Source organism: Streptomyces sp. NPDC051180, assembly GCF_040689545.1.
Lineage (GTDB): Bacteria > Actinomycetota > Actinomycetes > Streptomycetales > Streptomycetaceae > Streptomyces.
The window spans coordinates 260,879-317,965 of record NZ_JBFBBC010000006.1 but is presented as its reverse complement, the minus strand read 5'-3'; the positions used below and the strand labels follow the sequence as shown (position 1 = coordinate 317,965).

Annotated in this window: 46 protein-coding genes (1 of these 46 running past the window's edge); 18 read left to right on the top strand and 28 right to left on the bottom strand. The window is 73.3% G+C overall.

The features are described from left to right. On the top strand, nt 1-1,420 hold the 3' portion of the coding sequence (locus AB0424_RS14680; protein ID WP_366305251.1) for an FAD-dependent monooxygenase. The gene continues 50 nt to the left of window position 1, outside the view; 1,420 of the gene's 1,470 nt are visible here — the last part of the coding sequence; the start codon falls outside the window, past its left edge; it ends in the stop codon at nt 1,418-1,420. A gap of 135 nt (nt 1,421-1,555) precedes the next feature. Further along, complete coding sequence (hemG, locus tag AB0424_RS14675; protein WP_366305249.1) at nt 1,556-3,037, top strand: protoporphyrinogen oxidase; 1,482 nt, start codon at nt 1,556-1,558, stop codon at nt 3,035-3,037. A 100-nt stretch (nt 3,038-3,137) separates the two neighbouring features. Here hemG and AB0424_RS14670 read toward each other — a convergent pair whose 3' ends face one another. The 9 genes from AB0424_RS14670 to AB0424_RS14630 form a co-directional block, all read right to left on the bottom strand. Next, entirely contained in the window at nt 3,138-4,889 is a 1,752-nt protein-coding gene (locus tag AB0424_RS14670; protein WP_366305248.1) for an FAD-dependent monooxygenase, read from the bottom strand. Between the two features lie 165 nt (nt 4,890-5,054). Then, complete coding sequence (locus tag AB0424_RS14665) at nt 5,055-5,510, bottom strand: pyridoxamine 5'-phosphate oxidase family protein (protein WP_366305246.1); 456 nt, start codon at nt 5,508-5,510, stop codon at nt 5,055-5,057. After that, the gene (locus AB0424_RS14660) at nt 5,507-6,634 is read right to left on the bottom strand and encodes a GntG family PLP-dependent aldolase (RefSeq protein ID WP_366305244.1); all 1,128 of its coding nucleotides are present in this window, start codon (nt 6,632-6,634) and stop codon (nt 5,507-5,509) included. The genes AB0424_RS14665 and AB0424_RS14660 overlap by 4 nt, the downstream gene beginning before the upstream one ends. Before the next feature lie 6 nt (nt 6,635-6,640). Next, a complete protein-coding gene (locus AB0424_RS14655) occupies nt 6,641-8,044 on the bottom strand; it encodes an aldehyde dehydrogenase family protein (RefSeq protein WP_366305242.1) in 1,404 nt (467 codons plus the stop codon). Then, the gene (locus AB0424_RS14650; RefSeq protein ID WP_366305240.1) at nt 8,041-9,141 is read right to left on the bottom strand and encodes a hypothetical protein; all 1,101 of its coding nucleotides are present in this window, start codon (nt 9,139-9,141) and stop codon (nt 8,041-8,043) included. The genes AB0424_RS14655 and AB0424_RS14650 overlap by 4 nt, the downstream gene beginning before the upstream one ends. Next, entirely contained in the window at nt 9,080-10,927 is a 1,848-nt protein-coding gene (locus AB0424_RS14645) for an asparagine synthetase B (protein WP_366305238.1), read from the bottom strand. Before AB0424_RS14645 ends, AB0424_RS14650 begins: the two co-directional genes overlap by 62 nt. After that, entirely contained in the window at nt 10,915-12,015 is a 1,101-nt protein-coding gene (locus AB0424_RS14640) for an alpha/beta hydrolase-fold protein (RefSeq protein WP_366305236.1), read from the bottom strand. The genes AB0424_RS14645 and AB0424_RS14640 overlap by 13 nt, the downstream gene beginning before the upstream one ends. After that, on the bottom strand, nt 12,012-13,433 hold the full coding sequence (locus tag AB0424_RS14635; protein ID WP_366305234.1) for an MBL fold metallo-hydrolase: 1,422 nt from the start codon (nt 13,431-13,433) through the stop codon (nt 12,012-12,014). Before AB0424_RS14635 ends, AB0424_RS14640 begins: the two co-directional genes overlap by 4 nt. Further along, complete coding sequence (locus AB0424_RS14630; RefSeq protein WP_366305326.1) at nt 13,433-14,749, bottom strand: formylglycine-generating enzyme family protein; 1,317 nt, start codon at nt 14,747-14,749, stop codon at nt 13,433-13,435. Before AB0424_RS14630 ends, AB0424_RS14635 begins: the two co-directional genes overlap by 1 nt. A gap of 374 nt (nt 14,750-15,123) precedes the next feature. Here AB0424_RS14630 and AB0424_RS14625 point away from each other — a divergent pair, with 374 nt between their 5' ends. Further along, complete coding sequence (locus AB0424_RS14625; protein WP_366305232.1) at nt 15,124-15,921, top strand: phytanoyl-CoA dioxygenase family protein; 798 nt, start codon at nt 15,124-15,126, stop codon at nt 15,919-15,921. Nucleotides 15,922-15,994: 73 nt separating this feature from the next. On the opposite strand, the gene AB0424_RS14620 is transcribed toward AB0424_RS14625, so the two are convergent. Beyond that, the gene (locus AB0424_RS14620; protein ID WP_366305230.1) at nt 15,995-17,263 is read right to left on the bottom strand and encodes an ATP-grasp domain-containing protein; all 1,269 of its coding nucleotides are present in this window, start codon (nt 17,261-17,263) and stop codon (nt 15,995-15,997) included. Between the two features lie 77 nt (nt 17,264-17,340). On the opposite strand from AB0424_RS14620, the gene AB0424_RS14615 reads away from it, so the two are divergent. Together AB0424_RS14615 and AB0424_RS14610 are read left to right on the top strand one after the other, a co-directional pair. Next, nucleotides 17,341-18,540, top strand: coding sequence for an MFS transporter (locus AB0424_RS14615; RefSeq protein WP_366305228.1), 1,200 nt, complete (start codon nt 17,341-17,343; stop codon nt 18,538-18,540). Nucleotides 18,541-18,614: 74 nt separating this feature from the next. Beyond that, nucleotides 18,615-19,955: a nucleotide disphospho-sugar-binding domain-containing protein gene (locus AB0424_RS14610; RefSeq protein ID WP_366305227.1), complete on the top strand. Its 1,341-nt coding sequence runs from the start codon at nt 18,615-18,617 to the stop codon at nt 19,953-19,955. Nucleotides 19,956-20,051: 96 nt separating this feature from the next. On the opposite strand, the gene AB0424_RS14605 is transcribed toward AB0424_RS14610, so the two are convergent. Beyond that, the gene (locus AB0424_RS14605) at nt 20,052-21,446 is read right to left on the bottom strand and encodes an alpha/beta fold hydrolase (RefSeq protein WP_366305225.1); all 1,395 of its coding nucleotides are present in this window, start codon (nt 21,444-21,446) and stop codon (nt 20,052-20,054) included. 309 nt (nt 21,447-21,755) lie between these two features. On the opposite strand from AB0424_RS14605, the gene AB0424_RS14600 reads away from it, so the two are divergent. From AB0424_RS14600 to AB0424_RS14585, 4 genes are all read left to right on the top strand, one after another. Next, entirely contained in the window at nt 21,756-22,112 is a 357-nt protein-coding gene (locus tag AB0424_RS14600; RefSeq protein WP_366305223.1) for a VOC family protein, read from the top strand. Between the two features lie 216 nt (nt 22,113-22,328). Then, the gene (locus tag AB0424_RS14595; RefSeq protein WP_366305221.1) at nt 22,329-24,722 is read left to right on the top strand and encodes an excinuclease ABC subunit UvrA; all 2,394 of its coding nucleotides are present in this window, start codon (nt 22,329-22,331) and stop codon (nt 24,720-24,722) included. Nucleotides 24,723-24,925: 203 nt separating this feature from the next. Further along, nucleotides 24,926-25,906 carry a dTDP-glucose 4,6-dehydratase gene (gene rfbB, locus AB0424_RS14590; RefSeq protein WP_366305219.1) on the top strand — a complete coding sequence of 327 codons (981 nt, stop codon included), beginning with the start codon at nt 24,926-24,928 and terminating at the stop codon, nt 25,904-25,906. Beyond that, nucleotides 25,903-27,291, top strand: coding sequence for an NDP-hexose 2,3-dehydratase family protein (locus AB0424_RS14585; RefSeq protein ID WP_366305217.1), 1,389 nt, complete (start codon nt 25,903-25,905; stop codon nt 27,289-27,291). Before rfbB ends, AB0424_RS14585 begins: the two co-directional genes overlap by 4 nt. Before the next feature lie 82 nt (nt 27,292-27,373). On the opposite strand, the gene AB0424_RS14580 is transcribed toward AB0424_RS14585, so the two are convergent. Together AB0424_RS14580 and AB0424_RS14575 are read right to left on the bottom strand one after the other, a co-directional pair. Beyond that, nucleotides 27,374-27,892 (bottom strand): carboxymuconolactone decarboxylase family protein, encoded by a 519-nt coding sequence (locus AB0424_RS14580; protein WP_366305324.1) that lies wholly within the window; start codon nt 27,890-27,892, stop codon nt 27,374-27,376. Nucleotides 27,893-27,986: 94 nt separating this feature from the next. Then, complete coding sequence (locus AB0424_RS14575) at nt 27,987-28,733, bottom strand: gamma-glutamyl-gamma-aminobutyrate hydrolase family protein (protein ID WP_366305215.1); 747 nt, start codon at nt 28,731-28,733, stop codon at nt 27,987-27,989. Between the two features lie 255 nt (nt 28,734-28,988). On the opposite strand from AB0424_RS14575, the gene AB0424_RS14570 reads away from it, so the two are divergent. The 3 genes from AB0424_RS14570 (at nt 28,989) to AB0424_RS14560 (ending at nt 32,123) form a co-directional block, all read left to right on the top strand. Further along, the gene (locus tag AB0424_RS14570; protein ID WP_366305213.1) at nt 28,989-29,915 is read left to right on the top strand and encodes an ATP-binding cassette domain-containing protein; all 927 of its coding nucleotides are present in this window, start codon (nt 28,989-28,991) and stop codon (nt 29,913-29,915) included. Then, a complete protein-coding gene (locus AB0424_RS14565) occupies nt 29,912-30,745 on the top strand; it encodes an ABC transporter permease (protein ID WP_366305211.1) in 834 nt (277 codons plus the stop codon). Before AB0424_RS14570 ends, AB0424_RS14565 begins: the two co-directional genes overlap by 4 nt. A gap of 274 nt (nt 30,746-31,019) precedes the next feature. Next, on the top strand, nt 31,020-32,123 hold the full coding sequence (locus tag AB0424_RS14560; protein ID WP_366305209.1) for a ParB N-terminal domain-containing protein: 1,104 nt from the start codon (nt 31,020-31,022) through the stop codon (nt 32,121-32,123). Between the two features lie 16 nt (nt 32,124-32,139). Here the strand turns inward: AB0424_RS14560 and AB0424_RS14555 are convergent, their stop codons facing one another. The 3 genes from AB0424_RS14555 to AB0424_RS14545 all read right to left on the bottom strand — a co-directional run bounded on the left by AB0424_RS14555 (nt 32,140) and on the right by AB0424_RS14545 (nt 35,564). Next, nucleotides 32,140-33,000: an AraC family transcriptional regulator gene (locus AB0424_RS14555; RefSeq protein WP_366305207.1), complete on the bottom strand. Its 861-nt coding sequence runs from the start codon at nt 32,998-33,000 to the stop codon at nt 32,140-32,142. A gap of 217 nt (nt 33,001-33,217) precedes the next feature. Continuing rightward, on the bottom strand, nt 33,218-34,558 hold the full coding sequence (locus AB0424_RS14550) for an esterase-like activity of phytase family protein (protein ID WP_366305205.1): 1,341 nt from the start codon (nt 34,556-34,558) through the stop codon (nt 33,218-33,220). Between the two features lie 139 nt (nt 34,559-34,697). After that, complete coding sequence (locus AB0424_RS14545; RefSeq protein ID WP_366305203.1) at nt 34,698-35,564, bottom strand: hypothetical protein; 867 nt, start codon at nt 35,562-35,564, stop codon at nt 34,698-34,700. A gap of 164 nt (nt 35,565-35,728) precedes the next feature. Between AB0424_RS14545 and AB0424_RS14540 the strand changes: the two genes are divergently transcribed. After that, nucleotides 35,729-36,877, top strand: a complete 1,149-nt coding sequence (locus AB0424_RS14540) for a winged helix DNA-binding domain-containing protein (RefSeq protein ID WP_366305201.1) — start codon at nt 35,729-35,731, stop codon at nt 36,875-36,877. Nucleotides 36,878-36,921: 44 nt separating this feature from the next. On the opposite strand, the gene crcB (AB0424_RS14535) is transcribed toward AB0424_RS14540, so the two are convergent. Together crcB (AB0424_RS14535) and crcB (AB0424_RS14530) are read right to left on the bottom strand one after the other, a co-directional pair. Continuing rightward, nucleotides 36,922-37,275 (bottom strand): fluoride efflux transporter CrcB, encoded by a 354-nt coding sequence (gene crcB, locus AB0424_RS14535; RefSeq protein WP_366305199.1) that lies wholly within the window; start codon nt 37,273-37,275, stop codon nt 36,922-36,924. 34 nt (nt 37,276-37,309) lie between these two features. Continuing rightward, complete coding sequence (crcB, locus tag AB0424_RS14530; RefSeq protein WP_366305197.1) at nt 37,310-37,732, bottom strand: fluoride efflux transporter CrcB; 423 nt, start codon at nt 37,730-37,732, stop codon at nt 37,310-37,312. 391 nt (nt 37,733-38,123) lie between these two features. Between crcB (AB0424_RS14530) and AB0424_RS14525 the strand changes: the two genes are divergently transcribed. Further along, complete coding sequence (locus AB0424_RS14525) at nt 38,124-39,383, top strand: transposase (protein WP_366305195.1); 1,260 nt, start codon at nt 38,124-38,126, stop codon at nt 39,381-39,383. A 114-nt stretch (nt 39,384-39,497) separates the two neighbouring features. On the opposite strand, the gene AB0424_RS14520 is transcribed toward AB0424_RS14525, so the two are convergent. From AB0424_RS14520 to AB0424_RS14505, 4 genes are all read right to left on the bottom strand, one after another. Beyond that, nucleotides 39,498-41,531 carry a helix-turn-helix domain-containing protein gene (locus tag AB0424_RS14520; RefSeq protein ID WP_366305193.1) on the bottom strand — a complete coding sequence of 678 codons (2,034 nt, stop codon included), beginning with the start codon at nt 41,529-41,531 and terminating at the stop codon, nt 39,498-39,500. Between the two features lie 143 nt (nt 41,532-41,674). Beyond that, nucleotides 41,675-42,580 (bottom strand): AfsR/SARP family transcriptional regulator, encoded by a 906-nt coding sequence (locus tag AB0424_RS14515; RefSeq protein ID WP_366305191.1) that lies wholly within the window; start codon nt 42,578-42,580, stop codon nt 41,675-41,677. Between the two features lie 320 nt (nt 42,581-42,900). Beyond that, on the bottom strand, nt 42,901-43,371 hold the full coding sequence (locus tag AB0424_RS14510) for an anthrone oxygenase family protein (protein WP_366305189.1): 471 nt from the start codon (nt 43,369-43,371) through the stop codon (nt 42,901-42,903). A 106-nt stretch (nt 43,372-43,477) separates the two neighbouring features. Further along, nucleotides 43,478-45,079, bottom strand: a complete 1,602-nt coding sequence (locus AB0424_RS14505) for a von Willebrand factor type A domain-containing protein (RefSeq protein ID WP_366305187.1) — start codon at nt 45,077-45,079, stop codon at nt 43,478-43,480. Between the two features lie 213 nt (nt 45,080-45,292). Here AB0424_RS14505 and AB0424_RS14500 point away from each other — a divergent pair, with 213 nt between their 5' ends. Beyond that, the gene (locus AB0424_RS14500) at nt 45,293-46,012 is read left to right on the top strand and encodes a DNA-binding response regulator (protein WP_366305185.1); all 720 of its coding nucleotides are present in this window, start codon (nt 45,293-45,295) and stop codon (nt 46,010-46,012) included. Between the two features lie 28 nt (nt 46,013-46,040). Here the strand turns inward: AB0424_RS14500 and AB0424_RS14495 are convergent, their stop codons facing one another. Then, nucleotides 46,041-46,916 carry an ABC transporter permease gene (locus AB0424_RS14495; protein WP_366305184.1) on the bottom strand — a complete coding sequence of 292 codons (876 nt, stop codon included), beginning with the start codon at nt 46,914-46,916 and terminating at the stop codon, nt 46,041-46,043. After that, on the bottom strand, nt 46,913-49,549 hold the full coding sequence (locus AB0424_RS14490) for an alpha/beta fold hydrolase (RefSeq protein ID WP_366305182.1): 2,637 nt from the start codon (nt 49,547-49,549) through the stop codon (nt 46,913-46,915). The genes AB0424_RS14495 and AB0424_RS14490 overlap by 4 nt, the downstream gene beginning before the upstream one ends. A 142-nt stretch (nt 49,550-49,691) precedes the next feature. Between AB0424_RS14490 and AB0424_RS14485 the strand changes: the two genes are divergently transcribed. Beyond that, on the top strand, nt 49,692-50,111 hold the full coding sequence (locus AB0424_RS14485; protein ID WP_366305180.1) for a GNAT family N-acetyltransferase: 420 nt from the start codon (nt 49,692-49,694) through the stop codon (nt 50,109-50,111). 74 nt (nt 50,112-50,185) lie between these two features. On the opposite strand, the gene mmsA is transcribed toward AB0424_RS14485, so the two are convergent. The 4 genes from mmsA to iolC are packed head-to-tail and all read right to left on the bottom strand — an operon-like array spanning nt 50,186 to nt 55,353. Continuing rightward, on the bottom strand, nt 50,186-51,688 hold the full coding sequence (gene mmsA, locus AB0424_RS14480; RefSeq protein WP_366305178.1) for a CoA-acylating methylmalonate-semialdehyde dehydrogenase: 1,503 nt from the start codon (nt 51,686-51,688) through the stop codon (nt 50,186-50,188). 14 nt (nt 51,689-51,702) lie between these two features. After that, nucleotides 51,703-53,574 carry a 3D-(3,5/4)-trihydroxycyclohexane-1,2-dione acylhydrolase (decyclizing) gene (iolD, locus tag AB0424_RS14475; protein WP_366305176.1) on the bottom strand — a complete coding sequence of 624 codons (1,872 nt, stop codon included), beginning with the start codon at nt 53,572-53,574 and terminating at the stop codon, nt 51,703-51,705. Then, on the bottom strand, nt 53,571-54,395 hold the full coding sequence (iolB, locus tag AB0424_RS14470) for a 5-deoxy-glucuronate isomerase (RefSeq protein WP_366305175.1): 825 nt from the start codon (nt 54,393-54,395) through the stop codon (nt 53,571-53,573). Before iolB ends, iolD begins: the two co-directional genes overlap by 4 nt. A 10-nt stretch (nt 54,396-54,405) precedes the next feature. Further along, nucleotides 54,406-55,353 carry a 5-dehydro-2-deoxygluconokinase gene (gene iolC / locus AB0424_RS14465; protein WP_366305322.1) on the bottom strand — a complete coding sequence of 316 codons (948 nt, stop codon included), beginning with the start codon at nt 55,351-55,353 and terminating at the stop codon, nt 54,406-54,408. A 170-nt stretch (nt 55,354-55,523) separates the two neighbouring features. Here iolC and AB0424_RS14460 point away from each other — a divergent pair, with 170 nt between their 5' ends. Next, the gene (locus tag AB0424_RS14460; RefSeq protein WP_366305173.1) at nt 55,524-56,468 is read left to right on the top strand and encodes a sugar phosphate isomerase/epimerase; all 945 of its coding nucleotides are present in this window, start codon (nt 55,524-55,526) and stop codon (nt 56,466-56,468) included. A gap of 304 nt (nt 56,469-56,772) precedes the next feature. Beyond that, nucleotides 56,773-56,970: a MerR family transcriptional regulator gene (locus AB0424_RS14455; RefSeq protein ID WP_366305171.1), complete on the top strand. Its 198-nt coding sequence runs from the start codon at nt 56,773-56,775 to the stop codon at nt 56,968-56,970. Nucleotides 56,971-57,087 lie beyond the last annotated feature (117 nt).

Below are 57,087 nucleotides of genomic sequence, written 5' to 3'. Positions count from 1 at the left end.
CGGCCTGATGCTGGCGGGCGAACTCCGCCTCGGCGGCGCCGACGTCGTCGTCTACGAGCGGCTGCTCGCCCCGGCGCGCGAGTCGCGCGGCGCGAGCTTCACCAAGCGCACCGCCGAATGCTTCGACCAGCGGGGCCTGCTGGACCGGCTCGGCGCGACGGAGCCCGCCGACAGCCACTTCGGCGGGGTCCCGATCGACCTCTCCGCGCTGGACGAGGACCACTACGGGCACCGGGGGATATCCCAGTTCCGCACCGAGCGGATGCTGGAGGAGTGGGTGACGGAGCTCGGCGTGCCGATCCTGCGCGGCTACGAGGTCACCGGCTTCGAGGAGACCGCCGACGGCATCGACGTGGCCCTCCTGGGGCCCGAGGGCGCCGCCGCGGCCACCGCCCGCTACCTGGTCGGCTGCGACGGCGGGCGGAGCACCGTCCGCAAGCTGGCCGGCATCGACTTCCCCGGCACCCCCGGCGGGCGCGGCTTCCTCACCGCCGACGTCACCGGCATCGAGACCCGCAAGCGGCGCATCGGCGAGAACCTGCCCGGCGGCAGCATGATCATGGCGATGGACCTGGAGAACGGCGTCACCCGCGTCGTCGTCCACGAGGCCGGCACGGCACCGCGCGACCGCGACTCCCTGACCTTCACCGATCTCGCCGACGCCTGGCAGCGGCTCACCGGCGAGTCCCTGCACCACGGCGAGTGCCGCTGGATCAGCTGCTTCACCGACGCCTCGCGGGCCGCCGCCGAGTACCGCCGCGGCCGGGTGTTCCTGGCGGGCGACTCCGCGCACGTGCAGCCCCCGGCCATGGCCCAGGGCCTCAGCGTGGGCGTGCAGGACGCGGTCAACCTCGGCTGGAAGCTGGCCGCGACGGTCACCGGCCGGGCCCCCGACGGGCTGCTCGACACCTACCACGCCGAGCGCCGGCCCATCGGGGAGCAGTTGGCCCGCAACGCGCGCGCGGCGATCGAACTGCGGCTCACGGGCGAGGACATGGACCCGGTCCGCTCGCTGATGACGGAACTGGTCTCCCACCCGGACGCCGCCGGCCACCTGGCCGGGATGCTGAGCAACCTCGGCGTCCGCTACGACCTGGGCAAGGGCGACCACCCGCTGCTCGGCCTGCGGATGCCGCCGGGCCGGGAGATCGACCTGCCCGACGGGACCCGCACCCGCGTCGCCGACCTCCTGCGCACCGGTCGCGGTCTGCTCGTGACCACGGACGGGACGCCCGTGCCGGCCGCCGAGGGCCTGGCCGGCCGGGTCGACGTCGTCACCGGGACCTGGGCCGTCGCGCCCGAGCCGGCGCTCGACGCGGTCCTGGTCCGCCCCGACGGCCACGTCGCCTGGACCTCCCCCGGGAGCGTCGACGACCTCGCCGCCGCCCTCACCCGCTGGTTCGGGACCGGGGCGGTCTGACCCCCGGTCCAGCCGCACTCGACCGGGGTTCCAAGGCACCCGGTCAGACTGCCGAAGCCCGTTCCGGCGCCGACCCCTCGGCGCCGGGCCGGGCCCTACGACACCGTATGCAGCATTCATCAAGGAGCTGGTGGAATGGCCGGGAGCGAACGGGATCAGGCGAGCGTCAAGCCTCATGTGGTCATCGTCGGAGGTGGTATCGCGGGACTGGCTGCTGCGTTCTATCTGCGCAACGAGCCGGTCCGCGTGACGCTCCTGGAGGGATCGTCACGCATCGGCGGCAAGCTCTCCGTCTCCGAGGTTGCGGGCGTCGCGGTCGACGAGGGCGCCGAGTCGCTCTACGCCAACCGCCGCAAGACCACCGGACTGATCAAGGACGCCGGGCTCGGCGAACGGATCATGTCGGCGGGCGTCACCGCCTCGGCGATCCTCACCAAGGACGGAATACGGCACCAGCCGGACCGTCAGTTCATGGGCGTGCCCTGTGACATGGACGACCTCGCCCGGTCGGGCGTGCTGTCCGCCGCCGGGCTCGACCGGGCGCGCCAGGACCTGGCGCTGCCCTCGTTCGACCGCGAGGGGGACGTCTCCGTCGCGTCGTTCGTCGGCGGGCGCCTCGGCCAGGAGGTCGTGGACCGCCTCGTCGACCCGTTCCTCGCGGGGGTCTTCTCCGGCCGCGCCGAGGACCTGTCGTTCGAGGCGACGCTGAGCCCGCTGGCGATGGCGTCCCGCAACCACGTGTCCCTCGCGGACGCGGCGGGCTCGCTGACGCCGGTGCTCGCGGAGGGCGAGAAGCCGCCGCCGGTGAGCGTCGCCACCCTGGAGGGCGGGTTCGGTTCGCTGCCCCCCACCCTCGTGCGGGAGGTGCTGGCCGCCGCGCCGGACGCCTCGCTGCGGACCGGGGCCTCCGTCCGGGAGCTGACGCGGACCGCCGACGGCTGGCGGCTCGTCGTGGGCTCGGCGGGCGAGGCCGAGTCGATCGACGCGGACGCCGTCGTCGTCGCCGTGCCGGCCGGCCCCGCGGGCCGTCTCCTCGCCGGGGTCCCCGGGGCCTCCGTGGCGGCCTCGGCGCTCTCCGAGGTGCCGTACGCGAGCGTCGCCACGGTGACGTTGGCCTACCCGCGCTCGGCGTTCCCCGGCGGGGGCCTGTCGGGCCGCGGCTACGCCGCCTACCGGGTGCCCGCGGTGGAGGGGAAGCTCGTCAAGGAGGTCACCTTCACCACCGTGAAGTGGCCGCACCTGGCCGGCGAGGTGGAGATCGTCCGCTGCGCCCTCGGGCGGTTCGGCGAGGAGCACATGCTGCGCCGCGACGACGCCGACCTGGTCGCGGTGGCGGCGGCCGAGCTCGCCGAGGCCATCGGCGTGACCGGCGTGCCGGTGGCGAGCCGGGTGGTCCGCTGGGACGACGCCCTGCCGCAGTACACGGTCGGGCACCTGGAGCGGGTGCAGCGCATCCGCGACTCCGTGGCGACCCAGCCCGGTCTCGCGGTCTGCGGTGCCCTGTACGACGGCGTCGGCGTGGGCGTCTGCATGGCCAGCGCCCGCAAGGCCGCCGACCAGGTCCTCTCCTTCCTGAAGAAGGAGGCCGCCGCCCGCTCCGTCGCGGTCGGCGTCTGATCCGCTCCCGCCTCCGGGCGGGAGCAGGACGACGGAAGAAGGGGCCGTGCCCGATCGGGCACGGCCCCTTCTTCCGTGTTCTCGCCGTTCCGGGAGCGGGTCAGCGGTCCAGGAGGGCCGCGAACACCTCGGTGAGGACCTGCTCCGGGTCCTCGACGGCCGCCGTGGCGCGGAAGGCGACGTGCTGGTCCGGGCGGACCACCAGCGCGCCGGCGCCGCCGATGCCGCGGACGGCCTCCCAGCCGCCGTCGACGTCGTCGTAGTCACCGCCCTCGCCGATGCGGGCCGTGACGACCGGGACGGAGTACTTCTCCGCCACCCGCTCGGCGGCCTCGGTCCACGGCGTCCCCTCCGGGCCGGTGATCAGGACGAAGGCGGAGGTGCCCGCGAGGTCGATCGTGGAGGTCAGCTCGCCGTCCCTGCTGATCCAGGCGTGCGGCACCCGGTGGCCGGGGCGGGAGGTCGGCACGTGCACGTTCCGCATCGGGACCCGGGCCGGGCGCTCGGTGCCGTCGGGGACGAGCGCGCCCTCCTCGTATCCGAAGCCCACCTCCATGTCGAGCGACTGGCAGCCGCCCCGGTGGGTGTGGAAGATCTCCAGGGCCCGCGCCCGCACCGTGTCGCCGTTCTCCGACGGGTCGAAGTACGCCTCCAGACGCTGGCGGCGGCGGCCCGCCGGGATGTTGTGGCCGGCGCCGATGGCGTCGATGACCACCTGGTGGTGGCCGGCGGCGGAGACGGCCCAGTCGACGTTCTCCCGGCCCACGGGGCGGCGCTCCGCCTCGTAGGTGTCGACGAGGCTGTCGGGCGACCCCCCGTTGATCACCGCGGCCAGCTTCCACGCCAGGTTGTGCGCGTCCTGGATGCCGGTGTTGAGGCCGAGGCCGACGGCCGGCGGCTGGCGGTGGGCGGCGTCGCCGGCGATCAGCACACGGCCGACGCGGTAGCGGTCGGCGAGGTGGGCGTGCACGATCCAGTCGGTGACCTTGTGGACCTCGATCTCCAGCTCCGGCAGGCGCAGCAGCTCGCGGATGCGCGGCACGACCGTCTCGGCGTCCCAGCGTCCGGGCGGCCCGGGGGCGAAGTGCAGGCCCCACTGCTCGCACGCCTTGCCCCAGCTCGGTCCCATCTCGATCAGGTTGCTGGAGAGGTCGGGGTCCTCCGGGCTGAGGAAGTGGGTGATGAGCGTGCCCTCCTCCCACCACTCGGAGAGGTCGGCGGAGAAGTACGCGGTCGTGGTGTTGACCAGTCCGGGCGGGCCGTCGAGCGTGATGCCGACCTCGGGGCCGACGAAGCGGCCGCCGTCGGCACCTATCAGGTACTGCGCCTTGACGGTGGTCACCTCGCCGGTCTCGACGTTGCGCACCTCGGCGCGGACGTGGTCGCCCTCGTCGGAGAAGGTGGTCAGCTCGTGGTGGAAGAGGACGCGGCCGGGGCTGCGGTTCTCCGCGTGGCGGCGCAGGATCGGCTCCAGCCACATCTGCGGCAGCTTGGCCGGGAGGACGGGCCCGACCTTCTCGTAGCTCTCGGTCAGTTCGCCGCCGCCGAAGGCGTCCATCTCGTGGATCAGGCGCCGGTCCATCGGCTCGTCGCCCGCGAGCGTGGTCATCCAGCGGACCTTGCCGAACTTGTCCAGCGGTGCCGCCTCGGCGAGCACGTCGTCGGCGATGCCGTGCTGCCGGAAGATCTCCATCGTGCGCTGGTTGAGATAGTGCGCCTTCGGAATCCTCGACGTGTCCGGGTGCCGTTCCACCAGCAGATGGTCGACGCCCTGGTCGGCCAGGAAGACGGAGGCGGACAGACCGCATCCGCCACCGCCCACGATCAGGACCGGAACCTCGATTGTCCCCATGTTCGCCCTTCCAGAAATATTGACGGATGCATTGCCGTCGCAGCCTCGCAAAGGGCTCTTCAGGGCCGGTCAAGAACGGCTGGACCCGGCCCGCCCGCACGGCCGCCGGCCGGTCACGGGGGTGTGACCGGCCGGCGGACGGAGGGGGCGGGGTCGGGCGCGGGGTCAGCCGAGCCAGGCCCCGTCGCGCATGAGGCCGCGGCCCGCCAGCTCGTTCGCCTCGCGCCACGCCTGGGTGCGCTGCGGCCGGATGCGGAAGTACTGGTAGGGCTGCTCCAGTTCGCGCGGGTCGAAGCCGGTCTTGGCCGCGAAGGCGTCCCCGGCCTCCTGGCCGAGTTCGGCGGTGTCCACCGGCTCCGCGACGCCGTCGACGATCACCACGTCGCGGGTCGGGCCGAGGCCCAGGCGGACCCGCCCGTCGGCCAGCAGGTTGCGGCCGGTGACCGAGGCGCGCGGCGTCGAGATGAGGAACGCGGTGCCGTCCCACAGGTAGGAGAGGGGGATGAGGTGCACCCCGCCCTCGGCGCCGGACGTCGCGACCCAGAGGTCGATGTCGTTCTCCAGCCTGGCGCGGGTGTCCTTGAGCCGCTCCTCCAGGCCACGCGGTGGCATGTCGGTCATGCTTCCTCCATCGGTGTCACGGAGCCCTCCCCGTCCGGGGACGGCTCGTTCGGGTGCCGGCCGGGCCCCGCGGGCAGGGCGGCCGCCACGGCCGCCAGCGCCTTGACGGCCGCGCGCACACTGATCATGTCGTGTGACCGGTGCGCGACGAAGCGGACATGGCCGTTCGGCAGCGGAAGAACGCGAACTCCGTGTGTCGCGAGGCCCGTTGCGCACTCCTCGGCGGCCAGTCCGGCGAGTCGGGCCATCACCATGTTGGTCGGTCGCGGCGGGCGCATCACCTCGGCGCCGGGCACCGTCGCGAGGCCCGCGGCGAGCACCGCGGCCTTCTCGTGGTCGACGGCCAGCTCGGGGAGCCGGCCCAGCGCCACCAGGGCGGGCGCGGCGACGATCCCGGCCTGGTGCAGGGAGCCGCCGAGCCAGGTCCTCGTCTCCCGGGCGTGCTCGACGTACGCCCGGGTCCCGCAGAGCAGTCCGCCGACCGGCCCGCCGAGCCCCTTGGAGACGGAGAAGGCCACGCTGTCGGCGGGTGCGGCGAGATCGGCGAGCGGGACGCCGAGCGCCACGGCCGCGTTGGCGAGGCGGGCGCCGTCGAGGTGGAAGTGGGCGCCGTACCGGTGGGCCAGCGCGGCCACGGAGCGGGTCGCCGCGGCGTCGAGGGCGTTGCCGGAGCGCATCATGCTGGTGTTCTCCAGGCACACCACCGTCCCGCGGTCCTGCGGGCCCGTGGCGAGCAGCGCGGTGAGCGCGTCGGGGTCGGGCAGGCCGTCGGGGCGCTGTGCCACGGTGAGGAGCTCGACCCCGCCGAAGCGGCGCAGGCCGTCCGCTTCGAGGAACGCCATGTGGGTGTCGGCGCCGGCGATCAGCCGGGGCGGCGGCGAGCCCGGCGGTCCGGCCGCGGCGAGCGGGGCGACCAGGTTCGCCATCGTGCCGGTGGGCATGAGCAACGCCGCTTCCGTGCCGAGCAGTTCGGCGACGGTCTCCTCCAGGAGGGTGACGGTGGGGTCGTCGCCGTAGACGTCGTCGCCGACCTTCGCCCGCGCCATCGCCTCGCGCATGCGGGCGTCCGGGAGGGTGCGGGTGTCGCTGCGGAAGTCGAGCCGGGGGGAGGCGGCGGTCGTCACGGGCGGCTACCGTCCCGTCCGGTGGGCGACCCAGACGGCGCGCGGCCGGGTGTAGCCCTCCACGGCGTGGAGGCCCAGCTCGCGGCCGTACCCGGACGCGCCCATGCCGGAGACGCTGACGGTCTCGTCGGTGTCGCCCCAGGTGTTGACCCAGACCATGCCGGCGCGCAGGTTCCGCCCGAGGTGCTCGACCCGGTCGGCGTCGGAGGTCCAGACGGAGGCCGACAGGCCGTACGCGGTGTCGTGGGCGAGGCGCAGGGCCTCGGCCTCGGTGTCGAAGGCGGCGACGGACAGCACCGGGCCGAAGAGCTCCTCGCGCCAGGCACGGCTGTCGGAGGGGGCCTCGTCCACGACGGCCGGGTGGACGAAGAACCCGCCGTCGAGGTCGAGCCGGACGTCGTCGGCGCCGGGCGGCAGGACGACCCGCGCGCCCTTGGCCGCCGCCTCCCCGACCGCCTCGGCCGTGCGGTCGACGGCGGCCCGGCTGATGAGCGGGCCGAGGTCGGTGGCGGGGTCGCCGGGCCGGCCGACCCGGAGGGCGGCGGCCAGTTCGGCGACCCGGGCGACGAACTCGCCGTGCACGGCCCGGTCGACGACGAGCCGGGTGCCGGCCACGCACATCTGGCCGGTGTTGCCGGTGAAGCCGGTGACGACGGCGCGGGCGGCGGCGTCGAGGTCGGCGTCGCGGAACACCACCACGGGGCTCTTGCCGCCGAGTTCGAGGGAGACGGGCTTGAGGCCGTCGGCGCAGCGGCGGGCGACGTCCCGGCCGGCGGCGGTCGACCCGGTGAAGGACACCATGCCGACGGCCGGCTGCGCGCAGAGCCGCCGGCCGGTGTCGGCGCCGCCGTACACGGCGCCGAGCACGCCCTCGGGGAGCAGCTCTCCGGCGCGTTCGACGAACCGGCGCAGGGACAGCGGTGTCTCGGGCGCGGGTTTGACGACGACGGTGTTGCCGTAGGCGAGCGCGGCGGCGATCTTCCACACCGCGAGGAGCAGCGGGTAGTTGTTCGGCGCGACCGCCGCGCAGACGCCGACCGGCACCCGGTCGGTGTAGGTGCGCATGCCGGGGCCGGCCGGGTGGGTCTCCCCGACGGGTTGGCGGGCCGCCGCCGCGAACCAGTCGGTCACGCGGGCGGCGAAGTCCACCTCGCCGAGGGCGCGGGCGGTGGGCTTCCCGGCGTTGTCGCGCTCCAGGCCGGCGAGGACCTCGCGGTCGTCCCGGAGCAGGTCGCCGAGGGCCCGCAGCAGGTCGCCGCGCCGGCCGGGGGAGGTGTCGCCCCAGCCGCCGCGGAAGGCCGCGTCGGCCCGCGCCACGGCGTCCTCGACCCCGTCGGCCCCGGTGTCCGGGAGCCGGGTGAGCTCGCGGCCGGTGGCGGGGTCGAGGACGGGCCGTTCCGGCGCGGTCATCCCAGCACCTCGGCGTTGCCGGCGAGGCGGAGGCCGGCGTCGAGGGCGGCGACCAGGCCGAGGAAGGTCTCGCGGCCCATGCCGGCGCCGGCGCTGCCGAGCAGCCGGAGGTCGTAGCCGTCCGGGTGCTGCCACCAGGCGTCGCAGGCTCCGTACTCGGCGTCGAGGTAGCCGAGGTGCAGCGGCCGGCCGGCGAGGTCGTGGAGCTCGCCGGCGGCGGGGTGCTTCTCGCGGACGGGCGGGAACTCCATGCGGCCGCCGCCGGTGCGCTGGGCGGTGAGGCGCAGTTCGCCGCCGCCCGGGGAGGCGTAGACGACCTCCAGTTCGCGGACGGCGGCACCGTCCCCGAAGGTGGCGGCGCTCTCGGCGCGGAATCCGCCGGCCGTCGCGGGCACGCCCTGCGCGGCGAGGAAGGCGGGGACGTCGGCCGAGGGGATCCAGTCGCCCTCGTGCTCCTTGCCGTGCCGGTGGAAGGAGAAGACGCCGGTGGGCACGGACACCATGTCGGCGCGGTGCCGCGCCCAGTAGCTCAGCTCGGCGAACGGGGTGGCGAGGACGCGTTCCATGGCCTCGGGGACGGCCGGGCGCAGCGCGGCGAACAGGGCGACGAGCTCGTCGTCCGTGAACTCGCCTTCGAGTACGGACAGTTCCACGGTGGTACGAGCCATCCGGGCGCTGCCGGCGACATGCCCCAGGTAGTCGGTGCCGAGCCAGGCGACCCGGCCCTCGCCGATCTCGTACGGCCGGGTCTCGCCGCCCCACAGGCAGGGGTGGTCGGCGGCGGGGAAGGCCCAGTCGTAGTGGAACTGCTTGAGGCGCAGCCGCCGCCCGCCGCCGGAGATCTCGGTGCGGTACCCGGCCGGGTTGGCGTCGCTCCACGGGGTGCGGCCCTCGGCCTCGACGCGGCCGGGGGGCGCCTCGCGGCGGATGGTCCCGACGCTGGTGTCGCAGCCGGCGGGCAGGGCGGTGGGCCGCCACACCGTGAAGTTGCACCCTTCCTGGGCCTCCGCCTCGGTGAGCACCGGGGGCACCGGGTCAAGGTCGGAGGCGCTCTCCAGGACGTGCCAGCGCCACTGCGGGACGGGAGGGTTCACCATGGCCAAGACTCCTCGGTTCGGTTCTGAACTCCGCGAGGTGGTCGAGCCAGGCGGAGGAGGACGCGAGAAACATCCATTCGCCGACGCCCAGTTCGGTGCGGAGGTCGGCCGGCAGCGGGGGCAGTCCGAACGGGGTGCCGAGTCCGTCGGCGAGTTCGGTCAGCCGCTGGACGTAGCGCGGGTCGGTGGGGGTGGGAAAGCCCTGCTTGCGGCGGTGGCGCACCGACTCGGGCATCAGGTCGGCGAGCGCGGCCTTCAGCAGGCCCTTGTGGCTGCCGGGCTTGTTGCTGTCCTTCAGGTGCTCGGGGCAGCGGAAGGCCAGCTCGGTCAGGGCGACGTCCTGGAAGACGGGCCGGTCCTCCAGCGTGAACGTCGACGAGGTCGCGTCGACCATGTCGTTGACGTAGACGAGGAAGCGCCGCATCAGGTGGTGGCGGCCGCGCTTGAGCGGCGACGCCGTCTTCAGCGCCCGGTACTCGTCCATGGTGCGGGCCCACACCCGGTCGGTGACGACCTCCATGTCGACGTCGAGCTCCCGGGCCATCCACGCGACGAGCCGGGCCCAGACGGGCCGTTCGTCGGCGTGCAGCCGGTGGGTCAGGTAGTGGCGTCCGTGGATGTACGTGGGGGCCAGGGGGTCGACGACGGGGAAGTAGCGGCCGTCCTGGTATCCCCAGAGCTCGTCGGCGCCGTGGCCGGAGTAGACGACCACCTTCCGGTCGCCGGCGATGGTGCCGTACAGGTGGTGCATGGCCAGTTCGGCGCCGTGCAGCAGCGGCCGCATCAGCCGGGTGGGCAGGACGGGCACCAGGTCGGCGGCGGCGTGCCGGTCGAGGTCGCAGACGGTCAGCGGCACGCCGAGGCGTTCGGCGACCTCGGTGGCGTAGGCGACGTCGTCGCCGGAGCCTCCGATGCCGTCCTGGTAGCGGAGCACGTAGCCGTCGAGGGGGACGCCGGCGGCGGTCAGGCCCGCGGCGATCGCCGTGCTGTCGACGCCGCCGCTGAGGACCGCGGCCCGGGGGACGTCGGACACGGCCCGCTGCTCGATCGCCCGGTCGAAGGCGGCCCTGATCTCCTCGGGGCCGACCAGGCCGTCCACCGAGGCGGGCCGCCAGTAGCGCGCGGTGCGGGTCGACCCGCCGTCGGCCACCAGGTACTCGGCCGGCTGGAGGGAGCGGACGCCGCGCAGCCAGGTGTGGTCGTCGGCGGCGTCCATCCGGATCCAGGAGCGCAGCAGGTACTCCTCGGCCTCGACCTCGGGGGTGATCAGACCGGTGCGGAGCAGGACCTGCTGCTCGGAGGCGAACAGCAGCCCGCCGTCGGTGAAGGCGTAGAAGAGCGGCTTCACGCCGAAGTGGTCGCGGGCCAGGACGACCCGGCCGGTCGAGGTGTCGTGCCAGGCGAGCGCGAACATCCCGTCGAGGGGGCGCAGGGCGTCCGCGGGGTCGTCCTCGCGGCAGACCTGCTGGAGGGCGAACTCGGTGTCGCAGCTGGTGCGACGGGGCCACAGCGGCGGCGCGGGCGAACGGGAGCCGTAGACCTCGCCGTTGTGCACGAGCACGACCCGGCCGGTGGGGTCGGCCATCGGCTGGTCGCCCGCGTGACTGCGGTCGCGGACGGCCAGCCGGGTCGCGCAGAGCATGACGGTGCCGCACTCCGAGACGTACGGCGCGCGCGAGCCCTCGCCGCGGTGCGCCATGGCCCGGGTCATCGTCCGGCCCAGTGCGTCCAGCCGGGCGGGGTCCCGGCGTCCGTCGAAGCTGATGAAGCCCGCTATACCGCACATGTGCCACTCACCCAACTCACCGCCGGTGTCTCGCTCTTCGGCGCGGCCGGCGGCTCGGGCGCGGGCTCGCGCCAGACCCGCCAGAGGCCGGCCAGGGCCTCGGTGAAGACGTGCTCGATGCCGTGGTGGCCGCCCTCGTGCTCGCGGTAGACGTGCGGGACGTCGTGCGCGTCGAGCGCGGCGTGCAGGGCGCGGACGCCCCAGTGCATGCCGTACTCGTCGCGCTGCCCGACGTCGAGGTGGAGCAGCCCGAGGCCGGCGAGCCGGCCGGCGTGCGCGGGCAGCATGCGCACCGGGTCGTGGCGGAGCCACCGCTGCCACACGTCGTCGCGGAACAGGCCGGTGGCGGGGTCGCACGGCAGGGCGTCCGACGGGCTCGTCCCGGCTTTCTCGGCGTAGCACATGCCCATGGCGACGATGCTCATGGCGACCATGAAGGGCACGTCGTGCGGGCCGCCGGCGCGGCGGTCGAGCAGCGCGTCGACGCCGCCGGCGGCCCGCACGGTGTCGAGCGTGCCGGGCAGCAGCGGCAGGTAGCAGTGCTCGAACCCGGCGTCGGGCGAGCAGGCGACGACCGCCCCGAACAGGTCGGAGGTCATGCCCGCGACCAGGGCTCCGTAGCCGCCGCTCGACTTGCCGCCGACGGCCCGCCAGGCGGGATCGGGCCGGGTCGCGAACCGGCGGTCGACCTCGGCGACGATCTCGGCGAGGTAGCCGGCGTACTCCCCCGAGGCGGCCGAGTCCAGGTACTGCGAGCCGCCGTAGGCGGTGGTGCAGTCCGGCACGACGAGCAGCGCGGGCGGCACCCGGCCGTCCTCCATCGCCTGCCGGAGGCGGTCGGCGACGGACGCGCCGAAGGCGAGCGCCCGGCCGGTGAGGCCGGGGTGGGCGCCGAATCCGGGGAGCCAGTAGACGACCGGGAAGCGGCGGACGCCGTCGTACCCCGGCGGCAGGTGCACCTCGGTCCGGCGCCGGTGCGGGTCCCCCAGCGGGTTGCCGCGCAGGCGGACGCTGGAGTGCTCGAACACGACGGTGCCGGGCGCGGCGGTCCCGGTGGCGGCGGTCCCGGAGACGGCGGAGTGGTTCATGAGCGGCTCTCCTCCCGCAGTTCCCGGTCCACGTGCCGGGTGTAGAAGGACGGGTGGTGGAAGACCGCGGACAGCAGTACGCCGTCGGAGGCCCACAGGCCGAAGGAGCTGCCGAACAGCAGGTCCGCGCCGAGCATGGCCTCCAGGGTGCTCGCCGCGATCTCGGTCCAGCCCTCCCCGCCGGTGGCGTGGCCGCGGGCCGGGCCCGGGCCGAGCCGGGTGACGCGGCCGGCCACCGGGTCGAGCAGGAAGGCGGTCTCACCGCCCCCGCCGCCCGCGCCGGCGTCCTCGTGCAGCGAGACGACGTGCCGGCCGGCGCCGTCGTCGAGCGCCCGGTACCAGTAGTCGGTCGCCACGAGCCGGTCCAGGACCTCGCGCAGCAGCTCCTCGGCGGGGCGGGTCTGGCTGCCGTACCGGTCGAGCGAGGCGTCGAACGGCGGCACCGGGGTGTCGGGGCGGAGCCGCACCGCGTCGTAGATCTCGTCGAAGTCGTACGCGTCGGGCGCGACGGGCCCGTCGACCGGGACGGCCTTGCCGTCGGCCACCTCGATGACCTGGCCCGGCCCCCACAGCAGCCCGTCGCGGCCGAGCTCGTCCAGGCGCGCGAGGGCCTCGGTCGGGGTGAAGGGGAACATCGTCCGGTTGCACCACGAGTAGTCCCGCTCGCCGTCGCCGCTGACGCGCCAGCCGAACGAGGAGGGCACGGTGACGGTGGCCGGCAGCGTCGTGACGTACCGGTCGAAGGTGGCCACCGCGCGGGCCCGGACCGCGTCCGGGTCCGTCAGCGGCCGCCGCTCGGTGAGCACTCCGGGCGGCGAGACGCTGTGCGCGGGGACGAACACGGCGTCGAGGCGCGGGGCGTCGTCGCGCTGGAAGGCCGCGACGGTCGCCTCGTGCAGCAGGGCGTCCCCGCAGAGCATGACGGCCGCGTCGGGGGTCTCCACGAGCACGCTCATCTCGGGGAACGACACGGCCGAGGGGAAGGTCCGCAGCGTCGCCCCGCCGAGGGTGACGGTGTCGCCCGGCGTCACCGGGTGCAGGCGCTCGAAGCCGAAGCGGCGCAGCGTCCAGGCGATCGCCTGGTGTCCGAGACCCGAGGCGGTGAGCTGCGGCGGCACGGGGCCCGCCGGGTAGACGCAGGTGACGTCGGAGCTCTGGCGCGGGCTGTCGTCGAAGTCCACGTCGGCGCCGTCGACGAGCCGCCGCAGCGAGGGGAAGTGGTGGTGGTCGTAGTGGTGGTGGCTGAGGACCACGTAGTCGACGCCCTCGTCGAGGACCTGGCGGACCAGGTCGTCGGGCAGCGGCGGATGGTGCTCCCAGAAGCGGTCGAGGCGCTGGGTGAGCCACGGGTCGAACAGGATGCGCTCCGTCCCCGTCTCGACGAGGACGGCGGCGTGCCCGAGCGAGGTCAGGCGCATCAGCCGGCCGTCTCGTACACGCAGCGGAAGCCGACCTCCATGTGCCGGTCGGTGATCAGGTCCTTGCCCCGGTAGAAGGTGGTGAGGCAGGCCGGCGGCGACGTCCAGGTGCCGCCGCGCAGGACGTGGAAGGCGTCCTTGCGGTTCATGAAGTCCAGCGGGTGGCGGCCCTTGAAGAAGGGGTCCATGTCCTCGCCGGTGTAGAAGTTGGTCCGGGTCAGCTCCCAGACGTTGCCCGAGGTCTGGAGCACGCCGTACGGGCTCGCGCCCTCCGGGAGGGCGTCCGCGGCCAGCACCGGGCGGGCCGGGTTCTCGCCCTGCTCGACGGTGACGAGCAGCGCCTCCAGGGAGTCGAGGTCGGCGACGTTCTCGCCGAAGGCCCGCTCGACGTAGTTGACCCGGGACGGGTCCCAGTCGTCGCCCCACGGGAAGCGGCGGCCGTCGGTGCCGCGGGCGGCCTTCTCCCACTGGTTCTCGCTGGGCAGCGCGCCGCCGGCCCACTTGGCGAAGGCGTAGCCGTCGTACCAGTCGATGCCGACGACGGGGAACTCCGGCGCGTTGAAGCGCGGGTCGTGCCAGTGGGCGGGGCGGTGCGACCGCTCCTCGGGCTGGTCGGGGTGGTCGAACTCGCCGGAGTCGCCGACCTCTTCGAGGAACTCCCGGTAGCGGGCGTTGGTCACCGTCGTCCGGTCGATGAGGAAGGTGGGGACGTCGACGGCGCTCAGTGTCAGGTCGTCGGTCAGCATGCGGAAGGCGTCGGTCTCCTCGACCGCGCCCATGATCGCGGGGCCGCCGGGGATCAGGGCGACGTCGTCGTTGCGCCGCGGCCGCTTGCGCGCGGCCTCGATCCGGGCCCGCATGTCGGAGAAGTACTCGTCCTCCAGGCGGCGGAGTTCGCCGGAGTCGCGGGTGCCGAAGACGCTGATGAGGGCGCGCTTGGTGAGCGCCGCGCCACAGCCGACGGGCTTGCGCGCCCAGCCCGGCTTGGTGAAGTTGCTGGGCCAGCCCGAGATGCGGATGAGGTCGGGGACGGCGGCCGCGATGCGGTACTCCGTGATGACCTTGAGGGCCGTGAACGCGACCCAGTCGACGGTGTCGTGCGTCGCGGCGGCCACGGCGGAGGCCGCCGCGGGGACGTCCGCGTGGTGCTCGGCGAGCAGCCGCACGGCGCCGGCGCGCACGGGCCACTCCGGGTGCGTGATGGCGATGCTCGCGAGCAGCGGCACGCCGTCGACGGTCCGGCCCTTCTCCCCCGCCAGACCGACGACCCGGTCCACCGACGCCCAGTAGCGGTCGTCGGTGGAGTCGTCGATCACCAACAAGTCGGCGGGAATGTCGATGACCTGGGAAACGCGATTACCTACCATCTCAACCTCTCTCTCGGGACGATGGACGACGAGCCGCCCGTACGGAATGCGAATCCGTACGGGCGGCGCATTTCGCTTGTCAGCGGATTACCACTTGCTGGTCTCCTGCTGCGCGTCACGGGTCTCCATGAAGGTACCGTCGCTCATTGTGAACTCCCTTCGTCATTCTCTTCATGCGGTCGGTCGACCTCATGTCCAAGGAGCTTAGGGAGAGGCGGGGAGGCGCTACAACGGAAAAGGCCGCGAACGCCGAAAGAGAGCATTCTGCGATAGGTCGGGGATACGTTCGCGGCCATCCGACGTGAGGAGAGAGGAACAGCGGAATGACTGACACCGAATCCCGTGACCTGCGGGAGAACGGGTTCACCCGGCTCCCGTCGCTGGTGACCGGCGAGGCGCTCGCCCGGCTCCGCGGCGCCGTCGGCCGGCTGGAGGAGCTCGCCCGCGACCGCACCGTCTCCAGCGGGGACTTCGTCCTGGAGGCGCCCGGCATCGGCGGCTGGGCGGCCTGGCAGCAGGGGGCCGGGGCGATCGCCGGGGTGCTGCGCTCGGCCGACCGCATCCACGAGCACGTCCCCGAGTTCGAGGCGGTGCAGCGCTCGCTCGGGCTGGCCGACGGGCCGGTCGCGCGGGCCGCCGGCGGCCGGCCGGGCACCCTGGTCAACGCCTTCCTGTGGGCCAAGCCGCCCGTGGTGGGCTCGGCGAAGCCCTGGCACCAGGACCTGGCGTTCGCGCCGCCCGGCTTCGGCGCCGACGAGCACGGCATCGTGACGGTCTGGATCGCGCTCGAAGCGGCCACCCCGCGCAACGGCTGCCTGGAGTTCCTGCCGGGCTCGCACCTGCTGGGGCTGCTCCCGCACACCGGGGACCGCGAGCGGCTGCCCGGCGAGGCACCGCTGGCGGCGGCCGTCGAGCCGCACATCGCGGACGCGGACCTGCCGGGGACCGCGCCGGAGGCGGTGCCCCTGCCGCCCGGCTCTGCGGTGATGTTCGACGGCCGGGTGGTGCACCGCTCGGCGCCCAACACGACGGCGTCCGAGCCCCGGACCGCCGTCAGCTTCGTCTACCGGGTGCCGCGTCCGGCGTGGACGCGCAGCACACCGGCCGCCGCCCGCGCCTGATGTTCGACCGCGGATCGGCAGCGGTCGAACGGTGGCGGGGTCGGCGGCCGGTCGGGCCGCGGTCGAACGGCGGTCAGGAGCCGTCGAGGGCGTAGAAGCCGACGCCGTCGAGGTGCCGGATGGTGTTGAGGTCGCGCTGCACGACCTCGTCGAGGTCGTGCAGCAGCGTCACGATGACGGGGTACGTGAGGTCGTCGACCGTCCGGTGGATGTCCTGGCCCGGCTTCACCGGGGTCGCCAGGGCGTGGAACCCCTCCAGCCGCTCGATCTCCTCGATCCCCCGGTACTCCCGGAGCACCCCCTCCACCGGGGAGACCATGCCGGCGATCGCGCAGTACCGCTTCACCTCGTACGGGGTGCCGGCGCGGGCGTGGAACCGCTCGGGCCGCAGATACGCCTCGACGGTCCACTCCAGCTGCGAGGCGCCGATGCCGAGCCCGGCGGCGGCCGGGATGCCGCCGCCCGCGATCCGGGCGCCGACCTCGACCAGGCAGGGCCCGTCCGGGGTCATCCGGATCTCCAGGTGCGCGGGACCGTGCCGGATGCCGAGGGCGTCCAGGACCTGGAAGCCGTACTCCTTCAGCGGCTCCACGACCCGGCTGCCGGAGTCGACGAGGGAGAGCGCGTCGCAGAGGTCGACGACCCCGTTGGCGCTCACCCGGCCGGTCCGCCAGACGTCGCACACGTGGTGACGCCCGTCCCGGCTGACGGTGTTCACCATGTACTCGGTGCCCGCCAGGTACTCCTGGGCGACGGCGCCGCGGTTGGGCTGGGAGAAGACGTCGTCGGCGTCGGCCAGGGACCGGTAGGCGGCGACGGACTCCTCCGGGGTGTCGCAGAAGGAGACGCCCTGGCTGCCGGCGCTGCGCGGCGGCTTCACGACGACCCGGCCGCCGAGCGCGCGGTGCCAGGCGGCGAGTTCGTCGGCGTCGGTGGCCCACAGCTGGCGGGCGGCGCGCAGTCCGGCGGCGCGCAGGGTCTCGATCATGAGGTGCTTGTCGCGGCGCGCGGTGCTGAGGGCGGTGCCGTTGCCGGGGAGGCCGAGCCGCTCCGCGAGCAGGTCCGCGAGCTCGACTCCGATCTCCCCGCCGGAGATCACGGCCAGCGGCGCGAACCCCGCGATCGCGTCGGCCGTGGCGTCGACGTCGCCGTCGTGGACGAGGTCGGCGACGAAGTCGCCGGGAACGTGCGGGGCCGACCGGTACACGTACGGGACGTCGCGCGTGCTCTGGACGCGGACGACGGAGCACCCCTGCTCACGGAATTCCAGAACGAGTGAACGGACGGCGGCGTAGGCATCGACCATCACGATGCACGGGCCGCCCTGTGTGGCTGCTGTCATATGTTCAAGATAGACAGACTTCCCCTTGGCCGAAATCCGTTCAGCTCTGCCATCCTCCAGCCCTGGAGGGATGCTTCATGACGTTATTTCCCGCGGCATTTCGGTCGCCTCATTTCACTCCCGCATTGCTGTTCGTCAACACGTGCGGGAGTTTTCTGCTTCTGGTGAGCCTGTCCACCCACGTGGGGTCGGTCACCGGTTCCGGGCTGCTGGCCGGCGCCGTGCTGAGCGCCCCCTGGCTGCCCGCGCTCCTGCTCGCCGCACCGCTCAACCGGCTGCTCGCGCGGCGCGCCCCGGAGCGGCTGATCCGGCTGGCCGAGCCCGCGAGCCTGCTGCTCACCGCGGCCGCCCTCACCGCGCCGGGACCCGCGCTGCTCGCCGTCGCCACCGGACTCGTCCTGGCCCGCGGCTTCTTCGAGGCGGTCACCCGCTCGGCCACCGCGGTCGTGCTGCGCGGGACCGTTCCGCCCGAGCGGCTCGACCGGGCCAACACGATCGCCGAGATCGGCAAGCTGACCGGTCTGAGCGTCGGGGCGGCGCTGGCGGGACCGGCCGGCTCGGTCCTGTCGCTGCGGGGTCTGATCGCGGTGAACGTGGCGACCCTCGCGCTCTCCGCGGTGCTGGCCTGGGCGCTGCCGGGGTCCGCGGGGCCGGCCGCGGCCGGCGCGAAGGCCGAGGGCGGGGCCCCGGCCGACACCCGGCTGCGGGTCGAGGACCCGGTGGTGCGGCGGCTGTTCGCCCGCTTCCTGCTGGTGGCGTTCTGGCAGGGCTTCCACACGGTGGCCGTCACGGTGATCCCGCTCCACCTCCTGGCCGGCGGGACCCGGCTGGTCGGCGTGTTCGTCGCGATGTCGGCGCTCGCCATCTTCGCCGGGTCGCTCGCCGCGCTGCCCGCGCAGCAGTACCTCGACCGCGTCCCGTCGGCCTTCTGGGCCGTGCTGCCCATGCCGCCGCTCCTCGCCGCGGTCCTGATCGGCCGCACGGCGCCGACGCTCGTCCTGTACGCCCTGTTCCTGGTGCTCTTCGAGGTTGCCTTCGTGCACTTCAACAACCGTCTGCTGGCCGCGGCGTCGGCCGAGGAGCTGTCGTCGGTGGTGACGCTCCGGGCCACTCTGCTGCCCTCGGGCGTGGCGGTGTCGATCCTGGTCATGGGGGCCCTGTGCGACCTGGCGGGCCCGGTTCCGGCGGCGCTCGTGGTCGCCGCGGTCACGTTCCTGGTCACCGCCGCAACCGGTGGCACCCGGCAAATCTGGAGAAGAACCGTGCCGGACGCCTGAGCATGATGATCGGGACCGGCAAGGGCGGAGTACCCCCATGAACTCCCCCGGCCCCGACGCTAAGGCGGTCCGTCATGCGCGTTCTCATTGTGCCGTTTCCGTTTAAGACACACCTTTTCAACCTGATTCCCCTGGCCTGGTCCCTGCAGACCGCCGGTCACGAGGTGCGGGTGGCCGGCTGGCCCGACCTCCTCGACGACGTGACCGGGGCCGGCCTCACCGGCATCAGCGTCGGCCCCGGCGAGACCGCGGAGGTGCGCAGGCAGCGCGACCAGCGGGACCAGCGGAAGAAGGCCGCCGCGCCCGCGGCGGGCGGAGCCGGGCAGGGCCCGCAGCAGGGGGGCGGCCTCGACCCGCTCTTCGACGTCCGGCCGGACCGCGACCGGCTCAGCTGGGAGCAGGCCACCCGGGTCTTCGAGAACCTGGTGCTCCCGCAGGCCCGGCGGTCGAACGACACGATGATGGACGACGTCGTGCGGTTCGCCCTCGAATGGCGCCCCGACCTGGTGCTCTGGGGCGCGAAGGCGTTCGCGGGGGCGGTCGCGGCCGCCGCGGTCGGCGCGGCGCACGCCCGGGTGCTGTACTCGGTGGACGTCTACAGCCGCATGCGGGAGGACTTCCTGCACGCCCAGGAGCGGCAGCCCCCGGAGGACCGCGCGGACGGCCTGCGCGACTGGCTGTCGGGCTGGGCGGGGAAGTACGGCGTCGAGTTCTCCGAGGACCTGGTGAACGGCCAGTTCACGATCGACCCGCTGCCCGGGGCGTTCCGTCCCGACGCCCGGCCGACGACCCTCCCGATGCAGTTCGTGCCGTACAACGGCCCGACGGTGGTGCCGCGTTGGCTGGCCGAGCCGCCCCGCGCGCCACGGGTCCTGATGACCTTCGGCGACGCGGTGAACGACGGGCCGGTGCGGCAGCTGCTGCCCGTCGAGAAGATCCAGGAGATCCTCGACTCGGTCGGGGACCTGGAGATGGAGCTGGTGCTGACGCTGCCCCGGGATTCCCAGGAGCAGCTGCGCCGGGTGCCGGACAACACCCGGCTCGTGGAGTCCGTTCCCCTCGCCGACGTCCTGCCGACCTGCGCGGCCATGGTGCACCACGGGGGAACCTGGTCCTTCGGCTGCGCGCTGCGGTACGGCGTCCCCCAGCTGCTCGTCAGCCGGGCGTTCGACGTGCCGCTCAAGCTCCAGTGCCTCGACCGGACGGGGGCGGGGCTCGCCATGAAGCCGGCCGAGGTGGACGGGCCGGGCGTGCGCGCCGCGATCGTCCGCCTCATCGAGGACGAGACCCTCCGGGCCAACGCCCGGCGGCTCCGTCTGGAGGTGCTCACGATGCCCGCGCCGAACGAACTGGCGCGGACGCTGGAGCAACTGGTCGACGCCCACCGGGCAGACGCGGCCACCACCGCGCGCTGACCCGATGGGCGTCGCTCCGGGAGTGCCGTCCCGGAGCGTGGTCCGGAGGGTGCGGGCCCCGCATGTCTCGCTCATGCGGGGCCCGCGCCTGTCCGGTCAGGCGCCGGCCGGAACCGGGTCGGGTGCCGCCGCGCAGGTGGCGTCGACGCCCCACTTGGAGGCCGGCCGGGTGCCGTCCCTCAGGTAGTCGCTGACGTAGGCGTTGAGGCAGGTGTTGCCGTTGGCCGACAGGGCCGCGCCGACGCTGTGGCCGCCCTTCTCCATGACGAAGCGGGAGTTGGGGAAGCGCAGGTGCGTGTCGTAGGCGCCGAACACGCCGCTCGCGGCGTCGAACTCGGGCTGCACGATGAGGACGTCCACCGAGGAGTTGCCGACCTGCTGCGGCGTCTGGGAGGCGGCCGGCCAGAAGGCGCACGGGGCCATGTACCAGGCGTTGTTCCAGGTGAGCACGGTGGTGCCGAGGGCGTACTGGGCGGAGTAGGCCGCGCTGTACACGTTCCAGTCACGCGGCCAGTAGCCGTCGGTGCAGTTGACCGCGTTGGTCATCGTGTGGCGGTTCTGGTGCGGGAAGCCCGGGTCGGAGAAGTTGGCCTTCAGCGAGGTCGGGTCGTTGTTGACGGCGAAGTCCGAGAGGATCTTCGCGCGGTTCAGCCAGATCCAGTGGCGGTAGACGACCGGCTCGAAGACGTCGGCCCACTCCGCCGGGCCTATCTTGCCGTCGATGGGCGCGTCGCGGAGGCTGTTCTGGGCCGCGTAGTACTTCGCCTCGACCTGGGCGGCGGTCGTGCCCAGGTGGTAGACGGAGTCGTACTTGGCGACCCAGGCGAAGAAGATGCCGGCGTTCTGCTCGGCGGTGAAGTTCTTGCCGAGGTGGTTCAGATAGCCGACGCCGCTCGGGCTCACGACGCTGTCGAGGATCATCCGCTGCACCCGGTTGGGGTACATGGAGGCGTAGACGGAGCCGAGGTAGGTGCCCCAGTGGGTGCCGAAGTAGGTGATCTTCTCCTGGCCGAGCGCGATGCGCATCTGCTCCAGGTCGCGCGCGGAGTCCTTGGTGGTGAGGTGGTTGAGCACGTCACCGTACTGCTGGCCGCAGCTCTGGGCGTACGAGCGGGCCCGGTCCACCAGGGCCTGCTCGGCGGCGGGCGAGGCCGGCACCGGGTCCGGCAGCGCGTGGCCGGGGTTGATGTAGGTCGGGTCGCAGACGATCGCCGGCTCGCTGGCGCCCACACCGCGCGGGTCGAAGCCGATGAAGTCGTAGGCGGCGCCGACGTCCTGCGCGAGGCCGGTGGTGCCCTTGGCGTAACGGGTGGGCAGGTCGCGGGAGATCGGACCGGGCCACTGGCCGCGGTGCAGGATCACGACGCCCTTGTACTGTGCGTCGGCGACGGTGTGCTTGGCCCGGGTCAGTGCCAGACTGATCTTCCGGCCTTCCGGGTTGGCGTAGTCGAGCGGCACCTGGATCGAACCGCACTCGAGGCCCTTGAGCATGGCTCCGAGGGTCGGATCGTTTTCCGGACACGGCGACCAGGCCACGCTTGCGGCCGGAGTGGCCGCCTCCACCGCCGCCACCGGGGTGACGGCCGGACCCACCAGTCCGGTCACGATCACCGTTGTGACCAATGCGAGCTTCTTCACGTGATTCCCCTTCTGGATGCAACGCGCTCGCAGCCTGGCAAGGCCCTCTGTAATTCCGGTCAAAGATGGCTGGATTCCCACTTGAGTGAGCAAGAACGGAGAAGCGTTTCGACAGCGCTTTTCCCTAGCATGCGGTCACACGATCCCGACCTAGGAGTGATCATGTCCCACCCCGCCACCCAGGGAATCAAGACGGTGCTCCACCCCGTCAAGGACCTGGCGACGGCAAAGACGGTGTACACCGCGCTGCTCGGCGTCGAACCGCAGACCGACGAGGACTTCTACGTCGGCTTCGACGTCGCCGGACAGCACATCGGGCTGGTCCCGGGGGCGGGCACGCAGGGCATGGCCTCACCGGTCGCGTACTGGCATGTGCCGGACATCGAGGCGAAGTTGGCGGAGGTGACGGCGGCCGGAGCCGTCGTGCAGAACCCCGCCGCCGAGGTCGGCGGCGGCCGTCTGGTGGCCACCGTCACCGACGTCGACGGCAACGTCCTCGGCCTGCTGCAGGAGCGCTGAGACCGGCCCGCCCCGCCGCGTCCGCCCGGAGCTCACCGCCGCACCCCGGCGCCTCCCCCCGTACCGCCCGAATCCCCCTTGATTCCCGCTCGAATTTCCCTCAAGCCCCCCGCGAGGGCAATTCGAGCGGGATTCGAGGGGGATTCGAGCGTGTCCGCCTAAGCTCGCCGGATGGGGCCGGGCAAGGGCGGTCCCATCCGGAGAGATGGAGAGACCATGAGCAAGGACACCGGGACGGACGCGGACTCCAACGAGCCGCACGTCGCCGACCGTCACGACCTGATCCGCGTGCACGGGGCACGGGTGAACAACCTCAAGGACGTCAGCGTCGAGCTCCCCAAGCGCAGACTGACGGTCTTCACCGGGGTGTCCGGCTCGGGCAAGAGCTCGCTGGTGTTCGGCACCATCGCCGCCGAGTCGCAGCGGATGATCAACGAGACCTACAGCGCCTTCGTCCAGGGCTTCATGCCGACGATCGCGCGCCCCGAGGTCGACGTCCTCGAAGGTCTGACGACCGCGATCGTCGTCGACCAGCAGCGCCTCGGCGCCGACCCCCGCTCCACGGTGGGCACCGCCACCGACACCAACGCGATGCTCCGCATCCTCTTCAGCCGGCTCGGCACCCCGTACATCGGCCCGCCCAGCGCGTTCGCCTTCAACGTCCCCAAGCGGGTCGCCAGCGGCGCCATGAGCGTGGACAAGGGCAAGGGCGAGAAGCTCGTCGTCACCAAGGCCGTCTACCACGGCGGCATGTGCGCGCGCTGCGAGGGCCGCGGCACCGCCTCCGACATCGACCTGACCCAGCTGTACGACGAGACGAAGGCGCTCGGCGACGGCGCGCTCACGATCCCCGGCTGGAAGCAGGACAGCTTCTGGACCACCCGGGTCTACACCGACTCGGGCATCCTCGACCCGAAGAAGCCGATCCGCGACTTCACCGCCGACGAGAGGGAGGAGTTCCTCCACGGCGAGGCGCGCAAGGTCAAGGTCGACGGCGTCAACCTCACCTACGAGGGCCTGATCCCGAAGATCCGGAAGTCCATGCTCTCCAAGGACAAGGACTCCCTCCAGCCGCACGTCCGGGCGTTCGTGGAGCGCGCCGTCACCTTCACCTCGTGTCCCGAGTGCGGCGGTTCGCGGCTCAGCGAGGAGGCCAGGTCCTCGAAGATCGGCGACCTCTCCATCGCCGACGTCTGCGCGATGGAGATCAGGGACCTGGCCGCCTGGGTCCGCGGCCTCGACGAGCCGTCGGTCGCCCCGCTGCTCGCCAAGCTGCTGCACACCCTGGACTCGATCGTGCGGATCGGCCTCGGCTACCTCTCGCTCGACCGCCCCGCCGGCACCCTGTCCGGCGGCGAGGGCCAGCGCATCAAGATGATCCGCCACCTCGGCTCCTCGCTCACCGACACCACCTACGTCTTCGACGAGCCCACCACCGGCCTGCACCCGTACGACATCAGCCGGATGAACGACCTGCTCATCGAACTCCGGGACAAGGGCAACACGGTCCTCGTCGTCGAACACAAGCCGGAGACCATCGCGATCGCCGACCACATCGTCGACATCGGCCCCCGCGCGGGCTCCGGCGGCGGCCAGGTGATGTTCGAGGGCTCCCTCGACGGACTGCGCGCCAGCGGCACGGTCACCGGCCGCCACTTCGACGACCGGGCCGCCGTCAAGGACACGGTCCGCAAGCCGACCGGGCACCTGGAGGTCCGCGGCGCCTCGACGCACAACCTCAAGGACGTCGACGTCGACATCCCGCTCGGCGTGCTGTGCGTGGTCACCGGCGTCGCCGGGTCCGGCAAGAGCTCGCTCGTCCACGGCTCGGTCGCCCGCCGGGAGAACGTCGTCTCCGTCGACCAGACGCCGATCAAGGGCTCGCGCCGCAGCAACCCGGCGACGTACACCGGTCTGCTCGACACGATCCGCAACGCCTTCGCCAAGGCCAACGGCGTGAAGCCCGCGCTGTTCAGCCCCAACTCCGAGGGCGCCTGCCCCACCTGCAACGGCGCCGGCGTGATCTACACCGACCTGGCGATGATGGCGGGCGCCGCCACCACCTGCGAGGACTGTGAGGGCAAGCGGTTCGAGGCGTCCGTGCTCGAATACCGTCTCGGCGGCCGTGACATCAGCGAGGTCCTCGCCATGCCGGTCGACGAGGCCAAGGACTTCTTCGGCGCGGGCGAGACCCGTGTGCCCGCCGCCCTGCGCATCCTGGAGCGCCTCTCCGACGTCGGGCTCGGCTACCTCGACATCGGCAGGCCGCTCACCACCCTGTCGGGCGGCGAGCGCCAGCGGCTCAAGCTGGCCACGCACATGGCGGAGAAGGGCGGCGTCTACGTCCTGGACGAGCCCACCACCGGCCTCCACCTCGCCGACGTGGAGAACCTGCTCGGGCTTCTCGACCGCCTCGTCGACGCGGGCAAGTCGGTCATCGTCATCGAGCACCACCAGGCCGTGATGGCGCACGCCGACTGGATCGTCGACGTCGGCCCCGGCGCCGGCCAGGAGGGCGGCACGATCGTCTTCGAGGGCACGCCGGCGGAGCTCGTCGCGAACCGCTCGACCCGCACGGGCGAGCACCTCGCCGCGTACGTCGGCGCGTAGCCGCACCGGCTGATATCAAGGGGTCGGCCCCGGGATTCCTCCCGGGGCCGGCCCCCTTCGGTTTTTCAGCGGTTGAACCCGCAATCTGAAAGATGCCTCTCATCAGGCATTTCTTTAGCGTGAATTGCATGCCATCCGCCCCCCTCATCGAAAAGGGTTAGACACATGCCTCGACCGTTGAATTCCGAATGCGATGTGATCTCATGAGAATCCTCGTCACCGGCGGAGCCGGATTCATCGGCTCGCATTATGTGCGGACCATGCTCGACGGGGGGTACCCGGGCTACGAGGACGCGCACGTCACCGTGCTCGACCTGCTGACGTACGCGGGCAACCGCGACAACCTCCCCGCCGCCCACCCGCGGCTCACCTTCGTCCAGGGCGACATCCTCGACCGGGAGCTGCTGCGCTCGGTCCTCGAAGGCCACGACGCGGTGGTGCACTTCGCCGCCGAGAGCCACGTGGACCGCTCCATCCAGAGCGGCGCCGCCTTCGTCCGCACCAACGTGGAGGGCACCCAGGCCGTCCTGGAGGCCGCCCTGGCCGTCGGCGTCGAGCGGGTCGTCCACGTCTCCACCGACGAGGTGTACGGCTCCATCGACGAGGGATTCTGGACCGAGGAGTCCCCCCTCCTGCCGAACTCCCCGTACGCCGCCTCCAAGGCCGCGTCCGACCTCGTCGCCCTCGCCTACGTCCGCACGCACCGGCTGAACCTGTCGGTCACCCGCTGCTCCAACAACTACGGGCCGTACCAGCACCCCGAGAAGTTCATCCCGCTCGCCGTCACCAACCTCCTGGAGGGACGGCGCATCCCCGTCTACGGGGACGGACAGCAGATCCGCGAGTGGCTGCACGTGGACGACCACTGCCGCGCCATCCAGCGGGTGCTCACCGCCGGCCGGGCCGGCGAGGCGTACAACATCGGCTCCGGCTCCTCCGTGCCCAACCTGACGCTGGCCCACCGGCTCGTCGAGCTCTGCGGCGTCGGCACGGACATGATCGACCACGTCGCCGACCGCAAGGCGCACGACCGGCGCTACGCCCTCGACCAGACCAAGATCGAGGAGGAGCTCGGCCACCGGCCGCTCACCTCCTTCGACGAGGGACTGGCGGCGACCGTCGCCTGGTACCGCAACAACCCGCAGTGGTGGAAGCCCGTCAAGGAGAGCGGTGGTCGGCCGTGACCGTGCAGACTCGACTGGTCCCCCGTCACCGGGCCGGGATATCCGAGCGCCTCGCGCTCTCCGCGGCGACCGCCGAGGGCGTCCACATCGCGACGGCGGAGGTGCCCGCCTGGCTGGACTTCCACCGGGTGACCTGCGGGACGGCGATCCGCCGCATCCCCTTCGCCGAGCTCGACCACTGGTCCTTCGCACCGGACACCGGCGACCTGCGGCACAGCAGCGGCAAGTTCTTCACCGTCGAGGGCCTGCACGCCGTGCGGCCGGAGGGCGAGTGGCAGCAGCCGATCATCGTCCAGCCGGAGATCGGCATCCTCGGCATCCTGGCCAAGGAGTTCGACGGCGTCCTGCACTTCCTCATGCAGGCGAAGATGGAGCCGGGCAACCCGAACCTAGTGCAGCTCTCCCCCACCGTGCAGGCCACCCGCAGCAACTACACGAAGGCCCACGGCGGGGCGGAGGTGAAGTACCTGGAGCACTTCCTCGACCCGGACCGCGAGACGGTGCTCACCGACGTCCTGCAGTCCGAGCACGGCGCCTGGTTCTACCGGAAGCGCAACCGCAACATGATCGTCGAGGTGACCGGCGACGTCCCCGCCGACGAGGACTTCCGCTGGCTCACGCTCGGCCAGATCGTGGCGATGCTCCGCCTCGACAACGTGGTGAACATGGACGCGCGCACCGTCCTGGCCAGCGCCCCCATGGCCCCGCCCGAGGTGGGGGCGCTCGCCTCCGACGCCGACCTGCTGGCCTGGTTCACGGGCGAGCGGGCCCGCCAGGACATCCACACCCGCCGCATGCCGCTGCGGGAGATCGCCGGCTGGCGGCGCGACGAGCACTCCGTACGCCGCTGGGACGGCCGGTTCTTCCAGGTCGTGGCGGTCTCCGTGGAGGGCGCGGGCCGCGAGGTCGCCGGCTGGACCCAGCCGATCATCGAGCCGGTCGGCCAGGGCATCGTCGCCTTCGCCCGCCGGGTGTTCGACGGCGTCCCGCACGTCCTCGTGCACGCGCGCGTGGAGGGCGGTTTCCTCGACACGGCGGAGCTCGCGCCGACCGTGCAGTACGTCCCCGAGAACTACGACCACCTGCCGGCGGAGCACCGCCCGCCGTTCCTGGACGCCATCCTCGGCGCCGCTCCCGAGCGGGTGCGCTATTCCACGGTCCACTCCGAGGAGGGCGGCCGCTTCCTCAACGCCGAGAGCCGCTACCTGATCGTCGACACCGACGAGGACACCACACCGGCCGTGCCGCCCCCGGGATACCACTGGGTCACCGCGGGACAGCTGAACTGGCTCGCCGGACACAGCCGTTACGTGAACGTCCAGGCGCGTACGCTGCTCGCCGTCCTCACGGTGAACGCGGCCGGCCGCACCCCGCTCTCCCCCTGATCCCGCACAAAGCATCAGGCCCTGTTCGGTGGGACTTCCACCGGACAGGGCCTGATTGCGAATGCCTGGAAAGAAAAGCGAGTCAGGACGAGGAGGTCGAGGTCTGCGCCTGGGCCTGCGCGAGACGGGACGTCATCGGGGTCCACTTCTTGGGGTTGATGCGCCAGTCCACGGGCTCCTGCTTCGTGGCGACGTTGACGCGGTTCCACAGGTTGACCAGACCGATGTGGAGGACGATCGCACCGAGCTCGACCTCGTTCCAGTGCTTGGCGGCCTCCTCCCAGACCTCGTCCGACACGGGCTCGACCCGGTCGTTGATGCGGGTGGCGGCCTCGGCCAGCGCCAGGACGGAACGCTCGGCGTCGGTGAAGCAGTCCTGCTCGCGCCAGGTCTCCACCACCGGCAGACGGTGGTCCTCCTCCCCCGCGGCCTCGAACTCGGCCTGCTTCTTCGGGATCTGGACCGGACGGCCGTTGATCTGGCTCACCCGCAGGTGGATGAGCACGAGCGTCTGCAACGGCACACCGACGCTGTTCACGGCCTTGACCAGTGCGCGCATGGGCGGCAGAACATCGGGAACGACCAGCGACGGGTTAGGCATCCGCGGCGACATCTGTAATTCTCCTTCGGATCGGGATCAGATAACAGCTTGCCCACCGGGCAGCCTTTTCTCAAGTATTCCGAATTTCGACGGATCAGTTGCTTTTCCGGCTTACTGCGGCTTGTACGAGTGCTTCGTGGAGCCGGGTGTCGGGGGTGTGTCCGGACTCCCATTGCACGCCTATCGCGAAAGGGTGGTCCGCGACTTCGACGGCCTCGACGGTGCCGTCGTGGGCCCGGCCGGTGACGGTGAGGCCGGCGCCGAGCCGGTCCACCGCCTGGTGGTGGTGGCAGGCCGTCTCCGGCTCGTCCTCGTCGAGGACGCCGGCGATCCGGCTGCCGGGCGTGAGCTTCAGCGGGTGGCGGCCGAGCGTGAACGTGGGAGTCCGCGGCTGGTGCTCGTCGTGACCCGTGATCTCGGGCAGGTGCTGGTGCAGGCTGCCGCCGTGCAGCACGTTGAGCAGCTGCATCCCGCGGCAGATGGCGAGGACCGGCAGACGGGCCTCCAAAGCGGCCCGGACCAGAGCCAGTTCGGCCCGGTCGGCATCCGGGCTCATGGCCCGGGTCACCGGGTGGGCGGTCTCACCGTACAGCGCCGGATCGAGATCCGGTCCGCCCGGGACGAGGAGGCCGTCGATGCGGTCGACGAGGCCCTCCGAGCCGGGCAGCAGCGGGATCAGGAGGGGCGTGGCGCCCGCCTGCGACAGGTAGGCGACGTGCGCCTGGAGGGCGAGACTGACGAGCATGTCACTGCCCTGGAGCGTGACCGGCGCGGTCCTCGCGCAGATCCCGATGACCGGCCGGCCGGCGGCGGGCACCGGACCGTTCACGTCTGAATTCATGACCACCCTCATGGGTTCCGTGGGTTCCGTTGGTTCCGTCGACTGCCGTTCAACTGAGGAAATCGAGCAGATGGAACAAGCGCCCGGCCCGAACAGCCGGCCCGGACAAAATTGCCACGACGGAGAAACGCAGACCAACGTTCAACAGCGGCCCCGCAGGGGCCTACTGAACACAATTCGATCCTGGTACCAAGGTGTGCGGGGAGTGTGCCACCCCCTGCTCAAGAATCTCTCGCAGACCAAATGAGGTAACCCATGATCGAAGCCAAGAACCTCACCAAACGCTACGGTGACAAGACCGCTGTGAACGGTCTCTCGTTCACGGTCGAGCCCGGACGCGTCACCGGCTTCCTGGGCCCGAACGGCGCGGGGAAGTCCACCACCATGAGACTTCTCCTCGGCCTCGACCGGCCCGACGGGGGCGAGGCGACCGTCGACGGCATGCGGTACAGCGACCTCCCGCAGCCGATGCGGGTGGTCGGCGCGCTGCTGGAGGCGCGGGCCGTCCACACCGGCCGCAGCGCCTACGACCACCTGCTCTGCCTCGCCCAGACCCAGGGCTTCGGCAGGCGCCGGGTCCAGGAGGTCATCGACCAGGTCGGCCTGACGCCGGTGGCCCGCAAGCGGGCCGGCGGCTTCTCGCTCGGCATGGGGCAGCGGCTCGGCATCGCCGCCGCCCTGCTCGGCGACCCCGCCGCGCTGGTTCTGGACGAGCCGGTCAACGGCCTGGACCCGGAGGGCATCCTCTGGATCCGGAACCTGATGAAGTCCCTCGCGGCCGAGGGCCGTGCGGTCTTCGTCTCCAGCCACCTGATGAACGAGATGGCCGTCACGGCCGACCACCTCATCGTCATCGGGCGCGGCCGGCTCGTGGCGGACTGCTCCACCCAGGAGTTCATCGAGCGCAGCACCGAGCAGTCCGTCCTGATCAAGACCCCTGACCGGGAACGGCTCGCCGCGCTCCTGAGGAGCCACGGCGGGACCGTCACCGACACCGAGGAGGGCGACCTGGACGTCGTCGGCATCGAGGCCCCCCGCATCGCCGAACTGGCCGCCGCCGGCGGCCTGGTGCTCCACGAGCTCTCCACCCGCCGTGGTTCGCTGGAGGACGCCTTCATGGAACTGACCAAGGACGCCGTCGAGTACGACGCCGGCCTGCGCACCGCCGGAGGTGTGAAGTGACCACCGCGACCGCACCCGCGACCGTCCCCGTCGCGGGCTCCCACAAGCCGACCTTCGGGCGGCTGATGCTGTCGGAGTGGACGAAGATCCGCTCCGTCCGCTCCACGGTCTGGTCGCTCGCGATCCTGGTCGTGGTCACGTTCATCTTCACGGCGCTCTTCATCCAGATGGGCGTCGCGAACTGGGACAAGACCGATCCGGCGCAGCAGGAGGCCATGCGCCTCGACCCGACCGGCACCATCCTCGGCAGCGGCATCCTGATCGGCCAGCTCGCGGTCTGCGTGCTGGGCGCGATGGTCATCGCCTCCGAGTACTCCACCGGCATGATCCGTGCCAGTCTGCTCGCGGTGCCCAAGCGGACACCGGTGCTGCTGGCCAAGGCCGCCGTCTTCGGGCTCCTCGTGCTCGCCGTGGGCGAGGTGACCGCGTTCGGCTCGTTCCTCATCGGCGCGCCGATGCTCGACGGCAAGGCGCCCGTCTCCCTGGGCGACCCGGGCGTCCTGCGGGCCGTCATCGGCTGCGGGTTCTATCTGTCCCTTCTGGGCCTGTTCGCCCTGGCGGTCGGTGCCGTCATCCGCCACACGGCGGCGAGCATCACCGGCGTCATCGCGTTCGTCCTGGTGCTCGCGCCGATGGCCAGGCTGCTGCCCGGTACCGTCGGTGAGCACGTGCACGCCTACCTCCCCACCGAGGCGGGCTTCCTCGTCACCCAGCAGCACTCCCGAGTGGACGACCTGCTCGGCCCGTGGCAGGGCCTCGGGGTGCTCGCGCTCTGGACCGCCGTCCTGCTCGCCGTCGCCGCCGTGCTGCTGCGCCGCCGGGACGCCTGACCCCTCCCGAACACCGTGGGTGCCCGCCGATCAGGCAGGTACCCGCGGTGTCGTGTTTCCAGGCGGCGTCCACCTTTCCTCGACTGGGCCTGAAGACCCCCCTGCGACGCTCGACGGCAGCGGCAGCAGAAAGGGAGTGAAGGGAATGGCTCAGAGCAGTGGGCAAGCCGTTTTGATCACGAGTGCGTTCAGCCCCGTCAGATCGGAGAGCACCGAAGCAGCGACCCGCAGCGAATTCGATCTCAAGAACTTCGAGAAACTGCCGGCACGCGACGTGCCCGTCAGTGCGCTGTCGCCCGGCGTCTCCCTGCGCCAGAGCGGTACGGACGCCGCTCACATCCAGCTTCTCGTCGACGCGGCGGGATCGGCGGAACTCCCGCCCATTCTGGTCCAGATGGACGGCTACCGCATCATCGACGGTCTGCACCGCCTGGAGGCCGCGAGGCTCCGCGGCGATGTCAGCATCAAGGCGCGTTTCCTCGACTGTTCGAATTCCGAGGCGCTCGTCATCGCCATGAAGGCGAACGGCTCGCACGGACTCCCGCTGTCGAAGGCCGACCGGGTGTCCGGGGCGCAGCGCGTCCTGAGCTCCCACCCCGACTGGTCCGACCGGGCCATCGCCGGCATCACCGGTCTGAGCGCCAAGACGATCGCGTCGCTGCGCGACCGGTCGTCGGACGGGGCGCCGCTGGACGGCAAGCGCATCGGCCGGGACGGCAGGCGGCGTCCGGTCGACGCCGGCGAGGGCCGGCGGCGGGCCGCCGAGTACATCACCGCCCACCCCAACGCCCCGCTGCGTCAGGTGGCCCGGGAGACCGACGTGTCGCTGGGCACGGTCCACGACGTGAGCGCGCGGCTCCGCAGGGGCGACAGCCCCGAGCGGGACGGCCGCCAGACGCCGGCCGCGCGGCCGGAGCCGGTACAGCCCGTGCGGTCGGTGCAGTCCGTACGGCCCGTACAGGTCGTCCCCGCGGTGCAGTCGGTGCCGACCGTGCGGCAGACGGTGCGCCACCCGGGCGAGCCGCTCCGGCCGTCCGGCGCGGCGGCGTGCGGCACGGCCCGCGGGCCGCTGCGGGTGGCCCCGCACCCCGACGCCGTCCCGGCCCCGCGCCGCAACCACACGGAGGCGCCGCCCGCGTGGGCGACGGTGGCGGCCAAGATGGCCACCGACCCCGCCATCCGGTACAACGCGGGCGGCCGTGAGTTCCTCCGGTGGATGCAGCTGCACGCCACCGACCCCGACGAGGACTGGCGTGAGCTCGTCGACGCCGTCCCGCCGCACTGGCTCGGCGTCATCGCGCCGATCGCCGAGCGCATCAGCCGGGAGTGGAGCCTTCTGGCCGAGCAGCTGAAGACCAAGCAGGACATGGTGCCTTGACCCCGCTGCCCCGTGCTCACGAGGCCGTCGGCGCCGGAGCCGCGTTCGCCACCCTGAGGTGGCCCGCGGCCTGGCGCCGCGCGCCCGTCTCCGGGGCCGGGCCGACCGAGGCGCACCCCGGGTGGGGGACGCCGTCGGCCGGCGGTTCGAGCTCGGGCAGCGCCAGCAGGACCGGCGGGTCGGCCGGCCTGGCCGGGCGCAGCCGTACCGCGGCGCTGGTGACGGTGTCGGCGGTGACGGTCACGGTCTTCGGTCCGTGCCCCCCGACGAGCGGGGTCCGCTCCGTGCCGGGTTCGGGTCCGAGGCCGTCGGCGACCGCCACGGCCAGCAGGTACCAGCTGCCCTCGGGGACGTTCTTCAGCGAGTAGCAGGACGGCCGTCCGCTCGGTACGTCGATGACGCCGGAGGCGACCGACGGGTGCTGGACGATCGGCGTGCCGAAGGCCCCGAGGAACACCCGGGCGTTGCCGTGGCCCGCGGGCAGGCTGATGGTGCCCGCGATGGTCCCGTACCCCGTCCACGCCGTCGGCTCCGGGCCCGGCAGGGCCTCGCCCCCGTCCCGTGCGAGCCGGCGGAACCGGCTGGGTGAGACGCCGACGCTGGCCGTGAAGGAATTGGTGAAGGAACCCAGGCTGTTGTAGCCGACCGCATAGGAGATGTCGGTGATGCTCATCGACGTCGTCTCGATGAGCCTCTTCGCCTGGTAGATACGGATCGCGGCCAGGAATCTGCCGGGCGTGAGCCCGGTCTCCTCTTTGAACAGCCGCGTGAAATAGAAACGGCTGAGCAGAGCGCTTTCGGCGATCTCCGTGAGGGTCAGCGGTTCGCCGTACCGCTCCCGGATGCACTCGATCGCCCTTTCTACTGCTGTATCCATATGCACCTCACTACGTATCGACCCACGTAGCAGTGTGGTCCTCGGATATCGCGCTGCGCTCGGGTATCGCTAGGGAACCGGTCGAGTTTTGTTCACCGTATTTGCGCGGAGCCGTCGCTTCCTGTTGGCTGGCGGCGGGACCTCCGTGTTCTCTTCCAAAAGACCCGTGCCCCGGCCGTGGAAGGCCGGGGCACGGGTCTTTCTCCGGTGCGGTGGATCAGCGGACGGGACGGTCCAGTCGCACCCGTACGAGGGTGGTCTCCACGTCGCTGTCGACGAGTCGGCCGGCCGCGTCGAAGGCCGCGGGGCCGTCGCTCATGCCGAAGTCGTTGTCGTTGAGCAGGACCAGCGTGGAGGAGCCTTCGAGGGCGATCCCCTCGATCTTGCCGGGGACGCCGGGGACCTTGTTCAGGTCGACCACCAGGCGCTTGCCGAGGACCGGGACGGCGGCGGCGCCCCGGTCGTCGAGCTGCTCCAGGGTGGGGGTGGCGGCGGTGTCCCAGGAGGTGCCGAGGATGTCGGAGCCGCGGCGCAGCCGCACCTCGTACACGCGGGCGGCCTTGTCGGTGCGCTCCTGGACGAGGAGGCGGTCGCCGCCGAGCGCGACGAGCGCGGAGATCTTCAGCTCGGAGGTCTTGGTCTGGCCGGGCTCGACGTCGCCGACGGCGTCGAAGCGGTAGGCGTACTCGGCGGTGACCCGGTTCTTGCGGGGCGAGAAGCGCAGCAGCCGCGTGGTGCGGGACTCCTCGCCCGCGACCTTGTCGGGGTTGAGCAGCGGGCTCTGCAGGGCCATGACGAGGTCGCCGTCGGGCAGCAGGGCGAGCCCCTCGAAGCCGCGGTTGACCTTGCGCTGCAGGAAGATCGAGGGCAGCGACTCGACGACCGGGTAGCCGGCGCCGGTCAGTCCGAGGCCCCGGGGGACGTGCCGGGCGAGGACCCGGCCCTTCGCGGAGACGTGCACGAGCGAGGGCCCGTACTCGTCCACCAGCCAGAAGCTGCCGTCCCGGTCCCGGACGACGCCCTCGGTGTCCAGGCCGTCGGGGTTGTACCCGAGCGGCGTCGAGGCGTCGTAGGTGTAGGGGGCCTCGTCGCGGCCCGGCTGGTTGGGCAGCCCGGTCACGGGGGCGCCGGAGGCGTTGGTGAGCGGGATCGACGTGAGGACCTGGATCCGGCCGCCGACGGCACGGATCTTCACCAGCGCCGGGTCGAAGCCGGGCACGGGGAAGGTGCGCCGCTTGTCCTTGCCGACGGCTATCTGCCCGTTGGGGCCGCGGTCCGTCACCGTCCAGTACTCCCCGCGCCGTTCGGCCGGGTACAGGTCGCTGCCGATGCCGCCGAGGTCGACGCCCCGGTCGTCCGGGACGCTGCCGGGCACCAGCCGGTTGCTGAAGGCGGCCAGCGGGATGTCGGGCAGGGTCGCGGTGGACACGACCCTCGGCGCGGAGGGGCCGTGGTGCGCCGGCGTCGCGTCGGCCGTCCCCACGATCACCGACAGCGCGAGCGCGGCGGAGAGCGGAAGGACGACGCGGGCGGGCCGGCGCAGGAGGCGCGGATTCATCAGAACTCCCTGGAGTGCATGGAAAGTCGCCGGTGAGGGCGGCCCCATGGTCCAGTCCTGCGCGCAACTCCGGGCAACGCGTTCACGACAGGGGGGCGAGCCCTGGGTGAACGCGCGTGTCCGGAAACCGACACACCCGCTAGTAACGGTCGAGGATGAGCTGCGTCTTCAGGATGTCGCCGTGGTAGAGCCAGCCGTTGGCCTCGGCGACGGCGATGGCGTCCGCGTGGAGGTCGGCGGCGTCGGAGGCGGAGTCGGTCTTGAAGGACAGCTCGACGACGTACTCCGTGCCGGTCCCGCCGGCGCCGACGACCGGGAGCACCTCGATGCTCGCGTCGTCCGAGGCGCCCCAGGCACCGCCGTACACCTTCGCGGTCACCGGGCCGTGGGCGCGGGACGCCTGGAGGGTGGTCGTGCCCCAGTCGGCGCTGCCCCAGTCCTCCAGCTTGCCGGGGATGTCGTTGACGAGCCAGGTGCGGCCGGTGGTGCTCGACGGCATCGCGGTGCCGGAGTACCCGCTCGCGCTGTGGCTCTTCTCGGTGCTGAAGCTGAGGGTCTGCTTGGCGTAGCCCCAGTCGACCTCGGCCTCGTAGTTGGTGTCGGTGCTGTCGAAGCCGGCGGCGTTGGCCGCGGTGAGCGCGGCGTTCACGTCGCCGCCGGTGACCGGGAAGCGCTTCTTGTAGGTCTCCTCGAAGGACGACCCGCTCTTGTGCCGCAGCCGCACGCTCCACCCCTGGGCGTCGAGGGCGAGGCCGTCGGTGTCGTAGTAGCTGTACGAGCGCGCCTTCGCGGAACCGGTGATCCCGAAGGCCGACTTCACCGCCGAGGTCGGCGCGTGGGCCGAGTCGAGGGCCGCCGTCGTGAGGTTGATCTTCACCTCGTAGCCGGGGACGGCGTTGGCGGCGGCGTGCGCCGGCGAGGCGGGGGCGAGGAGCGCGACGGCGGCGGCGAGGGCGACGGCGGACGCGGCGGCGGCCGGGCGGGCGGCCCGGGAGGTGAAGGTCATGCGGCCGATCCTCACGAGCCCGGGTGAGAACCGCGTGTCCCCGGAACGTGCCCCCGGTGAACCGGCGGCGACCAGCGCCCCTCGGCGGCGCCTGCGCCGGCCCGGACCGGGCCCGGTCGGCACCGGCCTTGCCCGGGCGCGCCTCCGTCGGGTGAGAATCGGCCATGACGATCACCGCTCGCGCCCTCAACCGGGCCACCCTCGCACGGCAGTTGCTGCTCGCCCGCGCGCCCCTCGACGTCCGGGACGCGGTACGGCGGGTGGTGGCGCTGCAGGCCCAGCAGCCGGGTTCGCCGTATGTGGCGCTGTGGAACAGGGTGGAGGGGTTCGAGCCGGAGGCGGTCGACGGGGCGGTGGCCGGCTTCGAGCTCGTCCGGTCGACGCTGATGCGGCTCACGCTGCACCTGGTGCACGCCGAGGACTACCGGGTCTTCCGGGAGGCGGTGGAGCCGACGGTCCGCGGCTCACGGCTGCGCGATCCACGGTTCAGGGCGGCGGGTTTCACCGCCGAGGACGCCGACGCGCTGCTCCCCGCTCTCCTGGCCTACGCCGAACGGCCGCGGACGGGGGCGGAGATGAGGTCCCGCCTGGAGGAGGCGCACGGCGGGCCGGTGGAGGCGGTGGTCTGGCGGATGATCCGGCAGTACGCGCCGCTGTGGCACGCGCCCACCGGCCCGCCGTGGTCCTTCGGCGCCGCGCAGTCCTTCGTCGCGGCGGACCGGCGGCCGGCGCTCGCCGACCCCGAGGCGTCGGCGGCGGGCCTGGCGGCCCTGATCCTGCGCTATCTGGAGGGCTTCGGCCCCGCGTCCGTCGCGGACATGGCCCAGTTCACGCTGGCGCCCCGGGGCCTGGTGCGCGCGGCGGTGGCCTCGCTCGACGGCGCGCTCGACCGGCTGGAGGGTCCGGAGGGAGCCGTCCTGTACGACGTGCCCGGCGGCCCGCTGCCCGACGAGGACGTCCCCGCGCCGCCCCGGCTGATGGCGATGTGGGACAGCGTCCTGCTGGCGTACGCGGACCGGGGCCGGATCATCCCGCCCGACTACCGCAGGCACGTCATCCGCGTGAACGGCGACACCCTCCCGACACTCCTCGTGGACGGGTACGTCGCCGGTGTGTGGCGGCCGGTCGACGGCGGGATCGAGACCTCCCCCTTCCATCCGCTCCCGGCCGCCGTCTGGGACGCTCTCGCGGCGGAGGCCGGAGCGCTCGGCCGCCTGCTCGCCGAGCGGGACCCGCACGTCTACCGGCGCTACGACCACTGGTGGGCCAAGGGCCTTCCGACGGTCGAGTCCCGCCTCCTGCCCGCCTCCTGAGGGACCACCGGCCCGCAGGTCCTCGCGGGCCCGAGGCCGCCGGCTCACAGCAGCCCGGCCGCCCGGACTCCCAGCCACACCGCGCCGAGTCCGGCGGCCAGGCTCCCGGCCACGTTCAGCGCCGCGTACCGCCTCGCCCCGCCCTCGTACAGCTTCAGCGTCTCGTAGGAGAAGGTCGAGTACGTCGTCAGCGCCCCGCACAGCCCCGTGCCCAGCAGCAGGGAGATCCGGGCGGACGAGACGCCGGTCAGCAGCCCGAGCACGAACGAGCCGACGACGTTGACGACGAAGGTCCCCCAGGGGAGGACCGAGTCGTGCCGGGCCCTGAGCGCCCGGTCCGTCAGATGGCGCAGGGGCGCGCCGACGGCGGCGCCTGCCACCACGAGCAGCCAGTTCACCCTCGCTCCTCCCGACAGGCCGGTGATGTCGCCGTCATGCCGCGGCCCCCGCCCGGGTCCTGGCCCGCACGGCCCGCGTCGCGGCGACCCCGGCCCAGACCGCGGCGAGCGCGGTGACCGCGGTGCCGGCCAGGTAGAGCAGCCCGCGCGTCGGGTCACCGGCGGCCAGCAGCCGCTGGGTGTCCAGGGTGTACGTCGAGAAGGTGGTGAACCCGCCGCAGAAGCCCGTGCCGAGGAAGGGGCGCACCAGCGGGTGAGGGGCGGTGGCCGCCTCGGCGACGAGGACCATGAGCACGCCGAGCGCGGCGCAGCCGGCCATGTTGACCGTGAAGGTCGTCCAGGGGAAGGCATGGGCCGGGGTGGGCCAGAGCAGGGCCGCTCCGTAGCGGGCGGACGCTCCCAGGGCACCGCCGACGGCGACCGCTCCGACGACGGGCAGCTGACCGCGCGGTTCCATGCCCACAGGTTACGGGGTGGAAAAGGCGAGGCGCACAGGCGCGGATCCCGGCCTGGGGCATTAACCGCGACCCGGCCCGTGCAGCCTCGCTCTGCGATGGTCCGGCCACGCACTGCTACGGGTCAAAGCCGGTCCGGTGAGTCTGTCAGATCCCCCCGGGGGTGTCCCGGGCACACCGCGAGGGCGTCCCCGGACCCGCTTCCACCCCCTCGTCGGGGCCCGCCGGAGGGCCCCGGGGACGGCTCCGACCTGCGGTGACGCCAGGGGAGGTGGTCCGGCCACCATCCGGGGGCCGATTCGGGTGCCGGGTACACCTCGTGCCCGGGGGCGGCCGCGGGCGAGGGTGGTGGAGCAGCGGGAGGGAGCTGCGCAACCTTCGGGCAGGAGTGTCGTGAGTACATCCGTCGCAATCAAGCGCAGGGCCACCGCGGGGGCCGTCACCCCGGCGTCGCCGCTGGGAGTCGTCCGGTCCGTCGGCGCGGCCGGTTCGGACGGCGACGTCCACGCCGAGCTGTGCGGTGCGCTCTTCGCCGGCTTCGCACGCCGCGACCAGCGCCTGAAGGCCGAGCAGTACCTGCACGGCCTGCTCACCGCGCAGGGGCGCAAGTCGATCCGCAACATCGCCGCCCAGATAGGCGGGCCGGCGGCCGAGCAGAGCCTGCACCACTTCGTGTCCAGCTCCACCTGGGACTGGCAGCCCATGCGGGCCGCGCTCGCCCGGTACCTGGAGCGGAACAGCTGCCCGCAGGCGTGGGTGGTGCGGCCCATGCCGATCCCGAAGGCCGGCGAGCACTCGGTGGGCGTGGACCGGCGCTTCGACCCGGAGCGCGGTCAGGTCTTCCACGGCCAGCAGGCGTTCGGCGTGTGGTTCGCCAGCGACGAGCTGAGCGTGCCGGTGAACTGGCGGCTGTTCCTGCCGGACCCCTGGGTCAACGACCGCACGCGGCGCGACCGTGCGGAGGTCCCCCAGGAGGCCGGCGAGGAGACCCTGGAGGAGTGCGCGGTCGCCGCGGCGCTCGACACGGCCCGCTGGACCGACGTCACCCGCAAGCCGGTGCTCCTCGACATCCGGGGCGGCGCGGGGCGGGCGGCCCTGACGCGGCTCGCCGCGGCCGGCGTGCCGGTGGTGGCCCGGATCAACCCCGGTTCGCGGCTCGCGATCGCCGACCGGTCGCTGCCCGGGTTCGGCGCGGGTCCGCTCTCCGCCGTGCAGATCCTGGAGTCGCTCAAGGGGCTGCGCCGGCCGGTGAGCTGGGTGGACACCGTGGCCGGGGCGCGGACCTCGCGGACCTCCCTCGCCACCGCCGTCCGGGTCGCGCTGCCGGCGCCGGGCGGGGAGCGGATGCGGCCGCTGGTGCTGCTCGGCGAGTGGGACGACCCGCGGCGGCCTCCGGCCCGGGTGTGGATCAGCGATCTGACCAACTCGCCGGTCGGCTCGCTGCTGCGGCTGACGAAGCTCGCGCGGCGGGTGGAGCGGGACTTCGTCGAGGTCGGCGAGGGCGCCGGGCTCCGTGACTTCGTGGGCCGCTCGTTCCGCGGCTGGCACCGCCACATCACGCTCGCCTCCGCGGCCCACGCGGCGACCGTCCTGTCCACCGGCTGGCAGGCGGCCTACGACGCGGAGTACGGCTCGGGGCGCACGGCCAGCTGACCGCCCGGACCCGCCGCCCTTCCGGGCGGCCGGCACCGCTCCCCCGGTCCGGCCGCCCGGCGGATGCCCCCGCCGCGCACCGGCGCCCGGCCGCCCCCACGGGCCGGGCGCCGGTCAGGCGGGTCGGTCCTGGGGGGTGTGCGGCCGGGTCGGGTCCGTGGCGGCGCGGCCCTGGGCGAGGACCTCCCGGGTCCGCTGGAGCCGCAGCGCCAGCTGGACTTCGAGGACCTGGCCGGGCTTCTGCCACTCGGGGCCGAGGAGTTCGCCGATCCGCTCCAGTCGGCGCGAGACGGTGTTGGGGTGGACGTGCAGCGCCTCGGCCGCGTTGGTGGGGCTGCCGCCGGAGGCGAAGTACGCCTCCATGGTGCGGGTGAGGTCGGTCAGCCGCTCGGCGTCGTAGTCGAGTACCGGGCCGATCGCGGACTCCACGAAGCCCTCGACGTCGTGGTCGTCGGAGAGCAGCAGCCCCAGGAACCCCAGGTCCTGCACGGAGGCGGCCGAGCCGGTGCCGCCCAGCGCGCTCATGGCGTCCAGGCAGCGTCCGGCCTCCTGGTGCATGCGTCCGACGCCGTCGGGGCTCCACCCGGGTCCGGCGGCGGCGACCGACACGGGGTGGCCGAGCAGCGGGGACAGTTCGGCGGCGACGGCCTTGGCCGCGGCGGAGGCGTCGATGCCCGGGAGCAGCAGCACGATGCAGCCGCCCTGCACGGTCTTGAGCCCGGAGAGGCGGTAGGCGTACGAGGAGGCCCACACCACCGCCCGGCCCTGCTCGCCGCCCTCCGGCCTGGCGACCACGAGGACGTGCGGCTTGCGCAGGTCGACGCCGAGGCGGCGGGCCCGCTGGGCGATCTGCTGCGGCGCGTGCGGCGGGTCGGCGATGAGGTCGTCGAGGAGTTCGTCGCGGACGGGACCCTCGGCGACGGCGGTGGAGCGACGCATGAGGAGGAGGAAGGCGACGGCTTGGGCGGCGAGTTCGAGGAGCCGCTCGTCCTCTCCGGTGAGTCCGCTGGCGGCGCGGACGACCAGGCCGCCGAGGTCCTCGGAGCCGGCGATGACGGGGGCGACCCAGGTGTCGTCGTCGGCGAGGACGGGGCGGCGGCGGGCGTGCGCGTCGAGGGACGCCTTCGCGACGGCCTCCTCGTCGAGGCCGTGGAGGTCGCCGGCGGTGGCGAGGCAGAGGCCGCCCTGGTCGCGGATGGTCACGGTCGCGTCGAGCGCGTCGGCGGCGGCCTTGGCCACGTTGCACAGGTCCCCGCCGGACAGGACGAGGTTCATGATCCGGCCGTGGGTCTCGCTGACGTGCCGCATGCGGGTGAGGCTGGTGCGCACCCGGGAGCTGTCGCGCTCGAGTTCGGAGACCTCGGCCCGGGTCCGGTCGAGGAGTCCGGCCTTGTCGACGGCGAGGGCGGCGAGGTCGGCGAGCGCGGCGAGGAGGCCGATCTCCTCCGAGGTGTGGTCGCGGACCCGGCGGTCCGCGCCGTGCAGGACGCCGATGACGGTGTCGCCGCTGCGCAGCGGAGCGGCGATCATCGCGTGCAGCCCCTCGGCCCGCAGGGCGGCTTCGGCGGCCTCGTCGAAGGCGGGGGCGTGGACGCCGGCGTCGAGCGAGCCGGAGGGGGCGAAGCGTTCGTCGGCGAGGTAGTCCGCGGTCCAGACGGGTTCGCCGTGGAGCTGTACGGCGCCGCCGAGGCCGTATCCCTCGGCGACCTTGAGGCCGGGGACGAGGCGCGGGCCGCCCGTGCGGTCGGTGCCGGCGCGGGAGCCCTCGGTGGTGTGGACGTAGCAGGCGCCGTGCGGGCCGCGCAGGGTCACGTACGCCAGGTCGAGGCCGAGCAGCCGGCGGGCGCGGCGGGTGATGACGCGCAGCAGGCTGTCGAGGTCGTAGGAGAAGGTGAGGTCGCGGGCCGTGTCGGTGAGGGTGGCGAGGCCGGCCTCGCGGCGGGCGTCGCGCTCACGGCCGGTGTGGATCCGGCCGGCCAGTTCGACGGCCCGCTCCAGGCGGGCCAGTCCGTCGCCGTCCAGGCCGGTCCGGCGGGCGCCGTCGAGGAGGGTCTCGAAGCGGGCGGGCGGCGCCTGCCCGGCGACCAGTTCGAGGACCGTGAGCAGCGCGTCGGCACCGGCTGCTCCGTCCGCGCCGTGCTTGGTCATGGCCCCACCCCCGTAGTCGAGCGAAATCGGGCACCTCGGAGGAAACCCGTACTGCTCGCCGAAGTTAATTCGGCTTCGGGAGTCGGTCAACGGTGACTTGTCGCACTTCATTCCCGCGCGGTGCGGCCGGTCCGGCCGCCGTGTCAGCCGACGGAGCCCGCCGGGACGAGACGTGAGCGTACCGGTGAGTACTGGGCGGGGACGCGGGCGCCGTAGGCGGCGGGGGTCCGGAGGGTGTACGCGGGCCGTCCCGCGGTGTGGCGGACGGCGAGGATCGAGCGGTGGAGGCGGCGCAGCCGCGCCGAGGGTTCCCTGCCGCTCTCGCCGGTGAGCGCGCCGCGCAGGCGTTCGTAGACGGCGAGGGCCTCGTCGTGGTGGCCGCAGCGCAGCAGGGCGACCATGAGGTGGGCGTGCAGCGGTTCGTTGGTGCGGTAGCGGGCGACGAGTCCGGTGAGTTCGGAGACGAGTTCGGCGTGCCGGCCGAGGCCGAGCTGGGCCTCGACCCACTGGTCGAGGACGCTGAGCCGGGAGGTCTCCAGGCGCTCGATCTCCCTGCGGAGGCGGGGGCCCGCGGCGACGCCCGCGTAGGGGTCGCCGCGCCACAGGGCGAGGGCCTCGCCGAGGCGGAGGGCGGCGCGGGAGAGGTCGCCCGCCTCCATGGCCCGGTAGCCGGCGCCGGCCGCCCGCTCGAACTGCCAGACGTCGTGGACGCCGCCGCCGGTGTCGAGCCGGTAGCCGCCGGGCTGGGCGACGAGGACGGCGTCGGCGGTGCGCCGCTCCGACCAGCCGGGGCGCGGCTCGGCCGGTTCGGCGGCGCGCAGGGCGCTCGCGATGAGGCTCCGCAACTCGGCTATGTGTGCCTGGAGTTCGGCGCGGGCGGCGCGGGGCGCGCCGGACGGCCACAGCTCCTCGGTGAGGACCGTCACGGGCACGACCTGGTCGGCGCTGGCCGTGAGCAGGGCGAGCAGCTGCCGGGGCGCGGCCGCCGTCGGGGTGATCGACACCCCGTTCTCGCGTACCGACAGTCCCCCCAGGATCCGGACGTCCACCTTGCCCCCTCAGTGCCTGTGCGGTGTCAGCGCAGGGATGACCTCCCGATGATTAGAAAAGACCCCCGTAGGCATGTCAATAAGAAACCGCGGGGTACGGAATACCGAACCGGGATATCGGGGTGATTCACCCCCTTTATGGTGGTTTTGAAGCGTCAAGTTTTCGTCATTGGCGCAGACCTGTACCCACCTGAAGACTGTTTCCGGACTCGGGGGTACGCTTTCCGGGGGTCCTCGCGGACCACGGAGCTGCCGGTAACCGCGAGTTCCGGCCAGAAACCGACGCGGGGGTACGGTTCGCGAGGACCCCGAGAGCCTTCCTAGAGCACCGCTGCGGCGGTGAGCAGGCCGAACGCGACGGTCACGAGGGCCGTCCGGACGCGGTGGAAGAGGTTCCAGCGACCCTCGAAGGCGGCCCGGACCGTCGCCGGGTCGTCGTCCGCGCTCCCCTCCGACGCGGCCAGCGCCACGTTGAGCGGGACGTTGCCGGCGACCGTGACCGCGTGGTTGAGGGCCGCGCAGACGAGCCCCGCGAGCACGAGCCACTTCTGGGTGTCCGTGCGCCCGTCGACGGGCACGAGGAACGCGGCGGCGGGAAGGGCGATCACGCCGAGGAAGACGGTGAGGAACAGGGGCTTCGGGACGTACTCGTTGATCCGGCGCATCGCCGGGACGAACTCCGCGTCCGTCAGCCGGGCGAGGGCGGGCATGATGCCGGTCTGGAAGATCACCATGAATCCGGCGTAGAGACCGGTGCATCCGACGGCGAGGGCGAGCAGCAGGGTGGCCATGCGGCCATTCTGACCCCGCCGCCCGCTCCCGCGCCGGTGGTACGGACGGTTGCCCGGACACCTGTACGAGTCGGGCGCGGCCCGGGACCCGGGCCGGCGGGACGGCTCAGCTGTACGGGTCGCCGGACCTCAACTCACCCTCCCCCGCGGGGCCTTCGCTCTCGCGCTCGCCCGGCAGGAGCCCTTCGGCCTGCCGGACGGCCGCGGCCAGCTCCCGGACCACCGCCGAACCCGACCGCCCCGCGATGGCGTCGGCGCGCTCCGCGAGCGCCCGGAGCCCCGGGTCGCCCGGCAGGTCACCGCCGCGCAGCGCGTCCGCGAAGTAGGCGGTGATCGCCGTCAGTTGCAGGCTGTCGTGCCCCGCGTCCCACAGGCCGGCGGTCAGCGCGCCCGTGGCGACCGTGCCGGACCGCTCGTGCGGCGCCCGCGTCGCCGGGTCGAGCCAGCGGACCGTGGCGGTGGCCACCGGGCCGGTCGCCCCGGCCCGGGTCTTCACCGCGTACAGCGCGGTGACGGTGTGCCCGGCCCCGATCTCGCCGCCGTCCACCCGGTCGTCGCGGAAGTCCTCGTCGGCGACGTCCCGGTTCTCGTAGCCGATCAGCCGGAACTTCTCGACGGTCCGCCGGTCGAAGGCGACCTGCGCCTTCGCGTCGCGGGCCCGCAGCTCCACATGGGCGGGCAGCTGGTCGACGAAGACCTTCCGGGCCTGCGCCGAGTCGGCGATGTACGTCGTCTGGCCGTCGCCGCGGTCCGCCAGCCGCTCCATGAACGCGTCGCCGTACTCGCTGCCCACCCCGACGCCGAAGAGGGTGATCCCGTACTCCCTGCGCTCCTCCTCGATCCGGGCGAGGATCGTCTCCGCCTCGGTGGCGCCGGTGTTGGCGAGCGCGTCGGAGAGCAGCACGACCCGGTTGGTGGCGCCCGCGCGGTGGCCGGCGACGGCCACGTCGTACCCGGTGCGCACACCCGCCTCCACATTGGTCGACGAGCTCGTCCCCAGGGACTCCACCACCTCGTGGATCCGGCCGCGGGCCGCCCCGACCCGGGTCATGGGCAGCAGGGTCTCGGCCTCCGCGCTGAAGGTGACGAGCGCGATCGAGTCGTCCTCGCGCAGCCGGTCGGCCAGCAGCCCGAGGGACTCCTTGACCAGGTCGAGCCGGCCCGGCTCGTCCATGGAGCCCGAGACGTCCACCACGAACGTCAGGGCGGCGGGCGGGCGTTCGGCGCCCCGGTCCGCACCGCGGGTCGCGAGCCCGACCCGGACCAGGGACCAGCCGGCCTGCCCGGTGCGGGCCCCGTCGAGGGTCACGCTGAAGCCGTCGTCCGCCGGGCGCGGGTAGTCGGGACGGAAGCTGTTGACGAACTCCTCGGGCCGTACGCTCGCCGGCTCGGGCAGCCGCCCCTCCGCGAGCGTCCGGCGGGCGTAGCCGTACGAGGCGGTGTCGACGTCCAGGGCGAAGGTGGACAGGTAGTCGGGGGCCGGCGACGGGGCGCGCTGCTCGCCCTCCCGGGGCGCCCCGGTCCCGGCGGCGCGGCCGCCGTCGGGGGCCGCCGGGGCGGTCCTGCCGCCCTCGCGCGCGCTGCTGTCGGCGCTGTCGCCGCCGGCGCCGCATCCGGTGACGGCCAGCCCGGCCGCGACGAGCCCGGCGATCACGGCCGGGAACCGGAGCCCGCCCCGCCGGGCCGGCCGGGTCTTCTGACGTTCCATGACATCCCCCTCTTCGTACGGCACTTGTGAATGTGACGAACGAGGGGCCCCGATGGAGCAGTCGAAGGAGTTGCGGATGGATCTCGATGCGGCAACGGCGGCCGCGGCACACCGCGGTGGCATGGATTCGCCATCCTTCTCAACAGGGGTTGTCACCGTGTGCAGTCACATGCGTACATGGAGTGGACATCGATCGGGCGGGGGTGGTCAGCGGTGGCAGAGAGCGCGGGCTCCGTGATGCTCGCCCGTTCGGCGATGAACCGGGCCGCGACCGAGGGACAGCGGCCCCCGGGGCGCCCGGTCCGGGGTGCGCGGAGCATCAGCGCCGCGCTCGCCGGGCTGGCCGCCTCCACCCGGTACGAGCTGTTGACCTTCGACGACCCGCTCGCGTCCGCGGGCTGCGCCATCCCCGGGCCGTTCCTGGAGCTGGCGGGAGCGTGCATGCGGGCCGCGGCCGAGCGGGCCGTCGAGGTCAGACGGATCGTGCCGAAGCACGCGCGGCCGCGGATCGAAGGGGGGCTCCGCATCCCCGGCCGGGCCCGCCTCGCCGAGGCGATCCCCTTCAAGATGATCGTCGTCGACCGCACGGTGGCCGCGGTCCCGCTCGATCTGGAGCTGCTCTACAACGGGCTGCTGCTGATCCGGGACCCGGTGGTGGTGCAGGCCCTCGTCCGCACCCACCACGTCAGTTGGGCCGCGGCCGAGGAGCTGACCTCCCTGCCGCCTCCCCCGCCCCCGCCGGGCGACCTGCCGTCCCAGCTGCGGCCGGTCCTCGACGCCCTCCTGTCGGGACTCACCGACGAGACGGCGGCGGCCCGGCTCGGCATGTCGGCGCGGACCTACAGCCGCCGCGTCGGCGAGCTGATGGCCGCCCTGGGCACGACGAGCCGCTTCCGCGCGGGCGCGGAAGCGGCTCGGAGGGGGTGGGTGTGAGAAGCCCCTGAGAGAGGCCGGACACCCCCTAGGACACGATGTCCTTGCGGGCGAAGCCCCGGAAGGCGAGCGCGAAGAGCACCACGGCGTACGTCACCGAGATCGCCGTGCCCTTGATCATCCCGCCCCACTCCAGCTGGGGCTGGAGCGCGTCGATCCAGGCGAACTGCCAGTGGGCGGGCAGGAAGTCGCGCCAGTCGCCGAGCGCCGTGACGGCGTCCAGGACGTTGCCGACGATCGTGAGGCCGACGGCGCCGCCCACCGCGCCGAGCGGGGCGTCGGTCCGGGTGGAGAGCCAGAAGGCGAGCCCCGCCGTGACCAGTTGGGAGGCGAAGACGAACGCGACGGCGACCGCGAGCCGGAACAGCGCGTCGCCGGCGCCCACCGCGCCGCCGGTCGGCAGCCGCAGCGGCCCCCAGCCGTAGGCGACCGTGCCGACGGCCAGCGCCACCAGCGGGAGGAGGACCATCGCGGCCGCGCTGTACGCGAGCGCGACCGCCAGCTTGGAGGCGAGGAGCCGCGACCGGGGCACCGGCGCGGCCAGCAGATAGCGCAGGGAGGACCAGCTCGCCTCGGAGGCGACCGTGTCCCCGCAGAACAGCGCCACGGGAATGACGAGGAGGAACCCGGCCGAGACGAACAGACAGGTCGCCGCGAAGTTCGCGCCGGAGGCCGTCGCCGTGTCCATCAGGGTGATCCGGCCGTTGCCGCCGCCGTCCGCCGGGCCGCCGATCGCGAAGGCGGCGACCAGGATGAACGGCAGGGCGACGAGGATGCCGCCCATCACCAGGGTGCGCCGGCGCTTCCACTGGCGCAGGGCCTCGACGCGCAGCGGCAGGGTGCGCCCCGCCCGGTAGCCGGGGGCGGACTCCGCCGCACCCGGAAGGGTGCCGGTGGTGCTCATGCGGATCCTCCTCCGATCAGGGTCAGGAACGCGTCCTCCAGGCGCCGGTGCGGCCCGACCCCGGTCAGCGGCACGTCCAGGCGGACGAGTTCGCCGATGAGGGCGGTCGCGTCGGCGCCGTCGAGGCGGACCAGGAGTCCGCCGTCGGCGCGGGTGGCGGAGCCGACGCCGGGCAGGGCGTCGGCCTTCTCGACGAGCGCGTCGTCGATCTCCCCGGCCAGGGTCACGAGCAGGGTGTCTCCCGACCCGGTGATCTCGGCGACCGGCCCGGCCTGCACCAGCCGGCCCCGGTCCATCACGACGAGGTGGGTGCAGGACTGCTCGACCTCGGCGAGGAGGTGGCTGGAGACGATGACGGTACGGCCGCCGGCCGCGTACCGGATCATCACCTCGCGCATCTCGCGGATCTGCGGCGGGTCGAGCCCGTTGGTCGGCTCGTCGAGGATCAGCAGGTCCGGCAGGCCCAGCATGGCCTGGGCGAGGGCGAGGCGCTGCCGCATGCCCTGCGAGTAGGTCCGCACGGCGCGTTCGAGTGCGCTGCCCAGGTCGGCGATGCGCAGGGCCTCGTCGACGTGGGCGTCCTCGGCGGGCCGGCCGGTGGCCTTCCAGTAGAGGTCCAGGTTCTCCCGGCCCGACAGGTGCGGCAGGAAGCCGGCTCCCTCGACGAACGCGCCGACCCGGGAGAGGACCGGGGCGCCGGGCCTGATCGCCTGGCCGAAGACCCTGATCTCGCCCTCGTCGGGAGTGATCAGGCCCATCAGCATGCGCAGCGTCGTGGTCTTGCCCGCGCCGTTCGGCCCGAGCAGACCGAGGACCTGGCCCTGCTCGACGCGGAAGGAGAGGTCCCGGACGCTGTACCGGTCGCCGCCCGCGTACTTCTTGGACAGCCCGGTGATCTGCAGGGGGACGACGGCGAGCTCCGGGTCGGGCGCCGGGGCCGCGGACCTCCGGCGCGCGGTGAGCAGCAGGGCGGCCGCCGCGGCCAGGCCGAGGAGCGGCAGGCCCCACACCCACCAGGGCAGGGCGGCGGCCTGGGTCGACAGGCCGGGCGCGGTCGGGACGGTGAGCGGGCCCTCGACGGCGACGGTGTAGACGGCGGGCACCGTCGGGGAGGCGTAGCCGAGGTCGGTGGCGGCCAGGACGAGCCGCAGCCGGTGCCCGGCCTCCACCTCGTGGTCGACGGCGGGCAGGGTCAGGGTGAGGGTGCGGCCGGCGCGGGCGTCGTCGACGCGGACGGGGGCGACGAGCTGGGCGGGCAGCACCTGCTGCCGGCCGTCGGGCCCGACGTCGTACACCTTGGCGAAGAGGACGGCCGAGCCGTCGGCGGCGGTGGAGGTCACCTTGACGCGGACGGTCGGCGTGCCGGTGATCCGGACGGCCCCGGTCTGCGGCTTCGCGTCGAAGCGGGCGTGCTGGCCGGGGAAGTCCAGGGAGAGGCCGACCCCGAGGGAGGAGAGGCCGGAGATCCCGCCGCCGAGGCCCGGGACCGCCGAGACGGCGGGCGGGGCGGCGCCCGCCGGGTTGGCGAAGGTCTGCGGCGGGCCGGCCAGGGGGACGGCCGTGGTGCCGGCGGTGAGTCCGGGGTAGCGGTCGGCGGTCGCGGCGCGCAGGGTGGCCCGCCCGTCGGTGGAGTCGACCCCGCCGGTGCGGCTGACCCGGAAGGCGGGCCCGGTGTCGACGGAGGTGTCGTGCTTGAGCCAGCGGTCGAACCAGCTGCCGATCCGGCGCTCGACGCGCTCGGTCTCCCGGTCGCCGCCGTCGTGGCCGCCGGCGATCCAGTCGACGGCGACGGGGGCGCCGTTGGCGGTGAGGGCGCGGGCCATGGCGTCGGACTGCGCGAGGGTGAAGAGGGAGTCCGACTGGCCCTGGACGAGGAGGGCGGGGACCTTGACGCGGTCGCCGACGGCGGACGGGCTGCGGGCTTCGAGGAGGGCGCGGGCGGCGGCGTCGGGCTTCCCGGCGACGGCGACCCGCTGGTAGAGCGCGCAGAGCTCGGCGGTGAACCGGCCGCAGCCGTCCGCGGCCTCGCCGGGCCGCTCGCCGGCCGAGAAGAAGATCCCGGCCCAGAGCTTCTTGAAGACGCCCTCGGGGAAGAGCGCGTCGGCGAGGTTCCAGTAGGTGATCTGGGGGGCGATCGCGTCGACGCGGGCGTCGTGGCCGGCGGCGAGCAGGGAGATCGCGCCGCCGTAGGAGGCGCCGGTGACGCCGACGCGGGGGTCGCCGGGCTTGTCGAGGAGGACCTCGGGGCGGGCCGCGAGCCAGTCGATCAGCTTCCGGACGTCCCTGACCTCGTGGGCGGGGTCGTTGAGGCCGATCTCGCCGGTCGAGGCGCCGAAGCCGCGGGCGGACCAGGTCAGGACGGCGTAGCCGTCGCGGGCGAGCCCTTCGGCCTGGGCGCGGACGTCGTCCTTGGAGCCGCCGAAGCCGTGTCCGAGGAGGACCGCGGGACGTCTTCCGGTGCCGTCGCCGGTGAAGTACGAGGTGTCGAGCCGTGCCCCGTCGACGGACAGGACCCGGTCCGCACGGTGCACGGGCGGTGGATCGTCCGAGGCGGCGGCGGTCCAGGTGCCGGCGCCCGCGAGGACGGCGAGCGCGGCGGTGACCGCGGCCCACCGGGGGATTCGGAGTCGCATGGTGTCGAGCCTAGGCGGGACGGCGGCCCGGTCGCGGCGCTCCCGAGGGGGAATTCGGCGGCCTCCTGGAGTCGTACGCGTTACGGTCCGCGTACCGCAGGCGCGGTACGCGCACCGGGGTGCGCGCGGCGGGAGGTGCGGGATGGAGATCCGGCGGGCGACGACGGCGGCCGAACTGGTCGCGGCGGAGCACCTGTACGACGGGCCGGCGCGGCGGGAGTGGGCCGAGCGGTTCCTGGCGGCGGACGGTCATCTGATGCTGGTCGCGTACGCGGCGGACGGCTTCCCGGCGGGGTTCGTCTCCGGGATCGAGATGGTCCACCCGGACAAGGGCGTCGAGATGTGCCTGTACGAGCTCGCGGTGGACGAGGGGCACCGGCGGCGCGGGGTCGGCCGGGCGCTGACCGCGGCGCTGGTGGCGGAGGCGCGGGCGCGGGGCTGCCGGGGGGCGTGGGTGCCGGTGGACACGGACAACGACGCGGCGCTCGCCACGTACCGGTCGGCCGGGGCGGCGGACGAGGGGGTCTTCGCGATGCTCGGCTGGACCTTCGACGAGGGGTGACGCGGGGCGCCGGCGCGGGGACGGCCCCCGGGGTGTGCCGTCGGCACCCCGGGGGCCGTGCGCGGGAGGGCCCGTCAGTGGTTGCGCGGGAAGCCCAGGTCGACGCCGGTCGGGCCCTCGGACGGGTCCGGCCAGCGGGTGGTGACGACCTTGCCGCGGGTGTAGAAGTGCACGCCGTCGTTGCCGTAGATGTGGTGGTCGCCGAAGAGCGAGTCCTTCCAGCCGCCGAAGGAGTGGTAGCCCACGGGAACCGGGATCGGCACGTTGACGCCGACCATGCCGGCCTCGACCTCCAGCTGGAAGCGGCGGGCGGCGCCGCCGTCGCGGGTGAAGATCGCGGTGCCGTTGCCGAACGGCGAGGCGTTGATGAGGGCCAGGCCCTCCTCGTAGGTCTCGGCGCGCAGCACGCAGAGGACCGGGCCGAAGATCTCGTCCCGGTAGGCCGCGGCCGTGGTGGGGACGTGGTCCAGGAGGGACAGGCCGATCCAGTGGCCGTTCTCGTGGCCCTCGACGGTGTAGCCGGTGCCGTCGAGGACGACCTCGCAGCCCTCGGCGGCGGCGCCGTGGACGTAGGAGGCGACCTTGTCGCGGTGGACGGCCGTGATGAGCGGGCCCATCTCGGAGGTGGGGTCGGTGCCCGGGCCGATCTTGATCTTCTCGGCGCGCTCGCGGATCTTCGCGACCAGCTCGTCGCCGACGGAGCCGACGGCCACGACCGCGGAGATCGCCATGCAGCGCTCGCCGGCGGAGCCGTAGGCCGCCGAGACCGCCGCGTCGGCCGCCGCGTCGAGGTCGGCGTCCGGGAGGACCAGCATGTGGTTCTTGGCGCCGCCGAGCGCCTGGACGCGCTTGCCGTTGGCGGAGGCGGTGGTGTGGATGTACCGGGCGATCGGGGTGGAGCCGACGAAGGAGATCGCGGAGACGTCCGGGTGCTCCAGGAGGCGGTCGACGGCCACCTTGTCGCCGTGCAGGACGTTGAAGACGCCGTCCGGGAGGCCCGCCTCGGCGAGCAGCTCGGCGATCTTCAGGGACGGCGACGGGTCCTTCTCGCTCGGCTTGAGGATGAAGGTGTTGCCGGTCGCGATGGCGATCGGGAACATCCACATCGGCACCATGGCCGGGAAGTTGAAGGGCGTGATGCCGGCGACGACGCCGACGGGCTGGCGGATCGAGGCGACGTCGACCCGGTTCGACACCTGGGTGGAGAGCTCGCCCTTGAGCTGGGTGGTGATGCCGCAGGCCAGGTCGACGATCTCCAGGCCGCGGGCGACCTCGCCGAGCGCGTCCGAGTGGACCTTGCCGTGCTCGGCGACGATCAGTTCGGCGATCGCGTCGCGGTTGGCGTCGAGCAGCGCGCGGAACTTGAAGAGGATGGTGGTGCGCTGGGCGAGCGAGGAGGTGCCCCAGGTCGCGAAGGCGTCCTTCGCGGCGGCGACGGCGGCGTCGACCTCGTCGACGGAGGCGAGGGCGACCTGCGTGGTCACGGCACCGGTGGCCGGGTCGGTGACCGGGCCCCAGTTGCCCGACGTGCCCTCGACGGTCTTGCCACCGATCCAGTGGTGGACGGTCTTCGTCATGACGAGTTACTCCTTCAGAGATGGCGGCGTCGGGCGGTGACGTGCCGGTCGTACTCCTCGCGGGCCTTGACCGCCGACGGACGCGTCGAGGTCTCGGCCACGGGCACATCCCACCACGCCTGGGCCGGGGGCGGGCCCGACACTGTGTCTGGCGTTTCGGTCTCGACGTAGACACATGTGGGAACGGTCGCGTTCCGGGCCTCCGTGAGGGCTTCTCGCAGGTCACGCACGGTGCGGGGGCGGAGCACCCGCATGCCCAGCGAGGCGGCGTTGGCGCCGAGGTCGACGGGGAGGGGCGGGCCGGTGAAGCCGCCGTCCGCGTCCCGGTGGCGGTAGTCGGTGCCGTACCGCTCGGCGCCGACGGCCTCGGAGAGACCGCCGATGGAGGCGTAGCCGTGGTTCTGCAGGACGACGAGCCGCAGGGGCAGCCGCTCCTGGACGGCGGTGACGATTTCGGTGGGGTTCATCAGGTACGTACCGTCGCCGACGAGGGCCCAGACGGGCCGGCCGGGTGCGGCGAGGAGGACGCCGAGGGCGGCGGGGATCTCGTATCCCATGCAGGAGTAGCCGTACTCGACGTGGTACTGGTCGGGCGAGCGGGGCCGCCACAGCTTGTGGAGGTCGCCGGGGAGCGATCCGGCGGCGTTGATCAGGATGTCGGTGGCGTCGACCAGAGTGTCGAGTACGCCGAGGACCTGGGTCTGGGTGGGGCGCGCGTCCTCGTCGGCGACGGCGTAGGCGGCGTCGGCCCGTGTCCGCCAGCGGAGCTTCTCCTCGGCGATCTCGTGCGCGTAGTGCGCGGAGACGTGGTGCGGCTCCAGGAGCGAGTGGAGCTGCTCCAGGCCCTCGCGGGCGTCCGCCACGAGCGGGAGCGCGGCCAGCTTGTGGGAGTCGAAGGCGGCGACGTTGAGGTTGACGAACCGCACGTCGGGGTGGCCGAAGAGGGTGCCGGAGGCGGTGGTGAAGTCGGTCCAGCGGGTGCCGACGCCGATCACCACGTCGGCGGTGCGGGCCAGGTGGTCGGCGACGGCGGTGCCGGTGTGGCCGATGCCGCCGACGTCCTGGGGGTGGTCGTGGGACAGGGCGCCCTTGCCCGCCTGGGTGGCGGCGACGGGGATGCCGCTCAGCGCGGCGAAGTCGTGGAGGGCCTCCTCGGCACCGCTGTACCGGACGCCGCCGCCGGCGACGATCAGCGGGCGGGTGGCCCGGCCGATCGCCGCGGCCGCCGCGGCCAGTTCGTCCTCGTCCGGGGAGGGGCGGCGGACCCGCCAGACCCGCTCCGCGAAGAAGCCCTCCGGCCAGTCGTACGCCTCCGCCTGGACGTCCTGGGGCAGCGCGAGGGTCACCGCGCCGGTCTCCACGGGGTCGGCGAGGACCCGCATCGCGGCGAGCGCGGCCGGGATCAGGGCCTCGGGCCGGCCGATCCGGTCGAAGTAGCGGGAGACGGGCCGCAGGCAGTCGTTGACCGACACGTCGCCGGCGTGGGGGAGCTGGAGCTGCTGGAGCACGGGGTCGGCGGGGCGGGTGGCGAAGGTGTCGCCGGGCAGCAGCAGCACGGGCAGGTGGTTGACCGTGGCGAGGGCGGCGCCGGTGACGAGGTTGGTGGCGCCGGGGCCGATGGAGGTGGTGACGGCGTGCGCGGAGAGCCGGTTCGACTGGCGGGCGTAGCCGACGGCCGCGTGGACCATGGCCTGTTCGTTGCGGCCCTGGTGGAAGGGCATGAGCTCGGCGTCCTCGACCAGCGCCTGGCCGATGCCGGCGACGTTGCCGTGTCCGAAGATGCCCCAGGTGGCGGCGATGAGCCGGTGCCGTTCGCCGTCGCGCTCGGTGTACTGGGCGGCGAGGAAGCGGACGAGCGCCTGGGCGACGGTCAGCCGGATGCTCATGCGTATCCCTCCGTGTGGTCGGGGTGGAAGCAGATCTTCCACTCCCGCTCGGCTCCGGGGCCCGCCATGACGTTCAGGTAGTAGAGGTCGTGGCCCGGCTGGGCGATGGAGGGGCCGTGCCAGCCGTCGGGGACGAGGACGGCGTCGCCGTGCCGGACCTCGGCGAGCAGGTCCGCCCCTCCCGGCCGGGAGGGGGAGATCCGCTGGTAGGCGAGGCCGCCCGGGCCGGCGATCTCGTAGTAGTAGATCTCCTCCAGGACGGACTCCGTTCCGGGCCGGTGCTCGTCGTGCTTGTGCGGCGGGTAGGAGGACCAGTTGCCGCCGGGTGTGAGGACCTCGACGGCGATGAGCCGGTCGCAGGCGAAGGCGTCGGCGGAGGCGAAGTTGCGCACGCTGCGGGCACGGTTGCCGGTGCCCCGTGTCTCGACGGGAACCTCCGGCGCGGGGCCGTAGCGGGCGGGGAGTCGTCGCTCGCACTTCGCTCCTGCCAAAGCGAAGCGGCCTCCCGCGCCGGAGGCGATCTGGGCGTGGGCGTCGCGCGGTACATAGGCGAAGTCGCTCACTCCGTCGAACACGCTCGCGCGGCCCTGGAGTTCGAGGATCTCGCCGTCGACGCGCACGCTACAGGCACCGGCGAGGGGAAGCACGACCCATTCGTCTTCTCCGCTGTCGAACGCGTGCGTCTCCCCCGGCCCGAGGGCGAGGACCCGCAGGGCGGCGTGGCCCCAGCCGGCCGTGCGGGGGTCGACGGAGAGGGCGTACGGGCCGTGGGCGGCGGTACCGGCGGGCAGGTGGAGGGAGGGGGGTCGGTCGGGGCTCATGCGCGGATCCCTACCCCTTCTCCGGGATCGTTCCCGTGCCGACGGCGAGGGCCTCGGCGATCTCGGCGGCGTCGGGCATGGCGGACGAGCAGGGCAGCCGGCCGGCCACGACGGATCCGGCGGCGTTGGCGTGCCGCAGGGTCCGTTCGAGGTCCCAGCCGGCGAGCAGGCCGTGGACGAGCGCGCCGCCGAACGCGTCGCCCGCGCCCAGGCCGTTGACGACCTCCACCGGCAGCGGCGGCACCTCGGCGCGGGTGCCGTCGGCGGCGAGCGCGAGGACGCCCCGGGGGCCCTGCTTGACGACGGCGAGCCGGACGGCGCCGGTGGCGAGCAGCGCGCGGGCGGCGGTGTCCGGATCGCGTTCGCCGGTCGCCACCTCGCACTCGTCGAGGTTGCCGACGGCGACGGTGGCGTGCCGCAGCGCCTCGGCGTAGAGGGCGCGGGCCTGGGCCGGGTCCGTCCAGAACACCGGCCGCCAGTCCAGGTCGAGGACGGTCGTCTCCTGCCCGGAGCGGGCCCGCAGCGCCTCCAGGGTCGCCGTGCGGCTGGGTTCGGCGCACAGGCCGGTGCCGGTGGCCCAGAAGACCCGGGCGGCGCGGATCGCGTCGAGGTCGAGTTCGTGCGGGTGGATCTCCAGGTCGGGCGCCTGGGGGCGGCGGTAGAAGTAGAGCGGGAAGTCGTCGGGCGGGAAGAGGGCGCAGAAGGTGACGGGCGTGGGGTACGCGCCGACCTCGGTGACCCACCGGGCGTCCACGCCGAACTCCGCCAGCTCCCGGCGCAGGAAGGTCCCGAAGGGGTCGGCGCCGGTGCGGGAGACGAGCGCGGTGCGTCGGCCGAGCCGGGCGGCGGCGACGGCCACGTTCGCCGGGGAGCCGCCGAGGAACCTGCCGAAGCTCTCGACCCGGTCGAGCCCGACGCCGCTGGTGAGCGGGTACAGGTCCACGCCGAGGCGTCCCATGGTGATCAGCTCGTACGGCTCCGTCTCCACGCGCCACCTCTCGCCGCGGCCGCCCTCGGCCCCGCATCCAGGTCTAGTCGTCCGCGCGGAGGCGTGTCAACGACATGTCCGGACATTCGGACGTGCGGCCTGCTTGACGCTGCTCGCGGGCCGCGGCCAAGGTGGCAGTCATGACGAAGCCGTGGAGACCGTCACCGTCACAGCCGTCCCGCCCGTCGCCGGAGGCGTCCCGGATCCGCGTCGGGTCCGCCCCGGACTCCTGGGGGGTGTGGTTCCCCGACGATCCGCGGCAGGTGCCCTGGCAGCGCTTCCTCGACGAGGTGTCGGGCGCCGGGTACGAGTGGATCGAGCTCGGCCCGTACGGCTATCTGCCCACCGATCCGGCGGTCCTGGCGGAGGAGACCTCGCGGCGCGGGCTGCGGGTGTCGGCGGGGACGGTCTTCACCGACCTGCACCACGGGGCGGCCGCCTGGGAGCGCACCTGGGCCCATGTCGCCGAGAACGCGGCCCTCGCGGCGGCGATGGGCGCCGGCCATCTGGTCGTCATCCCGGCCTTCTGGCGGGACGACCGGACGGGCGAGGTCCTGGAGGACCCGGTGCTGACGGCGGCGCAGTGGCGGGATCTGACCGGGCTGACCGAGCGCCTGGGCCGGGAGGTCCGCGAGCGGTACGGGCTGCGGATCGTCGTCCATCCGCACGCCGACACCCATCTGGACGGCGAGGAGAGCGTCTCGCGCTTCCTGGACGCGACCGACCCGGGGGACGTCGCGCTCTGCCTGGACACCGGGCACTACGCGTACGCCGGCGGGGACAGCGTCAAGCTCATCGAGACCTACGGCGAGCGGATCGGCTATCTCCACCTGAAGCAGGTCGACCCCGAGGTGCTGGCCGGGGTGGTGGCCGAGGGGGTGCCGTTCGGTCCGGCGGTGGCGCGGGGCGTGATGTGCGAGCCGCCCTCCGGGGTGCCCGCCCTCGAACCGGTGCTGGCGGCGGCGGCCGCCCTCGACGTGGACCTCTTCGCCATCGTCGAGCAGGACATGTACCCCTGCGAGCCGGAGGTCCCGTACCCGATCGCCCTGCGGACCCGGCACTTCCTGCGCTCCTGCGGCGTGTGACGGTTCCGGCGGCGGCCTGCTCGGCGCCCGACCGGCGCGCGGCCCGGCGCATACCGGTCTGACCAGGGGCGACGCACGGGGACACACCGATGGACCGATGTGCCGCTTCCGTCACACAAGTCCCTTTGCTGTCACGCATGTCTGCGTTACGCGGGTTTCGCGTCACAGGCGGTCGACAGCCGCTCTCCTCCTGAAGGGAGAGGTCGTTGCAGGGGGCACAGGCTGATCGACGCCAACGCCCGCCCGCAGCGCCCCCGAACGGCACCCCCTGCCGCCGCTGCGCGGTGCGCAGGGAGGTACCGGCATGACGGACAGAAGTCTCTGGTCGTACAAGGACATCGCGGCGCACATCCGGGTGCAGCCGGACACGGTCCGCTCCTACCGGAAGCACGGGCTGCTGCCTCCGCCCGACAAAGTGGAGTCGGGCAAGCCCTACTGGTACGCGGACACGATCCGCGTCTGGGTCGCCGGCCGGCCCGGCAACCGGGCCCGGCGCGACTGACCCCGTCGCGCGCCGGCGCGGCGCCGGGGCGGGCGGCACCCGGATGTGCGCCGCGGTGTGCTTGTTAGGCCCTGGACTTGTGTGCGTGATGGCGGTACCTCGCTGCGCACCGCGCAG

Coding starts and splice junctions, on each gene's coding strand:
- AB0424_RS14490 (WP_366305182.1), bottom strand. CDS start 49,549: ATGCGACTCCGAATCCCCCGGTGGGCCGCGGTCACCGCCGCGCTCGCC.
- hemG (WP_366305249.1), top strand. CDS start 1,556: ATGGCCGGGAGCGAACGGGATCAGGCGAGCGTCAAGCCTCATGTGGTC.
- AB0424_RS14505 (WP_366305187.1), bottom strand. CDS start 45,079: ATGGAACGTCAGAAGACCCGGCCGGCCCGGCGGGGCGGGCTCCGGTTC.
- AB0424_RS14650 (WP_366305240.1), bottom strand. CDS start 9,141: ATGGTGAACCCTCCCGTCCCGCAGTGGCGCTGGCACGTCCTGGAGAGC.
- AB0424_RS14510 (WP_366305189.1), bottom strand. CDS start 43,371: ATGGCCACCCTGCTGCTCGCCCTCGCCGTCGGATGCACCGGTCTCTAC.
- AB0424_RS14545 (WP_366305203.1), bottom strand. CDS start 35,564: ATGACCTTCACCTCCCGGGCCGCCCGCCCGGCCGCCGCCGCGTCCGCC.
- AB0424_RS14640 (WP_366305236.1), bottom strand. CDS start 12,015: ATGAACCACTCCGCCGTCTCCGGGACCGCCGCCACCGGGACCGCCGCG.
- mmsA (WP_366305178.1), bottom strand. CDS start 51,688: ATGACGAAGACCGTCCACCACTGGATCGGTGGCAAGACCGTCGAGGGC.
- AB0424_RS14575 (WP_366305215.1), bottom strand. CDS start 28,733: ATGAATTCAGACGTGAACGGTCCGGTGCCCGCCGCCGGCCGGCCGGTC.
- AB0424_RS14485 (WP_366305180.1), top strand. CDS start 49,692: ATGGAGATCCGGCGGGCGACGACGGCGGCCGAACTGGTCGCGGCGGAG.
- AB0424_RS14550 (WP_366305205.1), bottom strand. CDS start 34,558: ATGAATCCGCGCCTCCTGCGCCGGCCCGCCCGCGTCGTCCTTCCGCTC.
- AB0424_RS14540 (WP_366305201.1), top strand. CDS start 35,729: ATGACGATCACCGCTCGCGCCCTCAACCGGGCCACCCTCGCACGGCAG.
- iolD (WP_366305176.1), bottom strand. CDS start 53,574: ATGAGCATCCGGCTGACCGTCGCCCAGGCGCTCGTCCGCTTCCTCGCC.
- AB0424_RS14665 (WP_366305246.1), bottom strand. CDS start 5,510: ATGACCGACATGCCACCGCGTGGCCTGGAGGAGCGGCTCAAGGACACC.
- AB0424_RS14460 (WP_366305173.1), top strand. CDS start 55,524: ATGACGAAGCCGTGGAGACCGTCACCGTCACAGCCGTCCCGCCCGTCG.
- AB0424_RS14605 (WP_366305225.1), bottom strand. CDS start 21,446: ATGCTCAAGGGCCTCGAGTGCGGTTCGATCCAGGTGCCGCTCGACTAC.
- AB0424_RS14580 (WP_366305324.1), bottom strand. CDS start 27,892: ATGCCTAACCCGTCGCTGGTCGTTCCCGATGTTCTGCCGCCCATGCGC.
- AB0424_RS14635 (WP_366305234.1), bottom strand. CDS start 13,433: ATGCGCCTGACCTCGCTCGGGCACGCCGCCGTCCTCGTCGAGACGGGG.
- AB0424_RS14570 (WP_366305213.1), top strand. CDS start 28,989: ATGATCGAAGCCAAGAACCTCACCAAACGCTACGGTGACAAGACCGCT.
- AB0424_RS14520 (WP_366305193.1), bottom strand. CDS start 41,531: ATGACCAAGCACGGCGCGGACGGAGCAGCCGGTGCCGACGCGCTGCTC.
- iolB (WP_366305175.1), bottom strand. CDS start 54,395: ATGAGCCCCGACCGACCCCCCTCCCTCCACCTGCCCGCCGGTACCGCC.
- AB0424_RS14595 (WP_366305221.1), top strand. CDS start 22,329: ATGAGCAAGGACACCGGGACGGACGCGGACTCCAACGAGCCGCACGTC.
- crcB (WP_366305197.1), bottom strand. CDS start 37,732: ATGGAACCGCGCGGTCAGCTGCCCGTCGTCGGAGCGGTCGCCGTCGGC.
- iolC (WP_366305322.1), bottom strand. CDS start 55,353: ATGGGACGCCTCGGCGTGGACCTGTACCCGCTCACCAGCGGCGTCGGG.
- AB0424_RS14455 (WP_366305171.1), top strand. CDS start 56,773: ATGACGGACAGAAGTCTCTGGTCGTACAAGGACATCGCGGCGCACATC.
- AB0424_RS14495 (WP_366305184.1), bottom strand. CDS start 46,916: ATGAGCACCACCGGCACCCTTCCGGGTGCGGCGGAGTCCGCCCCCGGC.
- AB0424_RS14600 (WP_366305223.1), top strand. CDS start 21,756: ATGTCCCACCCCGCCACCCAGGGAATCAAGACGGTGCTCCACCCCGTC.
- AB0424_RS14670 (WP_366305248.1), bottom strand. CDS start 4,889: ATGGGGACAATCGAGGTTCCGGTCCTGATCGTGGGCGGTGGCGGATGC.
- AB0424_RS14620 (WP_366305230.1), bottom strand. CDS start 17,263: ATGACAGCAGCCACACAGGGCGGCCCGTGCATCGTGATGGTCGATGCC.
- AB0424_RS14625 (WP_366305232.1), top strand. CDS start 15,124: ATGACTGACACCGAATCCCGTGACCTGCGGGAGAACGGGTTCACCCGG.
- AB0424_RS14655 (WP_366305242.1), bottom strand. CDS start 8,044: ATGACCGCGCCGGAACGGCCCGTCCTCGACCCCGCCACCGGCCGCGAG.
- AB0424_RS14610 (WP_366305227.1), top strand. CDS start 18,615: ATGCGCGTTCTCATTGTGCCGTTTCCGTTTAAGACACACCTTTTCAAC.
- AB0424_RS14555 (WP_366305207.1), bottom strand. CDS start 33,000: ATGGATACAGCAGTAGAAAGGGCGATCGAGTGCATCCGGGAGCGGTAC.
- rfbB (WP_366305219.1), top strand. CDS start 24,926: ATGAGAATCCTCGTCACCGGCGGAGCCGGATTCATCGGCTCGCATTAT.
- AB0424_RS14615 (WP_366305228.1), top strand. CDS start 17,341: ATGACGTTATTTCCCGCGGCATTTCGGTCGCCTCATTTCACTCCCGCA.
- AB0424_RS14645 (WP_366305238.1), bottom strand. CDS start 10,927: ATGTGCGGTATAGCGGGCTTCATCAGCTTCGACGGACGCCGGGACCCC.